General features: G+C 35.1%; 42 protein-coding genes and 2 pseudogenes. 24 read left to right on the forward strand and 20 right to left on the reverse strand.

Features of this window, described 5'->3' with window-relative positions; translation table 11 throughout:
* Window positions 1-315 precede the first annotated feature (315 nt).
* On the forward strand, window positions 316-1,968 hold the full coding sequence (locus B0A64_RS18160; RefSeq protein ID WP_089480918.1) for a mechanosensitive ion channel domain-containing protein: 1,653 nt from the start codon (window positions 316-318) through the stop codon (window positions 1,966-1,968).
* 241 nt (window positions 1,969-2,209) lie between these two features.
* A complete protein-coding gene (locus B0A64_RS18165) occupies window positions 2,210-2,509 on the forward strand; it encodes a hypothetical protein (RefSeq protein ID WP_089480919.1) in 300 nt (99 codons plus the stop codon).
* Window positions 2,510-2,652: 143 nt separating this feature from the next.
* On the opposite strand, the gene uvrA is transcribed toward B0A64_RS18165, so the two are convergent.
* Window positions 2,653-5,448 (reverse strand): excinuclease ABC subunit UvrA, encoded by a 2,796-nt coding sequence (uvrA, locus tag B0A64_RS18170; RefSeq protein WP_089480920.1) that lies wholly within the window; start codon window positions 5,446-5,448, stop codon window positions 2,653-2,655.
* Between the two features lie 496 nt (window positions 5,449-5,944).
* Here uvrA and B0A64_RS18180 point away from each other — a divergent pair, with 496 nt between their 5' ends.
* From B0A64_RS18180 to B0A64_RS18215, 9 genes are all read left to right on the forward strand, one after another.
* A complete protein-coding gene (locus B0A64_RS18180; protein ID WP_317045011.1) occupies window positions 5,945-8,746 on the forward strand; it encodes a triple tyrosine motif-containing protein in 2,802 nt (933 codons plus the stop codon).
* Between the two features lie 241 nt (window positions 8,747-8,987).
* Entirely contained in the window at window positions 8,988-12,029 is a 3,042-nt protein-coding gene (locus B0A64_RS18185; protein ID WP_089480923.1) for a SusC/RagA family TonB-linked outer membrane protein, read from the forward strand.
* An 11-nt stretch (window positions 12,030-12,040) separates the two neighbouring features.
* Complete coding sequence (locus B0A64_RS18190) at window positions 12,041-13,540, forward strand: RagB/SusD family nutrient uptake outer membrane protein (RefSeq protein ID WP_089480924.1); 1,500 nt, start codon at window positions 12,041-12,043, stop codon at window positions 13,538-13,540.
* 12 nt (window positions 13,541-13,552) lie between these two features.
* A complete protein-coding gene (locus tag B0A64_RS18195) occupies window positions 13,553-15,151 on the forward strand; it encodes a hypothetical protein (protein WP_089480925.1) in 1,599 nt (532 codons plus the stop codon).
* Between the two features lie 11 nt (window positions 15,152-15,162).
* Entirely contained in the window at window positions 15,163-16,830 is a 1,668-nt protein-coding gene (locus B0A64_RS18200; RefSeq protein WP_089480926.1) for a family 16 glycosylhydrolase, read from the forward strand.
* 79 nt (window positions 16,831-16,909) lie between these two features.
* On the forward strand, window positions 16,910-17,668 hold the full coding sequence (locus B0A64_RS18205) for a glycoside hydrolase family 16 protein (RefSeq protein ID WP_089480927.1): 759 nt from the start codon (window positions 16,910-16,912) through the stop codon (window positions 17,666-17,668).
* A gap of 330 nt (window positions 17,669-17,998) precedes the next feature.
* Complete coding sequence (locus tag B0A64_RS18210) at window positions 17,999-18,583, forward strand: RNA polymerase sigma factor (protein WP_089480928.1); 585 nt, start codon at window positions 17,999-18,001, stop codon at window positions 18,581-18,583.
* A 50-nt stretch (window positions 18,584-18,633) separates the two neighbouring features.
* Window positions 18,634-18,777 carry a hypothetical protein gene (locus B0A64_RS25255; RefSeq protein ID WP_165689754.1) on the forward strand — a complete coding sequence of 48 codons (144 nt, stop codon included), beginning with the start codon at window positions 18,634-18,636 and terminating at the stop codon, window positions 18,775-18,777.
* A 589-nt stretch (window positions 18,778-19,366) separates the two neighbouring features.
* Window positions 19,367-20,431 carry a tetratricopeptide repeat protein gene (locus tag B0A64_RS18215; protein ID WP_089480929.1) on the forward strand — a complete coding sequence of 355 codons (1,065 nt, stop codon included), beginning with the start codon at window positions 19,367-19,369 and terminating at the stop codon, window positions 20,429-20,431.
* 253 nt (window positions 20,432-20,684) lie between these two features.
* Here B0A64_RS18215 and B0A64_RS18220 read toward each other — a convergent pair whose 3' ends face one another.
* Window positions 20,685-21,356, reverse strand: coding sequence for an endonuclease III domain-containing protein (locus B0A64_RS18220; protein WP_089480930.1), 672 nt, complete (start codon window positions 21,354-21,356; stop codon window positions 20,685-20,687).
* Between the two features lie 177 nt (window positions 21,357-21,533).
* Here B0A64_RS18220 and bcp point away from each other — a divergent pair, with 177 nt between their 5' ends.
* Window positions 21,534-21,986, forward strand: coding sequence for a thioredoxin-dependent thiol peroxidase (gene bcp / locus B0A64_RS18225; protein WP_089480931.1), 453 nt, complete (start codon window positions 21,534-21,536; stop codon window positions 21,984-21,986).
* Between the two features lie 549 nt (window positions 21,987-22,535).
* Here the strand turns inward: bcp and B0A64_RS18230 are convergent.
* Window positions 22,536-23,126 carry a S24 family peptidase gene (locus B0A64_RS18230; protein WP_244285447.1) on the reverse strand — a complete coding sequence of 197 codons (591 nt, stop codon included), beginning with the start codon at window positions 23,124-23,126 and terminating at the stop codon, window positions 22,536-22,538.
* A 129-nt stretch (window positions 23,127-23,255) separates the two neighbouring features.
* On the opposite strand from B0A64_RS18230, the gene B0A64_RS18235 reads away from it, so the two are divergent.
* From B0A64_RS18235 to B0A64_RS18245, 3 genes are all read left to right on the forward strand, one after another.
* Window positions 23,256-23,519, forward strand: coding sequence for a hypothetical protein (locus tag B0A64_RS18235; RefSeq protein ID WP_123875934.1), 264 nt, complete (start codon window positions 23,256-23,258; stop codon window positions 23,517-23,519).
* A gap of 101 nt (window positions 23,520-23,620) precedes the next feature.
* Window positions 23,621-23,836 (forward strand): hypothetical protein, encoded by a 216-nt coding sequence (locus tag B0A64_RS18240; RefSeq protein ID WP_089480934.1) that lies wholly within the window; start codon window positions 23,621-23,623, stop codon window positions 23,834-23,836.
* Between the two features lie 330 nt (window positions 23,837-24,166).
* Entirely contained in the window at window positions 24,167-27,379 is a 3,213-nt protein-coding gene (locus B0A64_RS18245) for a hypothetical protein (RefSeq protein WP_089480935.1), read from the forward strand.
* A 256-nt stretch (window positions 27,380-27,635) separates the two neighbouring features.
* Here the strand turns inward: B0A64_RS18245 and B0A64_RS18250 are convergent, their stop codons facing one another.
* Complete coding sequence (locus B0A64_RS18250; RefSeq protein WP_089480936.1) at window positions 27,636-29,096, reverse strand: TonB-dependent receptor; 1,461 nt, start codon at window positions 29,094-29,096, stop codon at window positions 27,636-27,638.
* 90 nt (window positions 29,097-29,186) lie between these two features.
* Here B0A64_RS18250 and B0A64_RS18255 point away from each other — a divergent pair, with 90 nt between their 5' ends.
* The 3 genes from B0A64_RS18255 (at window position 29,187) to B0A64_RS18265 (ending at window position 31,108) form a co-directional block, all read left to right on the forward strand.
* Entirely contained in the window at window positions 29,187-29,951 is a 765-nt protein-coding gene (locus B0A64_RS18255; RefSeq protein ID WP_089480937.1) for an MBL fold metallo-hydrolase, read from the forward strand.
* Window positions 29,952-29,964: 13 nt separating this feature from the next.
* A complete protein-coding gene (locus B0A64_RS18260) occupies window positions 29,965-30,468 on the forward strand; it encodes a hypothetical protein (RefSeq protein ID WP_089480938.1) in 504 nt (167 codons plus the stop codon).
* Window positions 30,469-30,676: 208 nt separating this feature from the next.
* Window positions 30,677-31,108: a hypothetical protein gene (locus B0A64_RS18265; RefSeq protein WP_089480939.1), complete on the forward strand. Its 432-nt coding sequence runs from the start codon at window positions 30,677-30,679 to the stop codon at window positions 31,106-31,108.
* Between the two features lie 69 nt (window positions 31,109-31,177).
* Here B0A64_RS18265 and B0A64_RS18270 read toward each other — a convergent pair whose 3' ends face one another.
* From B0A64_RS18270 to B0A64_RS18285, 4 genes are all read right to left on the reverse strand, one after another.
* Entirely contained in the window at window positions 31,178-31,822 is a 645-nt protein-coding gene (locus B0A64_RS18270; RefSeq protein ID WP_089480940.1) for an alpha/beta hydrolase, read from the reverse strand.
* A gap of 228 nt (window positions 31,823-32,050) precedes the next feature.
* The gene (locus tag B0A64_RS18275; RefSeq protein ID WP_089480941.1) at window positions 32,051-32,377 is read right to left on the reverse strand and encodes a hypothetical protein; all 327 of its coding nucleotides are present in this window, start codon (window positions 32,375-32,377) and stop codon (window positions 32,051-32,053) included.
* Window positions 32,378-32,382: 5 nt separating this feature from the next.
* The gene (locus B0A64_RS18280) at window positions 32,383-33,639 is read right to left on the reverse strand and encodes a dihydroorotase (protein WP_089480942.1); all 1,257 of its coding nucleotides are present in this window, start codon (window positions 33,637-33,639) and stop codon (window positions 32,383-32,385) included.
* A 226-nt stretch (window positions 33,640-33,865) separates the two neighbouring features.
* Window positions 33,866-35,794, reverse strand: a complete 1,929-nt coding sequence (locus B0A64_RS18285; RefSeq protein ID WP_089480943.1) for a vWA domain-containing protein — start codon at window positions 35,792-35,794, stop codon at window positions 33,866-33,868.
* A 621-nt stretch (window positions 35,795-36,415) separates the two neighbouring features.
* Here B0A64_RS18285 and B0A64_RS18290 point away from each other — a divergent pair.
* The gene (locus B0A64_RS18290) at window positions 36,416-37,528 is read left to right on the forward strand and encodes a lactonase family protein (protein ID WP_089480960.1); all 1,113 of its coding nucleotides are present in this window, start codon (window positions 36,416-36,418) and stop codon (window positions 37,526-37,528) included.
* 173 nt (window positions 37,529-37,701) lie between these two features.
* Here the strand turns inward: B0A64_RS18290 and B0A64_RS18295 are convergent, their stop codons facing one another.
* The 4 genes and pseudogenes from B0A64_RS18295 to B0A64_RS25785 all read right to left on the reverse strand — a co-directional run.
* Complete coding sequence (locus tag B0A64_RS18295; protein WP_089480944.1) at window positions 37,702-39,054, reverse strand: DEAD/DEAH box helicase; 1,353 nt, start codon at window positions 39,052-39,054, stop codon at window positions 37,702-37,704.
* Between the two features lie 189 nt (window positions 39,055-39,243).
* A complete protein-coding gene (locus tag B0A64_RS18300) occupies window positions 39,244-40,008 on the reverse strand; it encodes a TIGR02757 family protein (RefSeq protein ID WP_089480945.1) in 765 nt (254 codons plus the stop codon).
* 4 nt (window positions 40,009-40,012) lie between these two features.
* Window positions 40,013-40,459, reverse strand: a pseudogene (locus B0A64_RS25780) (ABC transporter ATP-binding protein); the annotation flags it as partial.
* Window positions 40,460-40,666: 207 nt separating this feature from the next.
* A pseudogene (locus B0A64_RS25785) lies at window positions 40,667-40,891 on the reverse strand (ATP-binding cassette domain-containing protein); the annotation flags it as partial.
* Between the two features lie 220 nt (window positions 40,892-41,111).
* Here B0A64_RS25785 and B0A64_RS18310 point away from each other — a divergent pair.
* Window positions 41,112-41,405, forward strand: coding sequence for a hypothetical protein (locus tag B0A64_RS18310; protein WP_089480947.1), 294 nt, complete (start codon window positions 41,112-41,114; stop codon window positions 41,403-41,405).
* Here B0A64_RS18310 and B0A64_RS18315 read toward each other — a convergent pair.
* From B0A64_RS18315 to B0A64_RS18340, 6 genes are all read right to left on the reverse strand, one after another.
* The gene (locus B0A64_RS18315; RefSeq protein WP_089480948.1) at window positions 41,402-41,707 is read right to left on the reverse strand and encodes a DUF6787 family protein; all 306 of its coding nucleotides are present in this window, start codon (window positions 41,705-41,707) and stop codon (window positions 41,402-41,404) included. The two genes, B0A64_RS18310 and B0A64_RS18315, sit on opposite strands and share 4 nt — an antisense overlap.
* Window positions 41,708-41,739: 32 nt before the next feature.
* Window positions 41,740-42,183: a DUF6146 family protein gene (locus tag B0A64_RS18320; RefSeq protein ID WP_089480949.1), complete on the reverse strand. Its 444-nt coding sequence runs from the start codon at window positions 42,181-42,183 to the stop codon at window positions 41,740-41,742.
* Between the two features lie 390 nt (window positions 42,184-42,573).
* Entirely contained in the window at window positions 42,574-43,131 is a 558-nt protein-coding gene (locus B0A64_RS18325; protein ID WP_089480950.1) for a hypothetical protein, read from the reverse strand.
* Between the two features lie 99 nt (window positions 43,132-43,230).
* Window positions 43,231-44,181, reverse strand: a complete 951-nt coding sequence (locus tag B0A64_RS18330; RefSeq protein ID WP_089480951.1) for a D-2-hydroxyacid dehydrogenase — start codon at window positions 44,179-44,181, stop codon at window positions 43,231-43,233.
* A 269-nt stretch (window positions 44,182-44,450) separates the two neighbouring features.
* Window positions 44,451-45,521: a 3-phosphoserine/phosphohydroxythreonine transaminase gene (serC, locus tag B0A64_RS18335; RefSeq protein ID WP_089480952.1), complete on the reverse strand. Its 1,071-nt coding sequence runs from the start codon at window positions 45,519-45,521 to the stop codon at window positions 44,451-44,453.
* Window positions 45,522-45,614: 93 nt separating this feature from the next.
* A complete protein-coding gene (locus B0A64_RS18340) occupies window positions 45,615-46,688 on the reverse strand; it encodes an acyl-CoA reductase (protein ID WP_089480953.1) in 1,074 nt (357 codons plus the stop codon).
* A 159-nt stretch (window positions 46,689-46,847) separates the two neighbouring features.
* Between B0A64_RS18340 and B0A64_RS18345 the strand changes: the two genes are divergently transcribed.
* Window positions 46,848-47,201, forward strand: a complete 354-nt coding sequence (locus tag B0A64_RS18345) for a 4Fe-4S dicluster domain-containing protein (RefSeq protein WP_089480954.1) — start codon at window positions 46,848-46,850, stop codon at window positions 47,199-47,201.
* Window positions 47,202-47,366: 165 nt separating this feature from the next.
* Window positions 47,367-48,533, forward strand: coding sequence for a hypothetical protein (locus tag B0A64_RS18350; protein WP_089480955.1), 1,167 nt, complete (start codon window positions 47,367-47,369; stop codon window positions 48,531-48,533).
* Here the strand turns inward: B0A64_RS18350 and B0A64_RS18355 are convergent.
* Entirely contained in the window at window positions 48,523-49,275 is a 753-nt protein-coding gene (locus tag B0A64_RS18355; protein WP_089480956.1) for a class I SAM-dependent DNA methyltransferase, read from the reverse strand. The two genes, B0A64_RS18350 and B0A64_RS18355, sit on opposite strands and share 11 nt — an antisense overlap.
* An 81-nt stretch (window positions 49,276-49,356) precedes the next feature.
* The gene (locus tag B0A64_RS18360) at window positions 49,357-52,098 is read right to left on the reverse strand and encodes a TonB-dependent receptor (RefSeq protein WP_089480957.1); all 2,742 of its coding nucleotides are present in this window, start codon (window positions 52,096-52,098) and stop codon (window positions 49,357-49,359) included.
* A 331-nt stretch (window positions 52,099-52,429) separates the two neighbouring features.
* On the opposite strand from B0A64_RS18360, the gene ychF reads away from it, so the two are divergent.
* Complete coding sequence (ychF, locus tag B0A64_RS18365) at window positions 52,430-53,524, forward strand: redox-regulated ATPase YchF (RefSeq protein ID WP_089480958.1); 1,095 nt, start codon at window positions 52,430-52,432, stop codon at window positions 53,522-53,524.
* A gap of 615 nt (window positions 53,525-54,139) precedes the next feature.
* Window positions 54,140-54,817, forward strand: coding sequence for a TIGR02117 family protein (locus B0A64_RS18370; protein WP_089480959.1), 678 nt, complete (start codon window positions 54,140-54,142; stop codon window positions 54,815-54,817).
* Window positions 54,818-55,754 lie beyond the last annotated feature (937 nt).

Raw genomic sequence — 55,754 nt, forward strand, 5'->3', positions numbered from 1 at the left:
TTTTAACTCATTGGGAGTACTTAATTTTAACACATAGAAACATAGACTCTAGCCTCTCAAAAAGGCGTTTCACTTAGCTAAAATGCACAGAGTTTGACTATGTCAAAGAAATGTGTTTCTTTTTGTATTCTTTATTAGGTATAAAATCTATGTTTCTATGTGTTAAATATATATTTTTTGCCCCAAGCGAAGCGAACAGACGAGTATTACACCCAACGGGTTATCTCTATTTATAAAAGAGAAAGTAATGTAAATTCTAATCTATTTTGTTTTTATATTTGTTAGTAAGGATAACTAACTTATCGCTAGCGAAATATGAGAAAGAAATTAATTTATTTTTTAGCGATTTTCATTGCTTTGTTTTCTTCATTTGCTTTTGCTCCAAAAGACAGTTTGCAAACCTCAAAAACAATTGTTTCGCAGCTAAAGCAAAAAGGATATCCTGTAAGCCCTTTTAAGGACACGCTTTTTTATGTGTACAATAAAGTAGGTTCTTTCTCTGCCGAAAATCGGGCAAATGCCATTACCGAAAAAATCAGAAAACTCTATGAAGATTCTTTTTTTCAGGAAGATTCTATTTCAGTAGTCCCTTCAGATATCTCTCAGGATATCCTGTACAAGAACGATTTTGTCATTATGTCGATTTTGGATGTTGATGCAAAAGCCGAAAATCAGACTGTAAGTTATATTGCCAAACGCAATTTAAATCTGATCAAAAAGGCAGTCGTTTATCAAAATGAAAATAATTCATTGCTTCCCAAACGATTAGGGTATACGGCATTGTTGATTTTAATTATTGGTATTATCTTATATTTTGCAGGCAAAGTTTTTAATCGGGTAAAATTGCACATTCTTAAAAATAGTGATCGCTATTTTAAAGGCTTTACCTATAACAATATAAAAATTCTTTCGCCCCAAAAGCAGCAATCCTTATTAATGCGATTGTACAGTTTTGTAAAAGGCATTACGCTGGTTTTAATCGTTTATCTTTCGTTGCCATTATTGTTTAGTATTTTTCCCGCTACAGAGGCTTATACGACCACTTTATTGCGTTGGATCCTTACTCCGGCAAAATTGGCAGTTATGGGCTTTGTTGATTTTTTGCCAAGCTTCGTTACCATTGTCGTTATCGTTTTTATCTTTAAGTATGGTATAAAAATAATCAGATTCTTTTTTGATGAGATTAAAAAGGAAAACATAAAAATTGATGGTTTTTACAGCGATTGGGCAATGCCTACCTTCAACATCATCCGATTTTTATTGTTGGCTTTTATGGTAGTTATTATTTTTCCGTACCTGCCCGGATCAGATTCTCCTATTTTCAAAGGTGTTTCAGTATTTGTAGGGATACTGTTTTCGTTGGGTTCCTCTAATGCTATTGCAAATATGGTTGCAGGATTGGTCATCACGTATATGCGCCCTTTTAAAATTGGAGATTTTATAAAAATAGGCGATGTTAGCGGAGAAGTGATCGAAAAAACGGCTTTGGTAACCAGAATCAGGACACCAAAATTTGAAGATATTACAATCCCAAATGCAACTGTTTTGTCAAGTACTTCTACCAATTATTCGTCGAATACAAAACACGTTAACAATGGTTTATTGATTCATACAACAGTTTCGATAGGGTATGATGTGCCTTGGGTAGCGATACATAAAGCTTTGATAGCTGCAGCGCTAAAAACCGAAATGACAGAGAAAACCCCTTCGCCGTTTGTTTTGCAAACCAGCTTGGATGATTTTTATGTTTCGTATCAAATCAATGTTTATACGAAAGAACCTACTAAGCAGCCTTTGATTTATTCCTCGCTGCATCAAAACATTCAGGACTCTTTTAATGAGGCCGGAATCGAAATCATGTCGCCGCATTATAGCGCACTAAGAGACGGAAACACTACAACAATTCCTGAAAGCTATCTTAATAAAGAGTACGAAACCCCTGCTTTTAATATTAAAAACAAAAAGTAAACTACTAATAATGTGTGAATAATCTTAAAACTTTAACAGCGATTTGTTTTGAAGTTAATATTATAAAAATTAACTTTAGCTAAGAATTTAGCAACACTTGGCGCCAAAGGATAAAAAAGATCTCATTTAATACAATAAAAGTATTTGATATTGTGTTTATTAGATTAAATTACTTTGCAAAGAGAAGTAAAAGTAGAAAGTAATTCTTGTCGTATTTGGATTAATTTTTAGAAGATGATTTATGAAAAAGAATGAATTGAGTCAGGAGCAAAGTTTACAAGTATTTTCCAGTATGATCTCAAACAAGGTTCATAATGGATTTGTACTGGAAGAGAGAAACGATGAATTTCTTTTTGCGGTTCTTTCAAAAGGCGGAAAAGTAGTCAATCATGGTTTAAATTTCATTATTTTTTGTCTAACCTTAGGTTTGTGGTCATTTGCATGGCTTTATCTCACAATCCAGGCTTCAAAGCCCAAAAAGGTATTAGTTGCCATTGATGAAGATGGTTTTCCTTTTGAAGAAAGATGTCTGGTCGCTTAAAAAATTAAATTTGAAAATAGAAAAGCCATAAATTAAATCAACATTAATTTATGGCTTTTTTAAATTATAAATCTAAAGAAATCAATGTACAAAGGATTAAAACCTTTGCACCTTTGCAACTCAGAACCTCAGTACCCTTTTTTCTAAATTTTATCCTTTAAATAAATTCCTGTAACGGATTCTTTTACTTTTACGATATCTTCAGGAGTTCCTGCTGCGAGTAAGTAACCTCCGTTTTCTCCTCCTTCAGGACCTAAATCAATAATCCAGTCAGCACATTTTATAAGATCAAGATTGTGCTCAATTACAATTATCGAATGCCCTTTGTCTATTAAAGCATCAAAGGAGGCTAATAATTTTTTGATATCGTGAAAGTGTAAACCCGTTGTAGGTTCATCAAATACAAACAAAGCCTTGTCTTTTGTCGCTCCTTTTACTAAAAACGAAGCTAGTTTAATACGTTGCGCTTCACCTCCGGAAAGAGTCGATGAAGATTGCCCTAATTGTACATATCCTAAACCAACATCCTGAAGCGGTTGTAGTTTTTGTGTAATTTTGCCTTGATTGTTTTTATCAAAAAAAGCAATCGCATCGTCGATCGTCATGGTAAGAATATCGTTGATGTTTTGATTGTCGAAAGTAATTTCCAAAACTTCTTTTTTGAAACGTTTCCCCCCGCAGGTTTCACAAGGTAAAGATACATCGGCCATAAAGACCATCTCGACGTTTATGGAGCCTTCCCCTTTGCAAGTTTCGCATCTGCCTCCATCAACGTTAAAAGAAAAATGTTTGGCCTGATAACCTCTTATTTTAGATAATTTCTCTTTGGCATACAATTCACGAATATCATCATAAGCCTTGATATAAGTTACCGGATTTGATCTCGAACTTCTTCCTATAGGGTTTTGATCGACATATTCAATATGTTTTATTTGCGAGAAAGAGCCTTTTATATCGCTAAACTGACCTGCTTTTTCGGCTGCATTTTCCAGCTTTTTCTGCATTGCCGGAAATAAAATCTTTTTAATCAAAGTACTTTTTCCACTTCCCGAAACCCCTGTAATTACAGTTAAAACATCCAGAGGAAAAGTAACATCTATATTTTTTAAGTTATTTTCTCTTGCGCCAATAATGTCAATATGATTCTTGAATTTTCGTCTCTTTTTAGGAACCGTAATTTCCAAATCGCCATTCAGGTATTTTGCCGTTAGCGAATCTGATTTCAGAATTTCGTCATACGTGCCTTGTGCTACTAAATTTCCTCCAAAAGTTCCTGCTTCAGGACCAATATCGATAATCATATCCGCAGCTTTCATAATATCCTCATCATGCTCCACCACAATAACCGTATTGCCCAGATCACGAAGCGAGAGCAAAACTTTTATCAGGCGTTCAGAATCTTTAGGATGCAAACCAATGCTGGGTTCGTCGAGAATGTACATAGAACCCACAAGACTGCTCCCTAAAGAAGTTGCCAGATTGATACGTTGTGATTCTCCTCCTGAAAGTGTTGCCGAATTTCTGTTTAATGTCAGATAATCCAAGCCAACCTCCGTCAAAAAGGATAAACGATTATTGATTTCAACCATCAAACGTTTTGCAATTTGCTTTTCGTAAACATCTAAGTCGATGTTTTTAAAAAAAGTGACCAAATGTTTAATCGGCAAATCGACCAGATCAGAGACTGTTTTACCATTTATTTTTACATAAGACGCCTCTTCGCGTAAACGCTTTCCGCGACAAGCGTGACATTTTGTTTTACCGCGATACCGCGATAACATGACACGATTTTGAATCTTATAATTTTTTTCTTCTAGTTCTTTAAAGAAACCATTTAAACCCTGAAAATACTGATTTCCTTTCCATACTAAATCTTTTTGATCCTCAGAGAGTTCGAAAAAAGGTTTATGAATCGGGAAATCAAATTTGTAAGCATGTTTAACCAGTTCGTCCTTGTACCAACTCATACTATCGCCCCTCCAGGGATAAATAGCGTTTTCAAAAACAGATAAGGAAGTATTAGGAACCACCAAATCTGCATCAATACCAATAATGTTTCCGTAACCTTCGCAAACCGGACAAGCTCCGTATGGATTATTGAAACTGAATAAATGAACATTGGGTTCCAGAAAAGTAATGCCATCTAACTCAAAATTATTCGAATACGTAAATTTTCTATCAGAGTTTAGTTCCTGTAGATAACAAATTCCCTTCCCTTCAAAAAAAGCAGTCTGAACCGCATCTGCAAGACGGTTGTAAAATTCTTCCTCGTCTTTGACAACAATTCTGTCAATAATCAATAAAATATCTTTATTGTCCAGTTTATGTACCTCGGCAGGATTAAAGTCATCCAGACGAACCATTTCGTTGTTGACCAAAATACGAGCAAAACCTTGCTGAAGAAGTACTTTTAGTTTATCTTCTAATGGTCTTCCTTCTTCAAGATGAATAGGGGCAAGAAGCAACCATTTACTGTCTAATTCCAGATTTTTTACATCAGCAACAACATCTGTAACCGTATTTTTTTTGACCTCAAGTCCTGAAATTGGCGAATAAGTACGCCCAATTCTGGCGAACAAAAGTTTTACGTAATCGTAGATTTCGGTCGAAGTTCCTACCGTCGAACGGGCATTGGTTGTATTTACTTTTTGCTCAATAGCAATTGCAGGCGCAATACCTTTTATATATTCTACTTTTGGTTTGTCTAAACGTCCTAAAAACTGACGCGCATACGAGGACAAACTCTCTACATAACGACGTTGTCCTTCTGCATACAAAGTGTCGAATGCCAAACTTGATTTGCCTGATCCTGAAAGACCTGTAATGACAACAAGTTTGTTTCTTGGAATTGCGACATCTACATTTTTTAAATTATGTACCTGCGCTCCTTTAATTATAATATTATGTTTTGGGTCTAGTGTAGAAAGATCAATTTGCATAAAAAAAGTCAATTTCTACAAAAGTAATCAATTTTGATTTGAGTTTTGTTAATGCCATTGTTCCAAATCTTAACAGAATTTTTTTTGGCCACGAATTGCACAAATTTTCGCTAATTCTTTTTTTGCCACGAATTACATGAATTATTACTTGTGAGAAAAAAGTTGCCACGAATTACACGAATTTTCGCTAATTTTTTTTTTGCCACAGATTAAAAGGATTTTATGAATTATTACTTGTGAGAAAAAAGTTGCCACGAATTACACGAATTTTCGCTAATTCTTTTTTTTGCCACAGATTAAAAAAGTTTTTTTTAGTCAACTTAATTAGTGAAAATTCGTGCAATTAGTGGCAAAAAACAATTACAATATTAATCCCTTTAATCTGTGGCATATTTTATTTTAGATGCTAAAAAATAATTATACCAAACGTGTCATTACACTATAAAATAAGCTATTTTAGAACAGTTTTTATAATAAATTAATACCACGGCTAAAATTGAAGACTACACTTTCTATTCTGTTTTTTTTGATGAGTTTTGTCCTGTTTTCACAGGAGTTTCCGCCTATTATCAAATATTCATCGGCTGTTTATGGCGCAGGAAATCAAAGTTGGATGATTTCTCAGGACGATCAAAACTATTTGTATTTTGCGAATAATGATGGACTTTTAGAATATAATGGTACAAACTGGCAATTATATCCCACACCAAACGAGACAATTGTGCGATCTGTAAAAGTTATTGCAAACAAAATTTATACAGGTTGTTATATGAATTTTGGGTATTGGACCAGACAAAGCAATGGCAAATTAAAATATACCTCGCTAAGCGATACCATAAAAAACAAAATTCTGGACGACGAGCAGTTCTGGAACATTCTAAAATACGATCAGTGGATCTTGTTTCAATCCCTGAGCCGAATTTATATTTATGATACTAAAACGGGAAAATTTAAAATCATCGCTCCTAAAAATGGAGTTATTAAATCGTTTGCAACAAAAAATGCAATTTATTTTCAAACCTCAAACGAAGGTCTTTTTGAGATTGAAAGCGGAAAAGCCAAATTAGTATCGGATCATCCTGTTCTTAAAAAATTTACAATCGTAAATATGTTTACTACAGATGATGGTTTATTGATTCAGACCCAATTAGACGGTATTTATAAATTGACGGGCAACAACCTGACACGCTTTGCAACAGCTGTCGATGCAGACCTAAAATCGAGTTTTGTTTACAGCAGTCAGTTGCTTCAGGACGGAAGTTTTGCTTTAGGAACAGTTTCGAACGGAATTTTTATTTTATCAGATACCGGGAAACTAAAATATCATATCTCGCAAAGCAAAGGGCTGAGCAATAATACAGCTTTGTCACTTTTTGAAGATAAGGACCAGAATTTATGGACAGGACTCGACAATGGTATCAATTGCATCAATTTACAGTCGCCCGTACATAGTTTTACAGATGATACAGGAGTTCTGGGAACCGTTTATGCCTCGGCTACTTTTAAGGGTTTGTTGTATGTAGGAACCAATCAGGGATTGTTTTGCAAGAACATTCAGAGCAATTCTGAGTTTAAATTTATAAACGGAACAAAAGGGCAGGTTTGGTCTCTTTTTGTATACGATAATACACTTTTTTGCGGCCATGATTCCGGTACTTTTATTATTGCAAATGATGTTGCAAAAAGTCTGTTTTCAGGTTCAGGAACCTGGAAATTTGAGCCTGTACCCAATACTAAAAACCAATTGCTCCAGGGAAATTATTACGGAATTTCGGTTCTGGAAAAAATAAACAACCAATGGACTTTTAAAAACAAAATTCAGGGTTTCGATTATTCGTCCCGTTATTTTGAAATCACGAATGATTTTGATCTTTATGTAAGTCATGAATACAAAGGTATTTTTAGATTAAAACTCGATAAAACGCTCTTAAAAGCACATGGGTTTTATGCCTATAAATCTCCACGAAAAGGCAAAAATGCAAGTTTAGTAACCTTCAATAATCAAATTTATTATGCTTACAAAGGCGGTATTTTTAAGTTGAATAAAAACACAAAACTCTTCGAAAAAGATAATTTGCTAAGTTCTATTTTCGAAAAAGATGAATATACTTCCGGGAAACTAATTGTAGACCATTCAAACAAAATATGGCTGTTTTCTAAAAACTACATTCATTATTTTTCTGCCAGCAAATTAAGCAATCAGTTAAAACAAAATGTAATCCCGATTCCGTCCTCCTTAACCAACTCGATGTTGGGATTCGAGAACATTACACAAATTTCTAAATCGACTTATTTAATAGGTACCACAGACGGATATTATACGTTGAATATCGATGATCTGAGTTTTAAAAATTACACTGTTTTTATAACAGATATAACCGTAAACAAACAAAACGAAACCTTAAAAAATGTTGCCGTACAAAGTGAAGGAAGCTTTCATTCGAACGAAAACAATATTACGTTTAATTATACCGTTCCGGAATACAACAAATACATCAACTCAGAGTATCAATACTCGCTGGAAGGTTTCCAGAATGACTGGAGCGAATGGAGCACCAAAGCAACAGTGAATTTTAAGAATCTTTTGCCGGGAAAATATACCTTTAAAATAAGGGCAAAATATGCCAATACCATTTTGCAAAATACGGCAACCTACACATTTGTTGTTTCAAAACCCTGGTATTTGACCAATCTGGCCTGGTTTATTTATTTGTTTCTGATTTTTGTAACCGCTTATTTTATCAATAAAGCCTATAGAAATTATTATCAAAAACAAGAAGAGAAATTAATCGAAGAGAATAATCTTTTGTTAGAGATCAAAGAATTAGAAAACGAGCAGCAATTAATGAAGCTTAGAAACGAGCAACTTTCGCAGGATGTAGACAATAAAAACAGAGAATTGGCTGTCTCGACCATGAGTTTAAACAGCAAAAATGAATTGCTGGCTTTTATAAAAGAAGATCTAAAAAAGACCTCTCAAAACGATAGCAATAATATTAAATCCGTAATAAGCACCATTAATAAAAATATCACCGAAGAAGACTCCTGGAACGTCTTTAAAGAAGCGTTTGACAATGCCGATAAGGATTTTCTAAAAAGAATAAAACAACTTCATCCTTTACTTACAGCAAACGATTTGCGTCTTTGTGCCTACTTGCGACTGAACCTCTCCTCGAAAGAAATTGCCCCGTTGTTTAATATCTCCGTTCGAAGTGTAGAGATAAAAAGATATCGTTTGCGTAAAAAAATGGATTTACAGCACGAAAACGGTTTAGTCGAATATATCCTGGCTGTATAGTAGGTAAGATAAGGGCATAAAAAAACTATACATTACCTCAACATTAACGGTTAATTGTGATTTTTACACATTTGTGTTAAAGAAATTAACATTCTTAATTTAAGACTAAACAGGGCTTCTTTTTAAGAAATAGTGAATTTAGATCCATTTTTTTTATGATGTATGTTTTTTGTTGTGGTTAAATTTATCGTTTTCCTAAGCGGATACGATAAATTTAGCTTTCAATAAAAACTAACTAATTATGAAATCCAAATTATTACTAACCGTACTAATGCTGTTTACATCCTATGCGTTTTCGCAGTCTTTTGACGTAAACGGGACAGTACTTGATGCCGCATCAGGAATCGCACTTCCTGGCGTTAATGTAAAAGTAAAAAATTCGTCGCAAGCCACCTCTACAGATTTCGACGGATCTTTTAAGCTATTAGCAATCCCAAAAGGAACGACACTTGTTTTTAGTTTTATTGGTTTAAAAACACAAGAAGTTGTTGTTTCAGGAACCAAGATCACCATTAAAATGAGCGATGATGCCAGATCGCTTGACGAAGTTGTAGTGATAGGTTATGGTAGCCAGAAAAAAAGAGAAGTAACAGGAGCCGTTTCTGTACTGGACAGTAAAACGCTTGATATCCTGAAACCAGCAAGAATCGAGCAAGCACTGCAAGGTACAATATCCGGTGTCAATGTTACGACACAATCCGGAGCACCGGGAGCACCGCTGGACATTCGTATTCGTGGTATTGCCACCAATGGCGAAAACAGACCTACTACAATTATTGATGGATATGTGGGAGATTTAAGTTTGCTTAACCCTAATGATATCGAAACAATTACCGTTCTAAAAGATGCTCAGGCAGCAATTTACGGTACGATTGGAGCAAACGGAATTATTTTAGTAACCACCAAAATGGGCAAAAAGAATTCTAAAACCAGAATATCTTTTAACAGTTATACAGGATTTCAGGAAACATCGCGAAAATTACCAACTCTTAATGCTACTGAATATGCCCTTTTATTAAACGAAAGTTACGCCAATGGCGGCAAAGCATTGCCTTACCCAAATGCAAGTGGTTTGGGCAGCGGCACAAACTGGCAGGATGAAGTGTTTAAAAAAGGAGTTCCTATTATCAGTAATGATTTAACAATCTCCGGAGGTTCAGACAAAATTACCTACTCGATAAGTGGTTCACACCTGGATCAGGAAGGAATTGTTGGCGGAGATAAATCAGGTTTTTTAAGAAACACGGCCAGAATAGGATTAGGGGCTGATTTGAGCGATAAGTTTAAATTAAAAACCAATGTAATCTATACTTATTTTACCAGAAACACATTGAACGAGAATGGCTTAGGTTCTGTTTTATTTAATGCCTTAAATGTTCCTGCAACCTTAAAACCTTATAATGCAAACGGTAATCCTACTTTGGTACCAAGTACAACAGGTTTAGGCACAGAAATTATTAACCCGCTGGCACAAATAGCAAATACCTATAACGATTATAATTATAAAAAACTGAATGGAAATTTTGGTCTTGACTATAAAATTTTCAAAGGTTTTGTTTTATCAAGTTCAATAGGTTTTAATACCTCAAATAGCGAATCAAAAACATTTGCCAAACAAATTAGTTATGGCGGCAAAGTGTTTGATGTACAAAGAAGTTCAGTAACACAAGGAGCTGTAAATGATAACAACTACTCCTTTGACCTTTTTGGAACTTATGCTGCAAAAATCGCAGAGAGTCATAATATTGTAGGGACTGTTGGTACTACTATTTTTAAAGAATGGGGCAACGGACTTTATGCAACCGGTTTTGATGTACCCAATAACTCCTGGGATTTTGCCGATATCTCGTTAACAAAAGGAATTTCAGAAACCTTGACAAACAGTTCATACGTTTACGATCAAAGAAGATTATCTTATTTTGGAAGAGTACAATACGATTATAAAGGAAAATATTTATTATCGGCAATGTTACGCCGTGATTCATCGACCAAATTTGGACCCGGAAATAAAGTTGGATATTTTCCGTCTTTTACCGGAGGTTGGGTCATATCTGACGAAGGTTTCTTTGGAAAACCAAAAGCCATTAATTTCTTAAAATTAAGAGCCAGTTACGGAACACTAGGAAACGATCAAATCCCTAATTATGGATATTTAGGACTTTTAACCGGCGAAGCGACGTATGTTTTTGATAAAACACTGGTCAACGGAACCGCTACAGGACAAGTGCCAAATCCGGACTTGAAATGGGAAGAAGCCAGAAAATTTGATGTTGGTTTAGACATGAAATTTTTAAACGATAAAATTTTTGTAGTAGCAGATTATTTTATTGATACCAGAAAAGATTTATTGATCCCTAACATCCCGGTTTCAGGAATTACAGGAACAGGAGCTCCGGGCGCAAGTGCACCAACATTAAACGCAGGAACAGTTAGAAACTCAGGATTAGAATTCTCTATTGATTATAAAGAAAAATTCTCAGATTCATTTTCATTGAGTTTAGGATATAATGTAACGTTCCTTAAAAACGAAGTTCTCGAAGTAAACAACGGAACCGGTTTTATCGAAGGAGGCGCATTTGGAGTAGGTCAGCCTGCACCATCACGTATGGAAATAGGAAAACCATTGGGTTATTTTTATGGATATAAAACCGATGGAATTTTTCAAAACCAGGCCGAAGTTGCCGCACATCCCTCACAAATTGCTTTAGGAGCAAATGCAGCTCCCGGAGATATTAGGTATGTAGATGTAAATGGCGATGGCGTAATCGATACAAAAGACAAAACAAATATTGGAGATCCAATCCCGCAAGCTACAATGGGATTCAATATGCAGTTAAACTACAAGAATCTTGATTTTGCAGTCTATACTTTTGCCTCAGTAGGCAACGATATGGTTCGCAATTACGAAAGAACATTATCTGATGCCAATCGTTTAAATTATGTTTTAGACAGATGGACAGGAGAAGGAACAAGCAATACCACACCAAGAGTTACAACAGGAGCAACGGCAAACAATGTTTTTTCGAACTATTATGTAGAAGATGCCTCTTATTTAAGAATTCAAAATGTGCAGTTGGGCTATACCCTTAATCCTTCGATATCTCAAAAAGCCGGAATCACAAAATTAAGACTTTATGCCGGAGTCAATAATTTATACACCTTTACCAAATACAAAGGCTTTGATCCCGGAGCTTCAAGCGGAGCTCCAATTGGAGGCGGAATCGATTACGGATTCTACCCTGTTCCAAGAACCTATTTATTGGGCTTAAACATTAATTTTTAATTTCAATTAAAATGAAAAAATATTTTTTTACAACCATTATAATGCTAACGCTATTCTCGACAATAAATACTTCTTGTTCAGATGAGTTTGTAGATCCAACACCAAAATATTCGATTGATTCTGAAAATTATTTCAATTCAAAAGCAGATTATGACAATGCATTAGTTGCCGCCTATGATTTGCTGCAATCTTCGTATGTCAATGTTTTATTAGGAGAAATTGCTTCAGATAATACCTTGGCAGGAGGAGAAAGTCCAACAGATGTGATAGGTTTTCAGCAAATAGACGATATGATTCATACACCCGTAAACAGCAATTTAAGAGATATCTGGAATTGGATGTTTGCAGGAGTACAAAGAGCCAATTATATTCTTGAATTTAAGGATAAAACAGATTTTGAGGGAAAAAGCCAACTACTTGCAGAAACACGTTTTCTTAGAGCATATTACCAGTTTGAGTTAGTGAAATGGTTTGGTGGAATCCCGATGAAAGGAGATGCCAGGTTCAAAATTGGAGACGAAAAGACAGTCCCGCGTTCATCAGTTGCAGAAGTGTATGCTTCAATCGAAGCTGATTTAATTTACGCGTCGGCTAATTTGTCTCCAACTGCATCTCAAAAAGGAAGAGTAACAAAAGGAGCAGCTCAGGCATTGTTAGGAAAAGCATACTTGTATCAAAATAAATTTGTACAAGCCGCAACTACTCTTGATGCTGTAATAACTTCCGGCAAATATACCTTACAGGCAGATTATGATGCAATGTTTGAACTCGCTGGCGAAAACGGTACCGAGTCTGTTTTTGAAGTACAATATACAGATGTCGAAGGAGCAGGTTTTACCTGTTTGCAATGTAGTGAAGGTAATGTTGCAGTAGGTTTTAGCGGAGTTCGTAATTATAGCGGACCGCTTTTTTCGTCAGGATTTAGTTTTAATCTTCCAACAAAAGAAAGTGCAGATGCCTTTGAAGTTGGTGATAAACGTAAAAATGTTGCCATACTTGATATTGCGGCATGGGCTGCGGCAAATGCATCTTTTGATAATGGTAAAGGGGTTACTTACGGCAAAGGAAACGAAGACACAGGGTATTTTAACAGAAAGTATTTGCCAAGAAAAAGGAGCGCAACGGCTCAGGGAGATTTAAACCTGACCAACCCAAATAATTACAGGGCCATACGTTATGCAGATGTTTTGTTGATGGCTGCCGAAGCAAACAGCCGCGGAGCAATCGACGATACCAAAGCTAGAAACTATCTAAATCAGGTAAGAAGACGTGCTTTTGGGGATACAAACCATGACATATCAGCTTCTGGAGCAGCATTGACTGATTTTATTTTAGCCGAAAGAAGAGTGGAGCTTTTTGGGGAAGGACATCGTTTCTTTGATTTGGTAAGAACCGGAAAAGCAGCTGAAAAAATTACAGGTTTTAAAGCAAACAAAAACGAATTATTTCCATTACCAATAGAAGAAATTCAATTTGCAAACGGAAACTGGAAACAAAACCCTGGATATTAAAAAAATACTATTATGAAAAAAATACATTTTATTATAAGTTTTTTCGTTTTAACAATACTTCTGGGTTGTTCTGGCGATGATAGCAGTACTATTGATCTGGATGGCATAAGTGCACCGGCAAATATTACGACTTTGACTACTGTAACGCAGGATAACTCAGGCAAAGTTACTTTTTTGCCTAAAGGAGAAGGTGTTACACAATACAAAATAAAGTATGGTGACGGATCTGAGTCTGATTATTTTTCGTCAGGAACCACTGCGACACATGCTTACAAAGAAGGCGTTTATCAGTCTAAGATTATTGCAATGGGAATAAACGGTAAGACAACCGAAATAACCCAGCAAGTTCTGGTTTCTTTTAAAGCACCCGAAAATTTAAAAGTGGTCATTGCAAGCGATCCCGCAATTGCTAAAAAAGTAACGGTTAAGGCAACGGCCGATTTTGCTTTGTTTTATGATGTTTATTTTGGAGAAGCCGGAAAACCGGATCCAGTTTCGGCAAACAATGGCGAATCGATTTCTTATGTCTATCAGCAACCGGGAGTTTACACCATTCGGGTAGTGTCTAAAAGTGCTGCAATAAAAACAACAGAGTACACAGAACAGTATACGGCAAAATTAATCCTTGAGCCAACAGCATCTGCTCCAACACCACCAACCAGACCAGCCGGAAATGTGATTTCGATCTTTAGTTCAAAATATACAGACCTTGCCGGAACAGATTTTTTCCCAAATTGGGGACAATCAGGAACCTATAAAGAATTTAATCTTAGTGGTGATAAAATACTAAACTATAGCAATTTGAATTATCAGGGAATCGCTTTGGCAGATAAAGTAACGATCGATGTTTCTGGTATGGAATATTTGCACATGGATGTCTGGACAGCAGATTTAGAAAAAATCAAGACTTTTTTAATCAGCAAAACAAACGGTGAGAAAGCCGTTACTACAGATCTTACAGCCAACCAATGGACGAGTATAGACATTCCAATTTCGGCATTTACAAGTCAGGGATTAACCGTAGCCGATATATTTCAGTTAAAATTAGAAGGAAATCCATCAGGAAAAAGCGTTTTTATAGACAATATTTATTTCTACAAACAAGCAGCAGAAGCAGTAGCATTGCCTCTTGATTTTGAGTCTCCTAATTTAACTTTTGCCTGGGGCGGCTTTGGTAATATAGACGCGTCTGTAGTAACAAATCCTTATAAAACCGGAGTAAATGTATCTGATAAAGTAGTTAAATTAGATAAAAAAGCAGGAGCAGAAACATGGGGAGGAGCAAGTTTAAATCTTGACAATACACCAGATTTTGCAAAAGGAACAAAAGTACAGGTAAATGTATGGGCTCCAAAAGCAGGAGTTGATATCTTATACAAAATGGAACTGTCGACGTCTCCAAAAGACGGAAACGGTAATCCAACTGTTTTCCTGGAAGTAAAAGTAAAAACAACGGTTGCCAATGCCTGGAATGTTTTGACATTTGATCTTACCACTGCGCCTGGTTTTAGTACCAGTATTAAATACGACAGAGTAATTTTATTTCCGGATTTTGGAACAGCAGGAGCAGGAGATATCTATTATTTTGATGACATAAAACAATCCAATTAAAACAAGAAATCATGAACAAAAAAACAATTATAAAGATAGTATCCTTATTTGCGATTCTCTTGATGGCGGGTTGTCAAAAAGACGATTATGCATTTGGAGCCATAAATACGCCGGCGAATCTAAAAGTTACAGCCGAAATTGTTGGAAAAACAACCGCTGCACCAAACGGAGACGGATCCGGAATGGTAAAACTTACGGCAACGGCAGATAATTCGATCTCGTACAAATATGTATTCAGCGATGGTACATCAGAAAATGCACCAGGCGGAATCTTTACCAAACGTTTTACCAAAACAGGACTTAACACCTATACCATTACCGTTATAGCAACAGGAAAAGGCGGTGTTGCCAGCAATACAACAATAGATGTTACTGTAATAAGTAACTTTAGCGATGCCGAAGCTGTTCAGTTTTTAACAGGCGGATCGTCTAAAAAATGGTATTGGTCAGCCTCTGAGCCAGGACATTTAGGAGTAGGGCAAAATGATGGTGACGCCACCAAAAACTATTTTGCCAACTATTATATGGCTGCGGCTTTTGAAAAAGCAGCATCGTCAAAAAGCAGTTGTTTGTACGACAATGTACTAACATTCTCCTTAGCGGGCGATCAGTTAAAATATGAATTAAACAACGGTGGAGCTACATTCTTTAATAAAGATTTTGGTAGTGTAGCCGGGACAACGCTGGGCGAAGACACCTGTCTTTCTTATGATGCAAGTGGTGTTAAAACAGTTTCATTGAGTCCGTCAGAGTCTGTTATAATGGCAAATCCTAATCATGCAACACAAACCAGAGGAACCACAATGAATTTCTCCAATGGTGGATTTATGGGGTATTATATTGGTCAGAGTTCGTATGAGATTTTGTCTATTACAGCCAATAGAATGGTCGTGAGAGCTGTCATGGGGGGAAATCCTGCACTGGCATGGTATCACATTTTTACAACGACACCACCAACTCAGGCACCCGTTGCAGATTATACAAAACTAGTTTGGTCTGATGAGTTTAATACAGATGGCGCTCCTGATGCTACAAAATGGAATTATGATCTGGGCAGAGGAAGCAATAATGATGGTTGGGGAAATAATGAAAAACAAAATTATACCAACTCAGCAACAAACGTAATTGTTCAGGGAGGAAGCCTGAAAATCACGGCTAAAAAAGAAGCCTCCGGCGGAGTTGATTATTCTTCGACACGATTAAAAACAGATGGCAAATTTAGTTTTACGTATGGTAAAGTCGAAATAAAAGCAAAACTGCCAATTGGTGCCGGAACATGGCCGGCAATCTGGATGCTGGGTTCCAGTTATGCGACAAAACCATGGCCGGCTTGTGGCGAAATAGATATTATGGAACATGTAGGAAACAATCAAAACGTGATTCTTAGTACACTTCATTATCCGGGACACTCCGGCGGTAACGGTAATTCAGGTTCTAAAACAATACCAAATGTGTCGACAGAATTTCATGTCTATAAAACCGTTTGGAGCCCTGCATCGGTAAAAACCTATGTAGATGACCAATTAATTCATTCCGTTGCAAACGACGGTTCTTTACCTTTTAACAGCGACTTTTTCTTAATACTAAATGTTGCAATGGGAGGTAATTTAGGCGGCACTATTGATCCTGCTTTTACACAATCTTCTATGGAGATTGATTATATAAGAGTATATCAATAGATTACAAATTAATTAGTAAGAATGAATGAGAAGGTCAGTTGAGGCTGATCTTCTTGTTTTTTAATTTTAAAGAAAGACAATGAAAAAAATAATGCTGCTATTAATGGTGTCCGGTTTTTGCTTTGCACAAAACGTAAAACGAAAACTCGTCTGGGAAGAGGATTTTAATAAAAAAGACATCAATGAAACCGTTTGGAATTTTGAACTTGGCGATGGTTGCCCTGATTTATGTGGTTACGGAAATAACGAAAGACAAATTTATACCAAAACCAACCACGAAATCAAGGATGGAAACCTAATTATCGAAGCCAGAAAAGAAGGAAACAAATATACCTCGACAAAAATTACGACCAAAGGCAAAAAAGAGTTTAAATATGGCAGGATAGAAGCCCGGGCAAAACTACCTGTTGGTCATGGTTTGTGGCCCGCATTCTGGATGTTAGGCGCCAATATTGATGAAGTAAAATGGCCAAAAACAGGAGAAATTGATATTTTAGAATATATAGGCAGAGATCCGCACATGGTGTATACAACCCTGCATACCCAGGACAGTCATGGCAATACCATTAATACCAAAAGAACCGCTTTTCCTGATATTGAAGATGGATATCATGTTTATGCCATAGAATGGACCAAAGATAAAATAGAATTTTATGTCGATAAAACATTGGTTTATACTTTTAATCCAGCCATAAAAAACGAAGATACCTGGCCCTTTGATAAACCATTTTATATTATTGTTAATCTGGCAATAGGAGGAAATTTTGGAGGTCCCGAAGTAGACGATAAAGTATTTCCTCAAAAATATTATGTAGATTATGTGCGCGTTTATCAATAAAAAAGTATAAGCCTCAAAAAGAGCTGTTTAAGTCAGGTGTAAACAAGTTAATTATTTATTATTGAGTTGTTTATGTCTGATTTTTTGTATTAAAAAACGGTATTTTTTTACTGTTTTTTGATGATTTTAAAGCTCAAATTAACGGAGTGCTGCAATAATTAACGATTTATTGTTAATTATTCTTCATTTTGTTTGCTTTTTAAAATATTAATTTGTTAAATTTGGTCAGAATATTAACATAACGCTACAACCTAAAAAGACGCCTATAAAATAAAACTACTTTTAGAAAAATTACTCCAGATTTTAAAACAGAACTAAAAAAGTAGTATTATGGCTGATCTGCATATTCCAGACGCTCTATTAGTAAAAAATTATGTCGATGGCAACGAAATTGCCCTGGCGACATTAATAAAAAGACACGAGTCTAAGATATATGGATTTATATATTCAAAGATTGCTGATAGAGATATTTCAAACGATATTTTTCAAGATACTTTTATTAAGGTAATTAAAACCTTAAAAAGTAATTCCTATAATGAAGAAGGTAAATTTTTGCCTTGGGTAATGCGTATTTCCCACAATTTGATTGTAGATCATTTTCGAAAAACCAAAAAAATGCCAATGTACAGAGAAACCGAAGAATTTTCGATTTTTTCTGTCATGTCAGATGATTCTTTAACGATCGAAAATAAAATGATTTTTGATCAGGTTGAGGTCGACTTAAAAAAGATAATTGAAGAACTGCCATCAGATCAAAAAGAAGTGTTGGTAATGCGAATGTATCAGGATATGAGTTTTAAAGAAATATCTGAACTTACAGGGGTGAGTATCAATACAGCATTAGGCAGAATGCGATATGCGCTTATGAATTTAAGAAAAATAATTGACAAAAATCAAATTATTTTAACCAACTAATACTATTTTAGGTAATACCTCGTTATACTATAATAAAACATTTTGACAGTATGGCGAAAATTTACTCTAAAAAGGCACTAGCTTCTAAAGATTTAAAACCTAAAAAAGAAGTTGTTTCTTTTTTACTAAATTACTCACAAGCGTTAACCGTTGTGAAAATTGAGGATAAAAGTTTTGAAATTATAGCTAATTAAGCAGCCCACTACATTTGTCGGATGTTTATTTCGAAAGAAAAACCAAATGGTCGTTTTGGTTAAAAGCTCACTATTTGTATGAAAATACAGGTAGTGAGTTTTTTTTTTGGTGTAATCTGAAATGTTTTTTTTACTATTGTAAATTATTAAGACTATTCAATTATTTTATCCCCTAACTATCTCTATTTTAGTAGTAGTTCTAATATTGATCTGTTAAAATTTCATATTTTAATCGATTTTTGTTTATTTATTCAATAATTAGTTTTATTTTGGTTAAAAAGTAAATTTTTATTCAACAGAATCTCCAAATAAGAGAGATTTGTGTATTAAAAATCTTTCAATATTGATAAAAACCAAAAATAGATAAAGTTAAAATAAGCGTTTAACCCCATAACCAGAAAATGTATGAAGAAAAATTACCCGCTGTGTTTTGTTTGTTGTAGATCTTAAAATTCAGAAAGAATAATAAGATTTGTGAGCGATTTTACGAAATATAATTGTGCTGTTTTTTTTAGCATTCCTATTGATTTCGTAACCTCTTCTGGCAAATAACTTTAAAATTTTATTTAACAACCAAACTCAACCAAAAATGAAAAATAACCTTAAAATTTTATCCTTCCTATTATTGATTAACAGTAGTATGTTTGCTCAAAAAGAGGAATTAAAAGAAGCGCAATCCTATTTTGCAAAAGGAAAAGTGCAGGAATCATTGGCAATTTTAAAAAAAATAGAATACCTCGTCATCAATGCGCCTGATGACGTAAAAACCGATTATTTTTTTACAAAAGGAAATGTATACAAAGATCTTGCAACAAAAAATATAGATGCCGCAGCCAATTTTACCCTGGCATCAGGCGCCTATCAGGATGTTCTTTTGTACGAAAATGAATCCCGAAACTATAGATATGCCTTCAAGGCAAGTTCGGCCCTAAAAGAGATGAAATCAAAACTTGTCGACGGAGCTTATAAAGACTACAAAGAAGGAAAATTTAAAGAGAGCTCAGATAAAAGTTACGAAGTGTACCTCTTTGATAAAAAAGACACCTTAAACTTATACAACGCCGCCTCTTCGTCCTTGACCGCCAAAGATTATGTGTCTTCTATTAAATACTTTGAAGAGCTTAAAAAAATACAATATTCCGGAAAAGGAATGCTTTGGTACGCTACAAACAAAAAGACAAAAGAAGAAGAATCTTTTATTTCCAGAAGCGCCAGGGAATCCAGTGTAAATGAAGGACTTTACGAAAAACCAAGAAATGTATTCCCGCCTTCAAAGAAAGAAGAAATATTAACTTCTTTAGGATTTGCTTACTTAGAAAGAAACGATTATTGCAATGCCGAGAAATATTATCAGGAAGGATTGCAAGTCAATGAAAATTGTGTAGACTGCTGTATAAATCTTGTATACGTTAAAATAGAACAAAAAAAGGAAATTGTAGATAAAATGGCAGCGCTGGGCAATAGCACAAAAGAAATGCAGCAATATGATAAGCTTGATGCTCAAAAAGACGAAATTGTACGAAGTGCGATTCCGTATCTTAAAAAAGCATTAACAATCGAGCCTAAAAACGAAAGTGCCATGAAGTCGCTTTTAGGGATCTACAGATCGCTAAACATGACAAGCGAATATAATGCCCTAAAAAGCAGCATGTAAAATAAGGATATAAAATTAGTATATAAAATAAGACAGAAGCTGCTAAACTGACCCATTGGATGTACTTGTTTTAACACATAGAAACATAGTTTTTTTTAGATAAAGAATGCAAAAAAGAAATACATTTCTTTTATATAGTTATAACTATATGCATTTTAAATAAGTGAAACGCCTTTTTTAAAGATCCAAAATCTATGTTTCTATGTGTTAAATATATTTTTTTAGCCCCAGGCGAAGGAAACAGACGAAGTTATTATGTCGAACGGGTTAAAACTTTCTTTTTAGTAACTTCTTCAATTAATGATTTTTTTCCAATCGTTCTGGTGATAATATCTTTATCCAGATCCCAGCCTCTTGCCGGCGAATATTCACGTCCGTACCAAATAATCTGAAGGTGCAAATCGTTCCATAAATCTCTTGGAAATAATCTTTTGGCGTCTTTTTCAGTCTGTGTTACATTTTTTCCGCTCGAGAGATTCCATCGGTACATGAGCCTGTGTATATGAGTATCTACCGGAAAAGCAGGAACCCCAAAAGCTTGCGACATTACAACACTAGCTGTTTTATGTCCAACAGCAGGCAACTCTTCGAGTGCCTCAAAACTCTGTGGCACCTTGCCATCGTGTTTGTCAATCAAAATGTGCGATAAACCGTGAATTCCTTTCGATTTCATTGGCGATAAACCACACGGACGAATAATTTCTTTAATCTCCTCGACCGACATTTTTATCATATCATACGGATTATCAGCTTTTGCAAAAAGTAAAGGTGTAATCTGATTCACACGGACATCGGTGCATTGCGCCGAAAGTAAAACGGCAATCAGCAAGGTATACGGATCTTTATGGTCTAGCGGGATGGGTATAGTAGGGTAGAGTTCTTTTAACGTATTTATAACAAATGTTACGCGAGCTTCTTTATTCATTTCCGTATTTTTAATCTCGTAAAAATAGTATATTTTTTTGGAGTTGTGAATTGTGAGTTATAAATGATGAGTTAGGAGTTAGGAACATGATCTTTATGCGCAATCCAACAATCTAATAATCCAACAATCTAATAATCCAACAATCTAAGAAGTCTAAAAATCTAAAAATCTAAATAAATGATAACATTAAAAGCCGGTGATAAAGCACCAAATTTTTCAGGAACAGATCAGGACGGAAAATCACATACACTGGCAGATTACGCCGGAAAAAAATTAGTAGTCTTTTTTTATCCTAAAGCAAGTACGCCGGGTTGCACCGCCGAAGCCTGCGATTTAAGAGATAACTTCGAGCGTTTTAAAGCCAATAATTACGAGCTTTTGGGAGTAAGTGCCGATAGCCAGAAAGCACAAGCGAAGTTTAAAGACAAATACGAATTTCCTTTTCCGCTATTGGCAGACGAAGACAAATCTGTAATCAATGCATTTGGCGTTTGGGGACCAAAAAAATTTATGGGGAAAGAATATGACGGAATCCACAGAACCACTTTTGTAATCGACGAAAACGGAATTATTGAAGAGGTTATTGAAAAAGTAAAAACAAAAGAACACGCAGCACAGATTTTGAAATAGGTTTTTTTGAGCTTCATAGGTTCAAAGGTTCAGAGTTGCAAAGGTTCAGAGGTTTAGAATTGAAAGAAAATTTACCTCATGGTTCGCAAAGCTTTTTCAATAATTGGCTTTGCGAACTTTGTCTTTATCAAAAATAAATTAACCCGTTGCGTGTAATTAATTTTAACACATAGAAACATAGCTTTTTGATCTTTAAAAAAGGCGTTTCACTTATTTAAAATGCACATAGATAGCTATGCGAAAGAAAGCAGAATAAAATCCGCGACAATCCGCATTTTTGCATAGCAAATCCGCGTCATCCGCGTACCATTTCATCTCAAAGCTTTGCGAACTTTATCTTTATCAAACATAAATTAACCCGTTGCGTGTAATTAATTTTAACACATAGAAACATAGCTTTTTGACCTTTAAAAAAGGCATTTCACTTATTTAAAATGCACATAGTTAGCTATGCGAAAGAAAGGAGAATAAAATCCGCGACAATCCGCGTTTTTGCTTTAGCAAATCTGCGTCATCCGCGTACCATTTCACCTCAAAGCTTTGCGAATTTTAGGATAAAAAATTAATCCGGATCGAAGCGGTAACCAGTGCAAGCGCTTTGATGCTGCTTACAGGGAATTCGATAGTATCGTGTTGCGGGTTTTGTGCTACCAGTTGCACATACTCTTTGCGTTGGGATGGTTTTATATATCTCGTAAAAAAAGTTTCATTGCTGTCATTGTTTATATATATAAGGTACAGCTCTCCCCATAAAATATTGTGTTCATGATTAGCTACTTTTTTGTAGATCACAATATCGCCACTTTTAAGCATAGGATACATACTATCGCCAATAACATACAAAGCGCCATCGCATTTTGAAAGCTTAGGGGTTTTGATATAATCTATAGGAGTTTTATTTTGGCTCCCACTAAATAAATCGATAATTTCAGAAGTATTTTGAAGGTCGTAGAGCGGAATATCCTGATTAATTGCTGTTTTGTCTGTTTTTAAGGTCTCCAGAATCAGATTTTCTTTGTTAAAAACTGTAGGTCTTATCATGTTTCCTATTCCTGTCAAGAGCCATTCAGGATTAATATCCGGATAGTAGTGTAAAATTTTACATGCCTTATCCGTTCCCATATTATCGCTATTATCCAAAAATTTATTTGAAAACCCCAATAATTGGCAAAATTTATACTTGCTTATTCCTTTAAATTCAAGGAATATTTTGACTCTCTCAGTCGCCCCCATCTATACGGTGTAATTTTTTACGTTAAAAATTTGCATTTGTGTAAGATATTACGCTATATTTGTCCCGCCATTAATACAAACATAACAATGGGTAAAAATATAAAAACAAAACCAAGTTATAATCATGATGTGCTAAAGATTATAAAAAGAAGGTACGGGTATTCGTTCGATTACCTGCGCAAGCTTATTCGCGGTGATCGTAATAATATTATGGCCGATGTGATTAAGGCCGAGTATAACAAGCTCAATAATGAGTCACTCAAAGCACTGGAGGATCAGGTCAGACGGTTTGATAATTAAGTTGTTATGATTTTTTAGCATAAGCAAAGACTGTAGCAATACATTTAAAAAAAACAATAGTAGTCAATAGGTTTGCCCTATTATACAATTAGCGTAACATAATGGAGAAGAGTAAGACAAAAAGCTACAATTCGTATGATCCTAAAATTTTGGAGGCATTGTTTTTAAAATATGGTCTTTCAAAATATTACATACGTCAGAGTGTCAACGGATCTGTACACGGAGTTATACCGGACAGTATCAAAAAAGATTATGCTGCGATGGAAAAAGTAAGCAGGGAATTTGTTACGATCCTGATTCAAAAAACCATGAGTTAGATAGTATCAATACCAGACAATAAATAATACCAGAATTATTTCTACTCCTATATCAGCCTGAAAACCCCAAGTTTTATAAGCCGGTTGTATCAAGAATACCTGTTAAGTTATCAAACAGGTAAAAATATTTTCTCTCTATAAGCCACATTGACAAAGATTCAATAGCGCCTATTTTTTTACACAACAATACCACACACATAAACGAATATCCCTAACCGGTATTTATATCGCCATACCTTTTAATCAACTGTTTTTTTTATGATGCAGGGTGAAAAGGATATGGTTTAAAACAATTTGAACAATTTTAAACAATTTTTAAAAAATTAGACAATGAAGAAAAATCTATTTTTTATATGGCTTATGTTATTAGGCCTATTATTCTCGACCAACATCGAGGCACAAATGACCATAGGGGGCAAGAAAGCCCCGGAACCCTACTCGGTTTTAGAGTTAGCCAACAAAGGCGGGCTGCGACTGCCGCAATTGACCACGACACAGCGTAACGCACTGGGCGCTACGGCCCTTGATGCCAAAAGTCATGGTCTGTTTATTTATAATACGACCACGACCTGTATCGAATACTGGGACAGCGTGCGTTGGGTAAGTTTGTGCGACGGTACCTCGCAAACGGTATTAACCCCGGCACCCTGTACAACAGTCAATGCAGATGGTAGCGGGTGTACCTCGAACTTTATTGCTACAGATGTCGATTGCCCAAATGGTCCTTATACTATTGTTATAGTATCTGGTGCAGATTATGCTTCGCTAGCCGATGTAGATACTAGTAATGGTTCTTTTTCGATTGCTTTTAACGAAAATGTTACTGTAAACGATCATACCGTACTGGTACGTGTTACTACGGCATGCGCGGGTATGTACAAAGAGTTTTTGTTCAACCAGAAAGGAGTCGATTGTAGTTCTATGACTTATACACCACCGGTTATTAGCCAGTCGCCGGCACAGTTAGGGTTGTGCCAGAGCGGCGCAGTATATTTATCTGTACCTTCAAACACGCCTAATCTGGATAAATTAATCTGGACCCGCAGTGGTGTCGAGGTAGCCCGTGGAGTATCGTACATTACCGCTACAATGAGAGGAAAATACAATGTTTCTATGGGGGCAACAGGTTGTAATGTAGATGCTTCAAACGAACGTATTGTAGCAGATATTCCTACGCCAATCGCGAGTAATATGACTGTTTTTGCGTCTAATAATGGAGTGCTTTGTGGTACAAACTCTGTTACACTTTCTACATCTGGAACAACTAGTGGTACTATTACCTGGTTTCATGACGGTAAAGAAGACGGCAGAACGGGTACCAGTATTGTCCTGACAGGCGATAGTAGTGCAGGTGAGTGGTTTGCAGTAGCAAAAGATGCAAACTGTTATTCTCTGCCTACCAATTCTATTACAGTAACCAAAAGTGCTGCTACGGGACAAGTGACTATTAACCCAGCTGATGTATTGGTAAACGGTTTGCCTTTAAGCTCTTTTAATACCTTTTGTTTGGGGGGTTCACTGGATTTAAGCGTGGCCAACAAACAACCGGGCATTAGCTATAAGTGGTACAATGGCAATGATGTTATCGTTGGTAACCCTTTTATAATACCGGGTTCTCAAACGACGATTTCGCTGCGTATGATCGCAACAGACGATAGCGGGGTCAATTGCCCTGCCGAAGCGAATATCTTAAACAAAACCATCACGGCAGACACTGCTCCGGCGCAGCCTAATATTACGGGTAATAACACCCTGTGCGACGGTACTACAGATCTTACTATTGTGCCGGCAGTAGCGGGTACCTATACTTATACCTGGTACAAGGACAATATAAAAATGCCGGACACTACGCCAACTATCACAGTAAATAGCCCGGGTGTGGTCTATAATGGTACGGTTACCAATACTACAGGATGTGTAAGTAGTATGGCGGTAAAAGTAATTGCAGCAAATGTATCGAGTTTGCCTAAGCTTACCTGGATCACGCAAGTGGCAACAGCTACTTATGGGGCAAAGGTTTCATTACAGACTGCTATCGAGTTTGGTCCTGCAATTGCCTATACCTGGACCGCAGATAATGGTGCGACTATTATTGGTACAGGATCTAGTGTTACCATACAGCTTCCGGCTACGGGTACTACAGGTACTATATTGAATGTTACCGTTATTGCAGAAAATAATTGTGGTAAGTCAGAAATGTTATCCTTGCCTATTACCATGAACAATGCGTGTCCTACACCGGTAGTGTCGGCACAATCTGCTCTTTCGCAAAGTGTAAGTGCAGGATCAGCGGTTACCTACAAGGTAGGGGCGACCAGTGCAGTAAACCCGTTGTACCAGTGGTACAGCAATACAAACGCCAGTACAATAGGTGGTGGCCTTATTGCGGGAGCAACATCAGCAACCTACACTCCAACTCCTACGGTTATAGGTACTTCTTATTTATATTGTAATGTAACCAATGGTTGTGGTGGTGCAGCTGTTGCTTCGCCCTTGTTTACTTTGACAGTGAATCAAAATCCTGTTATTTTACCGGTAGGTACAGGAACTTTTGGGGGTAATTCTTGTTTTGATGTTGCGGAGTCTAATGACAATGATTCCTGTGGATCATTGGCATCTCGTTTGCCGAGTCAGGCAAATTTTAATTTGACCATTACAAACACACAAACCTATACTTTTACTCCTGTAGGAACGGTAAGTAAAGTGCGTTTTAGTTATATAGAATCACTAGGTGGGGTAGTAATTAAATCCATCACGAGTAGTACGACCGAAAGTGCCATTAATATTAGTACACCTGTTACGGCAACTGTCGTATACAACAGTACCTTAAGCAGTGGTGTTGGTGGGCAGGGTAGTGCTTATGGCAAAACAAACGGAAATGCCCTGACGGTAGATTTGTATGTAATATACAATAATAAAGCCGATGGTAGCGGTATAGATGTACAGTCTAAAGTAAGTGTTTCTATAAAAGACTGTAGTTGTTGTGGTGCTATGATTAGTCCTACCGTTTTTAAATCGTTTATGTGTTATAACCTGGGTGCAGATCAAAGTGTAAGTGCTTTTATACCCTCAGTAAAATTAATAGGAGATTATTATCAATGGGGTAAAAAAGATCCTTATCCTGTGGCAGCCTGGACTGCTCCAGCTACACAGACTTCTAGTTTCTGGGGTGATCAGACTACTCCTCATGTCAAAGGTCCTCAGGATCCTTGTCCTGCTGGTTATCGCGTACCTACAAAGGGTGAATGGGATGGAGTTCAGAATAATAATATAATTACTCAAAAAGGCTCGACTACAGACGTTGGTGGTGGTGTGGCTGTAGGAGGATTACTTGTAGGGAGTTCGTTATTTTTTCCATATGCAGGAATGGCTGATTCTCCAACTGGTAGAAGCTTGTATTATACTGTAAATTTTTTGAGTAGTTCTCTTACAAAGGAGGATGGACAACTTTATATTTATCAAACAAGAGGTAGTGCTTATAGAGTAATGAATTTCAGTGCAACATATTTTGCGACTCCAATTCGTTGTATTTCAGAGAATTAGTATTTTTTGAATTATTGCTTTATTAAGGATGGTGTATTAAGGTTAGCACAATTGTCCTGATCAAATAAAAGACACTGCTTTAATAAGCAATATAAGTATCTAAGAAAAAACACTATAAACAACAAGGCAATGCGTCTTTCGTTTCCTGCTCCGGCAGGAACGAAAGGCGCATCCTTATTATAAACAAGAGGTAATACTATTTCTTTAACAAAAAAAAGTCCCAAAAAGAAATTTTCTTTTTGGGACTTTTTTGCTTTTATGTATTTTGTTCCAGCTCTTTTTGCGGGTGATACCCAAAAAGATGGTGTTCTTTGATAATTTCGGCAATACCGGACGGCAGCATAGGTTCCCAGCCTGGTGTTCCCTGATTGATCATTTTAAGGACCTCGCGGGAGAAAACTTCCAGATTATGCGGGTCATAATCGGCAATATCAACTACTTTGCCATTAAATTTAAAGAATTTGTACAATTCTTTCATTCTTGGGTGTACCTTCAGGTTGTTCGAATTCATCAAAACACCATTGTCGTCTAACATGGGGTATAAGAAAACTTTCATGTCTCTGTAGAATAGTTTTCCAAAAGCTTCGAGAATTCCACCGCTTAAGTGGCGATAGTATTTTTCGTCAAAAATATCTACTAAATTGTTTACCCCCATTGCCAATCCCATTCGGGCTTTGGTGTAATTAGCAAAATATTCGACCACCTTATAATATTCCTGAAAATTCGAAATCATTACCGTTTGACCTAATGAGCAAAGCAACTCAGCCCTGTCCATAAAATCGCGTTCATCGATTTCGCCATCAGAACGTAAATTCGAAAGTGTAATCTCAAAAACAACCAACGTATTGTCTTTCTCGACCTTATTTTCTTCCAGAAACATTTTAAGAGATTTCTCGTACATGTCCATATTTACTTTGGTAACCGGACGAAAACTTCCTCTTAAAGCAAGTAGGTTTTTTTTGTATAAAATAGCAGCAGGCAAAATGTTTTTTCCTTCGGGATTAAACATTACAGCATCTGTCATTCCGTTTTTGACCAGTTGCAAACTCATCAAGCGATTATCAACATCGGCAAAACGAGGTCCTGAGAAGTTAATCGTGTCAATTTCGAGTTGGTCTTTGTCTAAGTGATCGTATAAATAACGAAGTAATCGTTTGGGATCATTGTATTTGTAAAAAGCACCGTAAATTAAGTTTACACCTAAAATTCCCAGTGTTTCCTGTTGTAGTCTGGCATCCGTTTCTTTAAAACGAATGTGCAGAATAATTTCGTTATAAGCTTCGTCAGGTTCAATCTGGTATCGTATTCCAACCCAACCGTGCCCTTTAAACTGTTTGGCAAAATCTATAGTAGCAACAGTATTGGCATAACTAAAGAAAAGTTTGGTAGGATGTTTCTCTCTGCTTAATCGCTCCTCGATAATTTGCCCTTCGAGGGTCAGCATTTTTTTTAAACGCTCTTCGGTTACATAGCGACCATCGCTTTCGATTCCGTAAACAGCATCACTAAAATCTTTGTCATAGGCAGACATTGCTTTTGCAATTGTTCCTGAGGACCCTCCGGATCTGAAAAAATGCCTGACAGTCTCTTGTCCAGCCCCAATTTCAGCAAAAGTTCCGTAAATGTTCTCGTTTAAATTTATGCGTAACGCTTTGTCTTTTATAGAAGGAATCTGTTCGATGACCTTGTCACCCTTGAGTTTTATTTCTGTACCCATTTTATTTTAAATAGATTTGTTACAAAGTTAGCAAATTAGGTTTCTAATGAAAGAGAAATAATCCTATTTTTGTAAAAAAAATAAGTTCAATTGAAGGTATATTTTTTAGGTACTGGTACATCTCAAGGCATTCCGATAATCGGAGTGGATCATCCTGTTTGTAAAAGCACTGATCTCAAGGACAAAAGGCTTCGCGTATCCATCTGGATTACGTGGGACGAGTATTCTTATGTGATCGATTGTGGCCCTGATTTCAGGCAGCAAATGCTTTCTTGTGGTTGCAGGCATCTTGATGCTATATTGTTTACGCACGAACATGCAGATCATACCGCCGGTCTGGATGATATACGCCCGTTTAATTTCAGACAAGGCGAAATTCCTGTGTATGCACATCAGCGGGTAATCGATAATCTAAAACGTCGTTTTGATTATGTTTTCGAAACCGTAAACAAATATCCCGGTGCCCCAAGCGTTAAAACCATCGAGGTGGTCAATGACCAGCCTTTTGCGGTTGGCGATAAAACGGCAATTCCGGTAAATGTGATGCATGGCGATTTGCAGGTTTTTGGGTATCGCATTGATGATTTTGCCTATTTGACCGATGTTAAAACCATTGATGAAGCCGAAATCGAAAAACTAAAAAACCTTAAGGTTTTAGTGGTCAATGCGTTGCGCGTAGAACCGCACGATACACATTTTAATTTGCAGGAAGCACTGGATTTTATAGATTTGGTAAAACCCGAAGTCGCTTATTTAACACACATAAGCCACGTTCTGGGCTTTCATGAAGAAGTACAAAAACAACTGCCGGAGAATGTTTTCCTGGCTTATGACAACTTAGAAATTACAATTTAATTATACCACAAAAATGAAAAAATCCTTAATGCTTTATCTTTTTATCCTTGCGATCCTTATGAATGTTTTTACTTATATGTTTTACAGCAGAGAAGTAAAATTTGGAGAAGACAGGTATGATAAAACAACTAAGAAACTAAGAGACAGTATCAATCTGGTAACAACAAAATTAGCCAATGCTGATTATTTTTCTTTAGAACATAACGAAAATGCGCAAAACTATTTTGATAACAGCGCCAGCGGAGGAAAAGTAATCCTGTACGAAAAATTGATTCCTGTTGTAACAGAGAAGTTATTAGATTTAAATGCCAATCCTGATGGTAATCCTTACACAGGACAAGATAAAATTGGTCCCAATAAATTTATCATCAATAAAGTTAAGATTTTAAACCACAGATGGATTATTGCAGATTACAGTAATGGTGAAATATGGGGAGAAGTCTTGTTAAAATATTTTGTAGATCAGGACGAAAAGATTACTTTTGAAGTAATTCAGACTTGGTTATATCAAAAATAGGCTTAAATAGTCTACCGTATATAAATATTATAAATCAATTTGAACACGAATTTGTACAAATTTTAATAGGTTAACCTTGTTTGTGAAATTAATTTCACAAACAAATTAGTGACAATTAGTGCAATCCGTGTTATTTTTTATAGTGGTGTCCATAGGTTAGCTTAAATAGTTCTGTTTTTTACGATAATCAGGCATAAAAATAGGATTTATGAAAAAGATATTTTTGTTTTCGGTTATTATGGGACTCTCGTTTTCATGTGCTAAAAAAGTATCACAGGAAACTAAAACTCCGGAAAAACAAGAAGCTAAACCTGCTGTAGTGGTAGGTGGAGATTCTGATGCACACGGTTGCAAAGGTTCGGCAGGGTATACCTGGTCCAGCCTTAAAAAAGAATGTGTGCGTATTTTTGAAGCTGGTACAAAATTGGAGCATGCACAGGACGGAAAAACGTATTCGACAGTTGCTTATGTTATTTTTGACGGAAATAAGGCAGAACTTTTTCTGGATACCCAAAAAGAAACCATCCTTCTAGAAAGAAAATCTGAAGGAGATTCCTGGACAAAGGACGACTATCAATTGATTCCCTGGAAAGGTTATGTCCTTAAAAAAGCAGGAAAAATTATTTATACAGGGGAGTAAAGTTTACAGTTTGCAGTCGCAGTTTTCAGTCTAGGAACTGAAAACTGCGACTGAATACTGACTGAAACTCTACAAAGCCAGCCAATTCTTAAAATCAAAGAAATTTTGCGGAGCCACTCCGTGTCCTACAGGATATTCTTTGTACGTAACAGGGATGTTTAGTTTTTCGAGAATTGCAGGAGTTTTTCTGGCCCAATCAACAGGGATAACCTGATCTACAGTTCCGTGAGAAGCAAATATTTTTAAGTTTTTAAAATCATTTTTCTCGTAACCTTCCTTGATGATTTCCTCGTTAAAATATCCGCTCATTGCTATCACTTTCTGAATTTTTTCAGGGTAAGAAAGTGCCACGGCATAACTCAGGATAGAACCCTGGCTAAAGCCAACTAAAGTCACATTATTGGCATCGATTGGATAATTAGCCACCAATTCATCGACAAAAACAGCAATTAGATCACGGGAAGTTTTTGCCTGTTCATTGTCTGAAAATTTATTTTGATCCGCATCAAAATTTATCGCATACCAGGCATAAGCACCGTATTGCAAATCATAAGGCGCTTTGGCCGAAATGATATAATAATGATCCGGAAGTTCCGTCGCAAACGAAAATAAATCGGCTTCGTTGCTGCCATATCCATGTAATAAAAGTAAAACAGGATTTTTATCTAAGATAACTTTTGGCTCTTGTATTTTATATTCTAAAGATAGATTCATTTTTTTAAGTTTTCAGTCTCAGTTCCAGTTTTCAGTTGATCTGGAGAATGTTTGTTTGATTTTGTTATAGTTGAGTTATGTTAAGATAAAATCTGTTTTTATCCTCGTTTTTGCTTGCAAATCCGCGTGATCCGCGTTCAAAATTTATACGCCAATAAAACAGATTCGCTAAAGCAAAAACGCAGATTTCAACGGATTTATTTTTTTAAAATTTAAAAAGTTGAAATGTTATCCAATCGATTTAAACCATTTTTGAAAAAGCCCTCCTATTAACGGAATTGGTCTTGTTTGCCCCTGAATGGCACTAAAAATGCCATAAGTCCATAATATCGAAATACAAATCCACATGGGAAAAGTAATCATGAAGCTATCAAAATTGCTGATAATGGCTCCAAAAGAAATAAAAGCAAGCGATAATCCCAAAGCCTGACGGATATGAAAAGAAGCAAAACTATTTTTATTTTCAGAGTTCATCGACATCGCAATCAAAACACCAATAATTAGAATATAACTGGTAATTGCGATTGATTTTCCCTCTTCGACTGAATTGTTCATTGTAATTATTTAGATGTAATAAGTTGATTTTGATTTAAGATCCCGTACACAGAACCTTTAATTTCGGTTCCTAAAAAGGCAGAATTTTTAGATTTAGAAAGAATGTTCTCTTTGGTAAAAGTTGATTTTCCTTCCGGTGTAAACAAAGTAAAGTTAGCTTTAGAACCTTCTGTAATTGTACTGTTTTCAATTCCAAAAACGGTTTTCCCTAAAGTCAGTTTTTCGATTACAGTTTCAAGAGGTAAAACCGTTAGTAAAGCTCCAAAAGCGCTTTCAAGACCAACAGTTCCGTTTTTAGCCGTATCAAATTCCATTTTCTTAAATTCAATATCAATAGGGTTATGATCTGAAGTAATCATGTCTATTGTTCCGTCTAAAACGGCATTTACAAGAGCAACTCTGTCTGTTTCATTTCTTAAAGGAGGTGTTACTTTATAGCGCGTATCAAAACCTTCCAGTTTTTCGTCTGTCAAGACCAAATGATGTACCGCAACACTACAGGTTACTTGCAAACCTTTTGCCTTTGCTTCTTTGATTAATGCAATTGATTTTGCTGTTGAGATGGTCGGAATATGCAATTTTCCTCCGGTATATTCCAGTAGAAATAAGTTTCTGGCAACTTGCAATTCTTCGGCTAAAGTTGGTATACCTTTTAGACCTAATCTTGTCGAAACGATGCCTTCATTGGCAACACCGTTTCCTTTTATATTTGCATCCTGGGCATAAGTAATCACTAAACCATCAAAATCCTGCACGTATTGTAAAGCGATTTTTAAGAGATTGGCATTGTCGATACTTCTGTTATAATCTCCAAAAGCCACGGCTCCTGCTTTCTTCATATCAAACAATTCTGCCATATCTTTTCCTTCGCTGCCTTTGGTTAAAGCACCAATCGGGAAAAGTTCTGTGGCAAAACCATTGGCTTTGTTCTTAACAAAATTTACCTGCGATTGATTGTCAATAACAGGGTAGGAGTTGGGCTGTAAGGCAATGGCAGTAAATCCGCTTTTTGCAGCAACCTTCAATCCGTTTGCGATGGTTTCTCTGTCTTCATAACCTGGTTCGCCCAGCGAGACACTGCTATCAAACCAACCTTGAGAGAGATGTAAATTATCCAATTTAACTTCGGTTGTATCATCGATATCAAGAATCGAAGTCCCTATTTTTTCGATTAAACCATCTGCAACTAAAAGATCAACGGTCTGGTTGTGAAACGGACTTTTTGAATCAATAATTTTGGCGCTTCTGATGATTATTTTCATATGTTGAGAATTTATTTTAAATTGTAATCGTAATTTTTAAACACATAGAAACATAGATTTTTCTCGTTATTATAGTGATAAATAAATGACACATCATTTTTACATAGCTATGTAAATTTCAATAAGTGAAACGCCTTTTAAAATTTTAAAATCTATGTTTCTATGTGTTTATTTTTATTATAAACTTTAAAATCTCTTAATGGTTCAGAAAAAATAAACTTTAAGTTTATTTCACGAATTTTATAATTGCCATTTCCAGTGCTAAAAATAGCAGTGCAAAGATAATAAACCATTTCCAAATTTGACTGTCCGTTCGCTCCGTTTGTAACGTGTTAAAAATGGTCGAAATCGTGTCGGCAGTTTTAAAATCCGAAATCACATTTGTATTTACCTGACTTAAATCGCTTTCGCTTCGTTTGTAATTGAAACTCAGGTTTTCTACCCATTCTTTTTTATCAAAAACCCCATAATTTCCAGCTGTTTCAGGGAAATCATTAAAGGTTAATTTTACTTTATTATTCAGTATTTGCTGTATAGGAATAAAAGAATCTTCATTTCCCCGAACTTCCAGAATAGCATCCTTGGTCAATAATACATCCACAAAATAGGGCTGATTGTTGCCAATGGTTATTGCATTGACACCGGTTTTTTGATTGTTTTGCCCCATTTTATAAAACAACGGAACAATTAGTGGAGATTGCTGAAAGTTTGAATTCGTTGTATTTATAGGTGCTGCAAAAATGGTAATTCCCGAAACCGGATTTTGAATGGCAGTTACAAATACACTTTGATCTTCATACGATAAAACGGCAGGATATGGACTCGAAATGTCAAATGAATTAGCCGTTTTTGGATACTGAAAATTAGTGATTTTATTCTCGAAAACTCCCGAAAACAAAGGATGATCAAAATTGATTTTGGTAATCAGCTTACTTTTATTTTCAAGGTTCTTAAACTGAATTTTTCCAAAATTACCCAGAAAGGAATTTAGATTAGAAATTGAACTCTTTTCAGAAGGAATCACAACCAGATTACCCCCTTTAGACACAAAAGCTTTTAGAGTGGTTTGTAATGCTTGCGGGACTTCGACTAACTCGTTTAGGATAATAGTATTTTGTTTGTCCAGACTATTATAATCCAGATTGGTAATCGAATAATTGTTATAGTTGAACTCTGCCGGGGTATAAATTCTGGATAAAAAATTACTCTTTTCAGGTTCTCCAATACTAATAACATTTGTTTTTTTGGTTTTCGAAATGCTAAAATAAAGTTTGTTATCATAGGCAAGACCATTGTCTTCGATCGCTACATAACCGTGAAAAGCTGCTTTTGGAATTGTAAAATTGATTTTCTTTTTCTTTGTATCAAAATTGATAATCGTTTTGGCAATTAATTTATTTTGATTGTACAATGCCATAGAAACCGGTTTAAAATCTTCTCCATAAGCAGATAGTTTTACACTTATTTCGTAAAAATTTTCTAAAGTCTGATTGATATAAACGCTGTCAATGGCAATATTATTTTTTTGTTCCGCTTCCGGAATTATAAAATATGGTTTTTCATCGGTATCGATGTTTTTGATATCCTTTTCGGTTAAACCTACTGCATCGGTAATAATTACAATATCTTTTTTATAGGCTGATTTATGTGCTTTTATTTTTGCCATAATCGACGGAAGCTCAAAAGGAGTTGCGCTGTATTTTAGGTTTTGCAGAGCACTTTTGGATGATTTTATATCCGTATTCCAATAATTTTCGGTGTTCGTAAGCAACGAAAACTGGCTGGTTTCAGGAGTATTTTCCAGTAATTCCTGAACAGCACGTTTTAGTAATTCACCTTTTTTTCCTTTGGCCTGCATACTAAACGAATTATCCAGGATAATATACATTTCGTTAGTCGCATTTTTACTGTCTTTGGCTTCAAAAAAAGGTTGGGCAAAAGCCAGAATTATACCTGTTAACAGCAGTAAACGTGTGGCTAATAAAAGTCTTTTTTTGATTTTTGAACTTTTTCGGGTTTGAATCGAAAGTTCTTTTAAGAAACGAACATTTGTAAAATAAGAGATTTTAAAACGTCGTAATTGAAATAAATGAACCAAAATTGGAACAATCAATAAAAACAGAAAGTATAGAATTTCGGGATGTTTAAAATGCATTCTGGCTTAGATTTACTTCGCTACGTTTTGTTTTTCGCGAAGATGCTGGTCAAAAATACAAATTTTTAGCCAAACCTTACACGTATATTAGTTAAACCATATAAGTGATATAAGTTCAAATCACTGAGTACATTTATTTTTAACACATAGAAACATAGATTTTGTTCATTAAAAAAAGGCGTTTCACTTTTTTAAAATTTACATAGTTGCTTATGTCAAAGAGATGTATTTCTTTTTGTTTTCTTTAGTTAACTCCATACACCTGTGTTTCTATGCGTTAATAATTTTTTTTTCAAATAACAGATATTTTTAACACATAGAAACATAGATTTTGTTTACTAAAAAAGGCGTTTCACTTTTTTAAAATTTACATAGTTGCTTATGTGAAAGAAATGTATTTCTTTTTGTTTTCTTTAGTTAAATCCATATACCTATGTTTCTATGTGTTAATAATTTTTCCTCAATTAGGTTTTGCTTATAATTTCTTATATCACTTATAGGGTTTAAAATATCAAATTTAGGGTTTGAAAAATGTAACTTCTGAGTATTCTTTTGTAACAAATAATGAGTTTCCGAAAGATATTATTGAGTATTTTAGCGTATTCAAAAAATAAAAAAAATATGAAGAGATTATATATGCTGCTTTTTGCAGCTGTAGCTTTTGTAAATGTGCAGGCACAAAATAAATTTAATTTATTGATAGGGACTTATACAAATACGTGTGAAAGCAAAGGAATTTACGTTTATGAATTTGATGCGACTACAGGTGATTTTAAACTAAAAAATACATCCGAAAATGTAGTAAGTCCAAGTTATTTATCCGTATCGGCAAATAATAAATTTGTTTATGCGGTAAACGAGAACGGAACTCAAAGTACAGCAAGTGCGTTTGGTTACGATTCGAAATCCGGAAAACTTACTTTTTTAGATAAAAATGATGCTTTAGGAGCAGATCCCTGTCATTTGATTAATGATGACAAAAATGTAATTATAGCCAACTATTCAGGTGGAAGTATTGCTGTTTTTAAGAAAAAACCAGATGGTGGTATTACAACCGTACAGCAATTAGTGCAGCATGAAGGAAAAGGAGTAAATGTAGCACGTCAGGAAAAAGCACACGTACACATGGTTGTTTTTTCGCCGGATAACAAGTTTGTTTTATCGAATGACTTAGGTCTGGATAAAGTTTTTATCTATAAGTACAATCCAGGTTCTACAAACGAAATATTGACACTCAAAGGAAGTGTTGACGTAAAAAAAGGAAGTGGACCAAGACATTTAACGTTTAGTAAAGATGGAAAATTTGTGTATTTGATCCAGGAATTAGATGCTACACTAACTACTTTTAGTTATGATAAATCGGGAAGTTTAAAATTAATTGCTGAAACCAGTATTTTGCCAAAAGGTTTTACCGGAGGAACAGGAGCTGCAGCAATTAAAATTTCGCCCGACGGAAACTTTTTGTATGTTACAGATCGTGTAGATGCAAACTCAATCGCAGTATATAAAATCCTTAAGGATGGCAAAATCGAGCAGGTAGAACAAGTAAGTACTTTAGGAAAAGGGCCCAGAGATTTCGCAATTGACCCAACCGGAAATTACCTTTTGGTAGGGCATCAATATACCAATAATATTGTTGTTTTTAAAAGAGATAAAAGCACAGGAAAACTTACAGATACCGGAAAAAGAATCGATTTGTGTTCTCCGGTTGGATTGGTTTTTACGAAAATATAAGAGGAAGGTTCAGAGGAACAGAGGTGCCAAGGTTTCTTATTGTACGTAAAAATAAAAAAGACTCAAAGNNCTTTGAGTCTTTTTTATTTTAAACTTAGAGCCTCAGTGTCTTAGCAACTTAGAACCTAACCTTTGAACCTTTGTCCCTCTGAACCTTTGTTACTTAAAAGAACCTATTTATTCTTATCTTTTCTCTTTTTGTCTCTCGTTTTCAACATATTTCGATTGACAGATCCGTGGGTTTTCTTTTTGGTTTTTGAAGGTCCTCCAAGATTGACTTTTTTGTTCTTTTTATCTTTTTCATGAAAAGCACCATCACCACTAAGTTTTTGTTTTTTCATCAAAAACTTAATAGGTTGTTTGTCTTTTTCAGGTTCGATCAATTTTAATGAAATCTCAACTTCTTCAGGAAATTCAGCAATTGCAAGTTCCTGGTTCATTAAAACTTCTACCTCAACCTTAAACTCTTCTTCACGAGGCGTGATAAAGCTTATAGCAGTTCCTGTAGCATCTGCACGTCCTGTACGACCAATTCTGTGCATATATAGCTCAGGAAATTCGGGAAGTTCGAAGTTAATAACGTGAGAGATATTCGAAATATCCAGACCTCTCGCCATAATATCAGTAGTGATTAATCCGCGTAGATTTCCTTCCTGAAATTCGGCCATCGTACTCAAACGATAATTCTGAGATTTGTTCGAGTGAATTACACCAAACTGACCTTCAAAATCTTCTTCGATTCGGGTATGAAGCATATCCGAAATCTTTTTATTATTCACAAAAACCAAAACACGTTCCATGCTTTCGTTTGTTGCCAGTAAATGTTTCAACAAATTTACTTTGGTATTAAAATTTGGAACATTATAAGTAATCTGAGTAATATTTTCTAGCGGAGTTCCTGAAGCGGCAAGTGTAACTTCTTCCGGAAAATCAAAAAAGTCATTCAAAACAGCATCTACCTCATCGGTCATTGTTGCTGAGAATAAAATGTTTTGACGTTTGGTTTTCATCATCGCCAAAAGGGCTGTCAATTGTGTACGGAAACCAAGGTTTAACATTTCGTCAAACTCATCGATTACTAATTTTTGTGTTTCATCGAAACGAATTACAGCATCCAGTGCTAAATCCATTGTACGACCCGGAGTTCCAACTAAAATATCGACACCTTCGTAAACAGCTTTTTTTTGTGTATTGATATTTACACCTCCAAAGATACCTAATGTGCTAACCGACATGTATTTGGTTAGTTTTTCGATTTCCTCAACAACCTGAACTACCAGTTCGCGGGTTGGAACCAAAATTACAATTTTGGGCGTATTGGTTGGTGTAAATTTGTATAATTTTAAAAGAGGTAATAAGTAAGCAAAAGTTTTACCGGTACCGGTTTGTGCAATTCCCATCATATCTCGGCCAGACATAATCACAGCAAAGGATTTTTCCTGAATAGGTGTAGGCGTAACAAAGCCTAACTCGTCGATTGCTTTTTGTACTGATTTTGGAAGATTGAATTTTTCGAAAGTGCTCATTTACATTAAATTTTGTGCAAATGTACGTTAAATTCATGGTTTTTTTGTCGATTTTGTGTTTATATCCCATTTTGTCTCTTATAGCGAAGTAGAAGAGTGTACCAATAGTAACGAGGCTTCTCCTGAATTCCAGGTGTGCTCAGCCTGACATTCATTGCGATAATTCTGGAATATGACAGGTTTAAAAACTTAAAACCTTTCGAAAACACCTAATCCAAAAAGGGCGAAATCATATTTTACAGGATCCTGAGCGTCCATTTTTCTCAGTTTAAGATCCAGCTCAGCGAGTGCTTTACCGTCATTTTGTTTTCGGGTCAGGATTCCTAATTTACGGGCTACATTGCCGGAATGCACATCAAGCGGGCAAGACAATGAAGCTGGAGATATGGTTTTCCAAATGCCTAAATCGACCCCTTTTGTGTCCTGACGAACCATCCAGCGCAAGTACATATTGATTCTTTTTGCTGCCGAATTATTCAAAGGATCTGAAATGTGCTTTTGAGTTCGGGGCAAATGATCAATTTCGAAGAATATTTTTTTAAACTCATGAATGCTTTTTTGCAAGCTATCTTTTTCCTGATGTTTTGCAAAAACAGTTTCTAAGCCACCATGATTTTTATAAACGTGTTGTAATCCTTTTATAAATCCGGAGAAATCTTTACCGTTAAAAGTACGATGAACAAAATTTTCCAGTCGGATTAAATCATCATCAGTATGCGACATGACAAAATCATAAGGTGTATTGCCCATTAATTCCATCATTTGATGGGAGTTTTTGATAATCATTTTGCGATTTCCCCAAGCAATTGTTGCGCTTAGAAAACCGGCAATTTCAACATCTTCTTTTTGCGAAAATAAATGCGGAATTTGTACGGGATCACTATCGATAAAATCCTGATTGTTGTATTGAATGACTTTTTCGTCCAGAAATTCTTTGAGTTCTTTTTGGGTCATGATTTTAATTACTAATTAAGCCATCAACCATTACTAATTTTCTGTCGGCCATATTAGCCAGTTCCTCGTTGTGGGTTACGATGACAAAAGTCTGACCAAATTCATCCCTAAGTTTAAAGAATAACTGATGCAGATTTTCGGCAGAGTGGGTGTCTAAATTCCCTGAAGGTTCATCGGCAAAAATTACGTCAGGTTTATTAATCAAAGCTCTGGCAACCGCCACTCTTTGTTGTTCTCCTCCTGAAAGTTCGTTTGGTTTGTGGTTTATTCTGTGTGACAAACCTAAATAGTCCAGAATTCTTTTAGCTTCTTTTTCTGTTTCTGCTTTTGGTTTATTAGCCATAAAAGCAGGGATACATACATTCTCTAAAGCAGTAAATTCTGGTAACAATTGATGAAATTGAAATATAAAACCAAGGTTTAAATTTCTAAAATTAGATAATATTTTGTCTTGTTTGCTTTTCTTTTTAAAATAACGATTCAAATATATTAATACAAATAAAACGGGCAGGAACAGCACTGCAATAATAATATTTCCTGTCAGGCCACTTTCGATTTTATTTTTAAAAAACAATAAAAACAGCAGTAAACAAAGCGTATAAATAGCACCAATCCAGGATATAATTTTAAATGTTTTTTCTTGTTTTGAATTGTCAGTTTCGTTGTCTTGCAATTTTAGAACATTTTCGCCATTGATAGTCAAAGATGATTCGGCATTTCTTTCCGGATTATCCAGGGTTCCTAAAATTTGTAGAAGTGTTGTTTTTCCGGCACCCGAAGCTCCAACAATAGAAACGATTTCTCCTTTTTTAATGTGCAAATCAACTCCTTTTAGAACCTCTAATTTATCGTAGAACTTATGTATATTTTTTGCGTGGATCATTTTGAAACTATTTCTACAAAGAAACAAAGATTCTCCCGATATAAAAATGGGTTAACAAAAAATTAAATTCCAAGTTCAATATCAAAAATGAAATTCAATTAGATTGAGAAAGTGAAATATAAATAGTATGGTATGGAAATTGAGAAACAATTTTATGAAAAGAAATAAACTACTTTAATGATTTCTTTTTAAATTCGGATAATATCTAAATCATAGAAAAATGCAGGAAGTAAATGTAGTAAACGATGACAGGGTTAGAAAGCTTTTAGTGGGAGTTTTGTTGGATGGGATTGGTATGATATCCTTTACGATTCCGCTTTTGGGAGAATTCTCAGATGTAATTTGGGCTCCAATTGCAGCTTTTATTATGACCAGAATGTACAAAGGCAGAGTAGGAAGGGTGGCAAGTGTTTTGACTTTTGTAGAAGAGATATTGCCTTTTACAGATGTAATTCCGTCATTTACGCTTACATGGTTTTATACCTATTATTTTCAAAAAAACGGTGACGCTTAATTTTTGAATAAAAATCCAAGTCCCATATTTTTAAGCATTTTCTTTTCAAAATTCCAAAAGAAGCGAAATTGCCCAAAAACAGTTCCAATTGCAACGAGTAAAACTTGATAAATAGGGAAAATAATCAGCAAACGAATTAAGGTAAACCACAAACCGCCAAAATCTTCTTTGGTAATTCCCAACCACACACAAAAAGGTTTAGACAACCATGCAGATGCCGATCCTGTGATGGCAAAAACAATAAATATAAGTATGGCTTGTAGATTTGAGGTGATTCCCCAACGTTTTTTTAATCTATTCATTTTTACTTGCAATGATTACAAATATAAGAACATTATCTTATAGGAACATACCCTCCGAGCTTTTGTTTGTATGTATTTTGAAAATAAATCATATAATTGTAAATCAAATAATTTACTTCGTATCCGTAATGAATATTTGGTCTGTAATCGATCGTCATTTCGTATAAATTCGGGCTATAACGCTGTGGTTGCAAAACCCGATTATTCCATTCTGTTACATAGAGATAATTCTTGTTTTCGAGGTAAGTCAACGAATAATAATTTCTTGGTAACGCCGTAGATGCCAGCCAGGTGTTAAAACCATTGTCAATAATAATCACTTCGTATTCCAGCGAATCATTTGCAATTCGTACCGTATCATTTACGGCAACTTTTGGTGTATGAACGGGGGTATTTGCTGTAACAGTATTTTTTGAAACGGTAGAGCATGCTACTATCACCAATAAAAGAATCAATATGTAAAGGTATTTTTTCATGATTTTTTATTTCAAGCTTAAATTTACAAATAAATTTTGAGAAAAAGGTTTTTTTAAGAAGGTTCAAAGGTTTTGAGGTTCAAAGGTTCTGAGGTTCAAAGGTTCAAAGGTTCAAAGGTACAGAGGTACAGAGGTACAGAGGTACAGAGGTACAGAGGTTCAAAGGTACAGAGGTTCAAAGTTTTTTAGTTTATCCAATTAAAAAAGCTGTTTACAATTATGTAAACAGCTTTAAAATTATACTTTCCCAGCAGAAACTTTTGTCCCTTTCTAAAATTATGCTTTCCTAAAAGAAACCTTAGCTCCTTTGTATCTTTGTACCTCAAAACCTTAAAAAAGAAACCTTTGTTCCTTTGCACCTCAGTACCTTTGCACCTTCAAAAAGAAAACCTATTTCCCAAACAACTTTCCTAGTAAACCGCTTAATCCGCCGCTTTTTGTTAAAGCTACTGTATCAGCGGCATCTACTTTTCCGTCATTATTTTGGTCCAGACCAAATTGCATTCCGTATTTATTAATCGTTTCCATAATCCCGGATGCTTGTCCGCTGTTTCCGGAAATAGAAGAAATTATATCTGTAATTTGAAAACTACTGTCATTAGGATCTTTTGCTTTGTTTACCAGTGAGCTCAAAATTTGCGGAATCATGCTTGCTGCGACACCAGAAGAAGTTTCGCTGCTTAATCCAAATTTCTGGCCAAGACTTCCTGATAACTGTTGTGTTATTTGCTGCACAACAGGATTCGAACTGTCTATGGGCGATTTTCCGTTAAATAAACTGGCTAGTTGCTCTCCGCCACCTTCTGAAGCAATTTTTTGCAATCCTGCAAATATTGAAGTGCTGGTTTCGTTTATTACAGCTTCATTGTGTTCGTTAGGAACTGCAGTGTTGTTGGTAACAGCGCTGCCTCCGTATTGTTGCACTAATTGGGTTAATTGTTCAAACATGATGTTTACATTTAGATTAGACGACAAATTTAATAAAAAGAAAGGGATTTACTACAAAATTGTAATAAATCCCTTTAAAGTTACTCTATTTTTTAATACCTAGCTTAACAAAGTAATAATTTGTGAAGCCAATTCTGTTCCAATTCTGTCTTGTGCTTCTCCTGTTGCAGCTCCAATGTGCGGAGTCAACGAGATTTTAGTGTGCATTAAAATTGCCATTTCTGGTTTTGGTTCGCTTTCAAAAACATCCAAACCGGCAAAAGCAACTTTTCCGGAATCCAATGCTTTTACTAATGCTACTTCATCAATAACACCACCACGAGCACAGTTTACAATTCCAACGCTATCTTTCATGATCGCCAGTTCTTTCTCGCCAATGATATAACCATCTTGTGCAGGAACGTGAAGGGTAATAAAATCAGCTTCTTTAAATAAGGATTCTAAGGATTGAGAAACGATTGTTGTCGTGATGGACTGACCATCAAAAAACTCAACTTTAATGTCTACAGACGGGATAAAACTATCTGCTGCAATTACTTTCATTCCTAAACCAAGAGCCATTTTTGCAGTAGCTTGCCCAATACGGCCAATACCAACAATTCCAAGAGTTTTACCTCTTAATTCAACTCCGTTTGCATACGCTTTTTTCAAACCATCAAAGTTTGAATCTCCTTCAAGAGGCATATTTCTATTGGAATCATGCAAGAAACGAACACCGGAAAACAAGTGTCCAAATACCAACTCAGCAACAGATTCTGATGATGATGCAGGTGTGTTAATTACGTGAATTCCTTTGCTTTTTGCATAGTCAACATCAATATTATCCATACCAACACCACCACGGCCAATAATTTTAAGTCCCGGGCAGGCATCGATAATATCTTTACGAACTTTAGTTGCACTACGCACTAAAACTACGGCTACATTGTTTTCATTTACAAAATTAGCTACTTGTTCCTGAGCTACTTTTGTTGTTATAACTTCAAATCCACCTTTTTCTAAGGCAAGAATTCCACTTTTAGAAATTCCGTCATTGGCTAATACCTTCATTTTTTTGTGATATTTTGTTTATTTGGTTAATCGTGTAACTGTTTATACGTTTAATAGATGAACCAAGTATTATGTTTTTTCTTTTTTTGGAGCTAATCCCGCTATTCGCTTCAAACGAAGTTCACTGAACTCCGATTAAAATAAATGTTTTAGTGAAGTAATCTTTTATTTTTTTAAAGAAAAAAAATAAAAGGATTTCCACTTCTATCGGGGCTAGGAATTTAGTTTACAGTCTCAGTTTGCTGAAAACGGAGACTGTAAACTGTAAACTAAACTTTAGACTCCAATGCTTTCATTACATCTACTAAAACCTGTACACTTTCGATAGGCATAGCATTGTAAATAGAAGCTCTGTAACCACCCACAGAACGGTGTCCCGGTAATCCTGAAATTCCTGCTTCTTTCCATAAAGCATCAAACGTAGCGGTATGATCAGCATTGTTTAATAAGAAAGTAACATTCATTTTAGAACGATCTTCTACTGCTGCAGCACCTTTAAATAATGGATTTCTGTCGATTTCAGCATAAAGTAAATCTGCTTTTGCGTCGTTTAATTTTTCAACAGCAGCAACTCCGCCTTTTTCTTTAATCCATTGTAATGTCAATAACGAAACATAAACTGCAAAAACAGGTGGGGTATTGTACATACTTTCTGCTTTGATATGTTTTGCATAATCTAACATACTTGGAATTGTTCTTCCTGTTTTTTCGAGGATTTCTTCTTTTACAACTACCAAAGTAGCTCCTGCAGGGCCCATATTTTTTTGAGCTCCGGCATAGATTAAATCAAATTTAGTAAAATCTAAATTGCGGGAAAAAATATCAGAACTCATATCGCAAACAACCGGTACATTGGTTGTTGGGAAGTCTTTTATCTGAGTTCCAAAAATGGTATTGTTACTGGTGCAGTGAAAATAATCTGCATCACTTGGTATTTCGTATCCTTTTGGGATATGGTTGTAATTTTCTTCTTTTGAAGAAGCTACAACAACAGTTTCTCCAAAATATTTTGCTTCTTTTATTGCGGCAGTTGCCCAGGTTCCGGAATCTAAATAAGCAGCTTTACCGTTTTCTTTCATTAAGTTGTACGGAGCCATTAAGAAAGCGGTACTTGCACCACCTTGCAAAAATAGAGCTTGATATCCTTTTCCCTGAAGTCCCAATAACTCTAAGGCAAGGGAACGAGCTTCATCCATAACGGCAACGAAATCTTTGCTTCGGTGCGAAATTTCAAGAATAGAAAGTCCTGAATCATTAAAATTTAATATAGCTTTTGATGCTTTTTCAAAAACTTCTTGAGGTAAGATACTTGGTCCTGCGCTGTAGTTGTGTTTTTTCATGGTTGTTGTTAATAGACGAAAATTTTAAAGAGGCAAATTTCGGCAATAGGAGCTGAAAAAGCGATAAATTATTCGAAATAATTAAACATATTTTTACTTTGTTGTTAACAAAAACGTTATAGTATCTACGTTATCTGCATAATCCCACAATTGAGGATTTTGCGTCTGACCAAATGCAATACTATTTTTAATAAGATCATTGCTTGCGATGCACTGAATTTGTTCAGCATCAGCATTAAGACGACTTTGCAAATCTTCGAGAGAATCGTAAAATTCATAAAAAACGCTCGAAATTGGCGAGGCATAACTCGGATCTTCTTTTAGGGTCAGGAAGCCATTATCAAGCAATTTAAAGTTGCTCATTAAAAATACGGCTTTGTTGTAGTCGTAATTATTAGCATATTTCTCGTAATGAATTACGTCCTGATATTTGAAAATTGCCTGAAAAAAGGCATCAAATGAATAACCTTTTGGCACAAAAAGTTTCGAAACATTACGGCATCCTAAACCAAAATATCTAAAAATATCTTCGCCTAAAGCTTCCAGTTCTTCGTGCGTTTCTTTTCCGTTTAAAACAGCAACAGAATTTCTGTTTTTTCGAATGATCGAAGGTTTATCTTTAAAATAATATTCAAAATAACGTGCAGTATTGTTGCTTCCTGTAGCAATTACAGTGTCAAAATTTTCTAGTTTACCTGTCACAAAAGAGATCTTGCTTTGCAAACTTTCATCAGCAAAAATTAAGTATTTTGCCAAAAAAGGAAGTAAATGCTGATCGTTTGAGGATGTTTTTATCAACGCTTTGTTTCCTGTAATCAATACCGATAAAAAATCGTGAAATCCTACCAGCGGAATATTTCCGGCTAAAATTAAAGCTACGTTTTTTTCTGTTTTATCAGGCTGGGCAAAGTCCTGAGCATACTGAGAAAGCCATTTGTCAATGTTTTCTTCGGTTAGGGCGTCTGCCCATGATTTTATTGCAAAATATACTTGTTCAGGTGTATACCATCCGTTATGGGATTGTGATAAATGAATTAGCTTTTCAAAATCATCAAAAAAGGCTTCATTGTGCAAAACGCCCGCTTTTTTTACGGATTTGTCTTCGGAAAACTGACTTAAAAATTTTCCTAATTCAACAAAAACACTTTTTTTTGTTTCTAATGTCATAATGTTTGTTTATGAATTGTTTTGATTGTAATTTTGCACAAAAATAAGGATAAATAAGTCGAAAGTCAAAAGTCATTATGTCACAATGATAAAAATGCCTTTTTTGTGTTTTTTTTGACTTTATAACTTTAAGACTTTTAATTTTAAGACGATAAAACGATGGCAATAATTATAACTGACGAATGCATAAACTGTGGGGCTTGTGAACCGGAATGCCCAAATACAGCAATTTATGAAGGAGCTGATGATTGGAGATATAAAGATGGAACCAAACTTTCAGGAAAAATAATTTTACCAGACGGAACTGAGGTTGATGCTGAAGATGCTCAAACACCAATTTCTGACGAAGTATATTATATTGTTCCGGGAAAATGTACGGAGTGCAAAGGTTTTCATGACGAGCCGCAATGTGCTGCTGTATGTCCTGTCGATTGTTGCGTACCAGACGATAATCACGTAGAGGATGAGGAAACCTTGTTAAACAGACAAGCGTTTTTGCATGGTGATGAATAATACTTTGTAATTCTAAATATATAAATCCTGAGTTTGCGCTCAGGATTTTTTTTGCTTAAATGTTTTTTTGTAAAATCTTAGATTATTGATTTTTAATGTTTTAGTTTGTGAGTATTTATTTATTCATAAAAAATTAATACTTTAGTTGAAAATTTAATAACGCCTATGAAGAAATACATACTTTTATTTGTGGTATTATTTAGTATGAACGTTTTTTCGCAAAACGAAGAATACTCTATTGTTGTTAAAGACATAGAAACACAATTGCCTATAGAAAATGCAATGGTGGTTATCATGAAAACAAAACAAACATTAATAACGAATGAGGACGGGAAAGTAACTTTTGCATTAAACGGTGCCTCTAGTGTTCAGATTTGCGAAACTAATTATGAAAAAGTGACAATTCGTTGGGATGCTTTAAAACCGGATTTATTTGTAGTTTATCTTAAAAATAACAATAATAAATTAGATGAAATTGTAGTCTCAAAAGAAAAACCAGAAAAAAACCTTCAACGTATTGTTTCTAATTCAAGGGAAAAACTTGCCAATTCATACCGTTTAAAAGTCTATGTGAGAGAGTTTTTTATGCTTGATAATAAATATTCTTACTATAATGACGGATTGGTAAATTTTCAATTTGAAGGAAATCAAAAGAAATCAACTACAACATTATTAGTAGAGCAAAATAGATCTTATGGATTGCTTGAAGCTGATGTTAGTACGGATTTAATGGGGTATAATTTGAATAATATTATGGAGAATTATTCAAATTTAAAATATTTTGATCCTCTTTTAGATTCAAAAACAAAAAAAGAATATGAGTTTACAACAACAGGACATCCTAATAATAAGGATTATTATATAATGTCTGTAACGCCATTGGATAAATCTAAAAAAGCACTTGATACTTTTGAAATTATTTACGATCCGGTAAAAAAGTTAATTGTAGAATTTAGTATTATTATAAAACCCAAAAATCTCGATCAAATTGAAGAAGAAACAAAAGTAGGTTCTAAAAATATTACCAGATCTGAAATTAAGGTAATTTACAGAATTGATGGCGAGGATTATTATTTACTGAGTTCAAATGAAGAAATTGCTTATGATTTAGTTTTAAAAGATAATAAAGTCAAGAATATTCAGGTGCGAAATCATTTTATTACAACCAATTTTAACAAACAAAATTTCACGTACAGCGAAAGTGATGTTTTTAAGGAGAAAACACTTTTTAATAAAAAGAATAAAGTGATGACAAAATATTGGGATATTTCCGGATTTACTGCTACTGACGAAGAAAAAGGACTTATAAACGCTTTAGAATTTAAGCTGTAGTTTTTTTTATGGCTACAATAACATACGTATCATAAGCATAGGTTTTGCGGTCGATGGTTTTAATAATTTCAAAATTATTAAGATATAAAAAAAGCTGAATTTCGTTGAGCGTAAAAACACGAACTGTCGAAAAATCATTTTCGATAACTTCTTTTTCACCATCAAAAAAAGTATAATATTGAGCAGTCCACTCGAGCATAAAATTTTCCAGCGAATTGTTGGTGTCCCAATGACTTTCTCTTATGTATTTGATGTTTTGAAATTCGGCTTCATGAAGTATTACAGGATTTTCTTTTGTAAAAGGAATGAATCGGTTGGCATCAATAAAATCGAAAATCAGAAGACCATTTTCATTTAAGTTTTTATGGACAGCCTCAAAAGTTCTGTTAATATCATCATTCGTAATAAGGTAACTGGTAGATCTTCCGGTTATTAAGATAGAATCTACAATTTTTTCCAGTTTAAAATCCCGCATATCTCCTTGCGTAAAAGTGCCCTTTTTGTTGCGCGTTCTGGCAATAGAGATCATATCGCCGCTGTAATCAAGACCTTGATACTTTTGATTATTTTCAAGAAATCTTTTTGCAAGATTTCCTGTTCCGCTGCCTATTTCGAGAATATGGGCGCTATTGTTATCCGGAATCAGATGGTTGTAAAAAGCATATTCTTCGTCATAATTAACAAAAGTCTGATACATTGCATCATAAATCGCTGCCATTTTTCCATCATATAAATTTGCCATAACTACTAGTTTTTAATTATAAAAGTATAAAAAAGGGCTGTCATTTAAGACAGCCCTTTTAAGTATTTAACAAAGCCGAATTTAGAATTTATAGTTTACAGATAAATTAAACATAGTTCCTAGTTGACTAAAATGGAATCCATCATAAGTCATTCTGGAGTAACGCTGGTTAAATGTAAGCAAGTTAGATTGTTGTTTTGTTTGTGCAGGATCTGCAAGTAATGCGGCTCCGGCAGCGTTTTCTGCTTTAAATTCCCACTCTGGCAAAACATTAAATAAGTTATTTACGTTTAGTGCGATAGTTAATTTTTCGGTAGCGCTAAAGTTAACACCTAAATCAGTAACAATTTTAGGAATGAATTGCGTTTTAAGATTTGGTTTAGAATCATCTCTTACTGAATTTCCATCGGCATCTCTTACCAGATTTCCATTGGCATCTCTAACTTCATTAGAAATTAAACCATCTTGGTTAAAAGTAGTTTTTCCAAAATAAGTGTTATTTAAAGAAAATCCGAATTTACCAATTTCGTAGTTTATTCCAAAAATCCATTTTGTATCAGGTCTTGATGTAAAAGTTAAGGAATTCAGGATATCTCCAAATGAATTGTTGTTTATTGGAGAAATTCTTTCGTTTTGTAATGTAATATTTCCTGATAAGTTAAATCCTAATTTACCTTCACCAATTCCAATATTATTATAATTCGCTACTACATCTAAACCAGAAGTTCTGGAATCGAATGAGTTAGAAAACCAGGCTACATTTCCAAATTTAGTATTTTGTCTGTCCCCTAAAACAATTCTGTCTTCGACTTTGATATTGTAATAATCGATCGTGAAATTGAAGTTTCTAAAAGGTTTTGCACCAATTCCAACCGTAATGTTTGTTGATTTTTCAGGATCCAAAGAAGGAATTCCTAACTGGCGTGCCTGAGGAGAAACGTTATTAATGATTCCGCTAATCTGAATTCCCTGACCGGCTACAAAAGAATATTGTGATTTTTGAGTATAAATCTGGTGCAAAGTAGGCGCTCTGAAACCTGTAGATACAGATCCTCTTAACGTAATTTTGTCATCAAGGAATTTATATCTTGTGCTTGCTTTCCAAACGGTTGCACCTCCAAAATCGCTGTATTCTTCGTGACGAACAGTACCGTTTACTAAGAAGTCTTTTGTAATATCAAATGCAACATCCAGGTAAACACCCACATTATATCTGTTCCATTTTCCTGAATTTTCAGGTCTGTTTCCAGCAAACGAGTCAGCACCAGTACCGTCCCAGGAAGCTTTATCACCTTCGATAACTGTAAAATATTCCGATCTGAATTCTGTACCAAAACCTATACTGATCTGGTCTGAAACGATTTTCGAAACATCAATGTTTCCAACAACGTGATTAAAAGAAGTTCCACCCGGTTTAAACGAAATTGGGCTGTTTTCTCTGTAAACATTGTTTCCATCTGCATCTACAGTGTTTGATCTGTTTACAGAGTTGTTTACTGTATAAACTTGTTTGTTACCACCAACTGTTAAACTTGCGTCAGTATTCCAGCCATTTTTTGTGTTTTTAAACCCTAAAGTTCCATTATAATCTGTCAGATCACCTTCAAAAGTAGGACCATAACCATCATAAGAAGGATTTACAGGATCACCATTTCCAAAGAAATCATTCAGATAAGGATCACCTGACAAAGGTCTCCAATAAGGTGTTCTGAAATTGGCAAATGATTTTACTTTTTTGTAAACATAAGCAGCATTATAATATAGGTTGGTATTATCGCTGATAGCATTTCCACCATTAATTAAGAATTTTGCCGCAGCAGTTTCAGGAGAGCCATTTACGTTTCTGGCATCCGGATGTCTCGATAGAAACTGATTTACCTGAGCGACATCTGCAGCAGATCCGCTTAAAAAATCATTTGCTTCACCTTGAGCATCAACAGTTCCGGGTCTGTTTGCTAAATTTACTTTAGAGAAATCTATCGTATAATTTAAAAAACCTTTTTCTCCAACTGTAGTACCGTTATTTAAGCTTACTCCCAGCATTTCGCCATCGCCCTCAGACGTAATTCCGCTTCTTACTGTTAGGGATCCATCAGTGCTGTTTTTCTTTAAAATGATGTTCATAACCCCGGCAATAGCATCAGATCCGTATTGGGCAGAAGCACCATCACGAAGAATCTCAACTCTTTCGATTGCGTCTGTTGGAATTGCAGAGATATCTGCACCTGTTTCTCCACGTCCCGGAGAAGTTTGTACATAAAGCAATGAGCTTAAGTTTTTACGTTTACCATTGATAAGGATCAAAGTTCGGCTTGGTCCCATATTTCTAATTTCGTATGGATCCAGTAACGAAGTAGCATCATTTACAGGAGTTTGCACCGTATTAAACGATGGGATCTTGTATTGCAGTGCCTTATCAAATGTGGCTTGCCCGGTCGAAGTTAAATCCTTGGACGAAAGTACATCTATAGGTAGTGCACTTGTGGTATTACTTCTGGCAGCTGTTCTTGATCCTGTTACGACAACTTCGTCAAGATTTTGCCCGCTTTCCTCGGCCAGCGTAATATCAATTTTTGCTGCATTTGCCAGCTTGGTTGTGCTGGTGAAGCCCATGTAAGAGAAGATCAGGGACGCGCCTTCTTTTACGGTTATTTTGTAAGAACCATCGATATCCGTAGATACGCCATTGTTTGTACCTTTTTCAATAATGTTGACACCAGGCAGGGGATTTCCTGTATTGTCCTTTACGACACCCGTAATTTGCTTTTGTGCAAAAATAAATACGGTGTTAAATAGAAAAAATAAAATTGCAATTTTTCTCATGTTAAAACTTGTTTTGGTTAAAAATTTGTATGTGGTTTGTTAAATATTGTGATAAAAATAGGTTTATTTAACAAAATATTAATAAAAAGTTTGAATTTTTTTAAGAAAAGTACTAAAAATACATTAATCATCATTTTTTGTTTAGTTGAGAGCTATTAAATCTTATATTTGCAAAATTTTAAGGGCAAAAACTAACATTTTAGCAATAAATTAAAAATAGGAAAAAACAGCTAAAAAACGATTGAGTCAGTTGGTATGTATTTGATATATAATCAGTAACAGTAACGCCTGACGAGATAAAAATCAATAAAAAAACAAATATTATCTAAATATGAAAGCAGGAATTGTAGGATTACCAAATGTTGGAAAATCGACTCTATTTAATTGTTTGTCTAATGCAAAAGCGCAAAGTGCGAATTTTCCGTTTTGTACAATCGAACCTAATATTGGTGTTGTAAATGTTCCGGATCCAAGAATCAACAAGTTAGAAGAGTTGGTAAAACCAGAGCGTGTACAAATGGCAACTGTAGATATTGTTGATATTGCAGGGTTGGTAAAAGGAGCAAGTAAAGGTGAAGGTCTTGGAAATCAGTTTTTAGGAAATATTAGAGAGTGTAATGCTATTATTCACGTTGTACGTTGTTTTGATAATGATAATATTGTTCACGTAGACGGAAATGTAAACCCAATTCGTGACAAAGAAACTATTGATATCGAACTACAGCTAAAAGACTTAGAAACGATCGATAAACGTTTAGAAAAAGTAAAACGTGCTGCAAAAACCGGAAATAAAGAAGCTCAGACAGAAGAGGCTTTATTAAACCGTATTAGAGAAGCCTTATTACAGGCAAAATCTGCAAGAACAATCGTTCCTCAAAATAATGATGAAGAAATTTTGATGGAAGCCTTCCAGTTAATTACTTCAAAACCGGTTTTATATGTTTGTAATGTTGATGAAAGTTCAGCAGTAAGCGGTAACAAATATGTAGATCAGATTCGTGAATTAGTAAAAGATGAAGGTGCCGAAGTAATCATACTTTCAGTAGGAGCAGAGGCTGATATTACCGAATTAGAAAGCTACGAAGAGCGTCAGGTTTTTCTTGAAGATATGGGATTAACAGAGCCGGGAGCATCAGTTTTAATTCGTGCAGCTTACAAGCTATTAAAACAACAAACGTATTTTACCGCTGGTGTAAAAGAGGTTCGTGCCTGGACCATCAACATTGGTTCTACAGCGCCTCAGGCAGCTGGAGTTATCCATACCGATTTTGAAAAAGGATTTATTCGTGCAGAGGTAATTTCATACGAAGATTACGTTCAGTACGGATCTGAAGCAAAAGCAAAAGAAGCAGGAAAATTTAAAGTTGAAGGAAAAGAATATATCGTAAAAGATGGTGATGTAATGCACTTTCGTTTCAATGTATAGTTTTCTGAGAGAGTAAAGAGAATAGAGTAAAGAGAATAAAGAATAAAGAATAAAGAGAATAGACTAAACTGCTGGAGAAATTTAGCAGTTTTTTTATGCTCGGAAATCATTAAGATTACTATTGTCAGGCTGAGCGGAGTCGAAGCCTGCCAAAGTGTAGCAAGCCTTCGACTCCGCTCAGGATGACAGTCTTTTCCAAAAGAAAAATCTGCAAAATCTGCAAAATCTGCAAAATCTGCAAAATCTGCGAGAAAAAAAATAGGCACAAAGCATAAAAAAAAATCCGTTTAAATCCGCGCTTTCGCGTTAGCGAATCCGTATAATCCGCGTGCTATTTTTTAGGACCAGTTTCCAGCTTTACACTTCAAGATTTTTCCTGAATTTATTTTTTGTCCGGCATAAAAAGAGCTTCTTCCAGTCGCTTTTTCATCGCCACAAAAAATATAAATTAAAAAAAAATGCTTTCCATTTCAATCTGGGGTAGTTTTAAAATCAAGATATTAAGAGTTTTGAAGAAAAAAGGAAGATAGAAAAAAGAAGTGTTAAGAATTTTTTGGCTCAAAAATTGGTTACAACAAAAAAGCACTATTTCACCAACCAAAAACAAACCATCAAATGCTAATAAAGATCTTCAAATTTCTAGGCTGGACAATCCTCTCCATTATTTCTTTTCTTGTTTTATACCTTATTTCAGTATATATTATTTCTAAAATTACGGTTAATGCTGATATTGCCAAAGTAAACGAAAAAGACGCAATTCCTATTTACATCCTTTCCAACGGAGTTCATACTGATATTGTAGTTCCTGTTGTGAATGATAGTAAAGATTGGCGTAAAGAAATTAAGTTCAGTCAAACAAAGTCAAAAGACAGCTTGATGCAATATATTGCTTTTGGCTGGGGCGACAAAGGTTTTTATTTGCATACACCCGAATGGTCAGACCTGAAAGCAAGCACAGCACTAAAAGCGGCATTTGGAGTAAGTTCATCAGCGATGCATACTACATTTTTCAAGCAATTAAAAGAAGGAGAGGATTGTAAACGCATTCTGGTTTCAAAAGAAAATTACCAAAAGCTGGTAGCTTATATTTCAGAGAGTTTCCTTGATCCTAACCATCCGCAGTGGATTGAAGGTTATAGCTACGGAACGAAAGATGCTTTTTATGAAGCCAAAGGCAGTTATAGCTTGTTTTATACCTGTAATACCTGGGCAAATTGCGCCTTAAAAGCCGCCAATCAAAAAGCAAGTTTATGGACGGTTTATGATAAAGGGATTTTTTGTCATTATCAATAAAAGTTTTTCATTTTTTATCTTCTTAGGTATTTATGTAGTCCCTACGGGACAAAATTCACCGGTTGGGAATTATTTTTTACCAATATTTAATCTCTACGAGATATATTTCGAGAGATTAATATCTTTTGAATTCTAGAGGATCTTTTTTCGTTTCTTAAAACAGGACTAGATTGTGCGGTCATATCGCTATAGAAAGAAGCGAAAAGAAAAATTAAAAATGCTTTTGTGAAGTTTTCATTCATTTTGTAACGCTTAATATATGTCGTTCCTATGGAACTTTATGTTGATTTTATTTTCAATCAACGGATTAAAATCCGTTGCTGCAAGATAGTTCATTCCTACGGAATTTTTTGAGAGCCTTCGGCTCGCATTATTTTGTAGGGACGGATTTTAATCCATCCAAAATGATCCAAATATTCAAACTTTTGCTAAGTTTTCATTCATTTTGTAACGTTTAATACATGTCGTTCCTATGGAACTTTATGTTGATTTTATTTTCAATCAACGGATTAAAATCCGTTGCTACAAGATAGCCCATTCCTACGGAATTTTTTGAGAGCCGTCGGCTCGGATTATTTTGTAGGGACGGATTTTAATCCGTCCAAAATGATCCAAATATTCAAACTTTTGTGAAGTTTTCATTCATTTTGTAACGCTTAATATATGTCGTTCCTATGGAACTTTATGTTGATTTTATTTTCAATCAACGGATTAAAATCCGTTGCTACAAGATAGCCCATTCCTACTGAATTTTTTGAGAGCCGTCGGCTCGGATTATTTTGTAGGGACGGATTTTAATCTGTCCAAAATGATCCAAATATTCAAACTTTTGTTAAGTTTTCATTCATTTTGTAACGTTTAATATATATCGTTCCTATGGAACTTTATGTTGATTTTATTTTCAATCAACGGATTAAAATCCGTTGCTACAAGATAG

Source organism: Flavobacterium araucananum (genome assembly GCF_002222055.1).
Lineage (GTDB): Bacteria > Bacteroidota > Bacteroidia > Flavobacteriales > Flavobacteriaceae > Flavobacterium > Flavobacterium araucananum.

What these genes read in the sequence shown, in the direction of transcription:
- B0A64_RS18315 (WP_089480948.1), bottom strand. Translation starts at nt 41,707, where the DNA reads ATGAATAGATTAAAAAAACGTTGGGGAATCACCTCAAATCTACAAGCC.
- B0A64_RS18160 (WP_089480918.1), top strand. Translation starts at nt 316, where the DNA reads ATGAGAAAGAAATTAATTTATTTTTTAGCGATTTTCATTGCTTTGTTT.
- B0A64_RS18295 (WP_089480944.1), bottom strand. Translation starts at nt 39,054, where the DNA reads ATGAGCACTTTCGAAAAATTCAATCTTCCAAAATCAGTACAAAAAGCA.
- B0A64_RS18300 (WP_089480945.1), bottom strand. Translation starts at nt 40,008, where the DNA reads ATGACCCAAAAAGAACTCAAAGAATTTCTGGACGAAAAAGTCATTCAA.
- B0A64_RS18355 (WP_089480956.1), bottom strand. Translation starts at nt 49,275, where the DNA reads ATGGCAAATTTATATGATGGAAAAATGGCAGCGATTTATGATGCAATG.
- B0A64_RS18370 (WP_089480959.1), top strand. Translation starts at nt 54,140, where the DNA reads ATGCTAATAAAGATCTTCAAATTTCTAGGCTGGACAATCCTCTCCATT.
- B0A64_RS18330 (WP_089480951.1), bottom strand. Translation starts at nt 44,181, where the DNA reads ATGAAGGTATTAGCCAATGACGGAATTTCTAAAAGTGGAATTCTTGCC.
- bcp (WP_089480931.1), top strand. Translation starts at nt 21,534, where the DNA reads ATGATAACATTAAAAGCCGGTGATAAAGCACCAAATTTTTCAGGAACA.
- B0A64_RS18270 (WP_089480940.1), bottom strand. Translation starts at nt 31,822, where the DNA reads ATGAATCTATCTTTAGAATATAAAATACAAGAGCCAAAAGTTATCTTA.
- B0A64_RS18290 (WP_089480960.1), top strand. Translation starts at nt 36,416, where the DNA reads ATGAAGAGATTATATATGCTGCTTTTTGCAGCTGTAGCTTTTGTAAAT.
- serC (WP_089480952.1), bottom strand. Translation starts at nt 45,521, where the DNA reads ATGAAAAAACACAACTACAGCGCAGGACCAAGTATCTTACCTCAAGAA.
- ychF (WP_089480958.1), top strand. Translation starts at nt 52,430, where the DNA reads ATGAAAGCAGGAATTGTAGGATTACCAAATGTTGGAAAATCGACTCTA.
- B0A64_RS18340 (WP_089480953.1), bottom strand. Translation starts at nt 46,688, where the DNA reads ATGACATTAGAAACAAAAAAAAGTGTTTTTGTTGAATTAGGAAAATTT.
- B0A64_RS18250 (WP_089480936.1), bottom strand. Translation starts at nt 29,096, where the DNA reads ATGGGTACAGAAATAAAACTCAAGGGTGACAAGGTCATCGAACAGATT.
- B0A64_RS18285 (WP_089480943.1), bottom strand. Translation starts at nt 35,794, where the DNA reads ATGCATTTTAAACATCCCGAAATTCTATACTTTCTGTTTTTATTGATT.
- B0A64_RS18350 (WP_089480955.1), top strand. Translation starts at nt 47,367, where the DNA reads ATGAAGAAATACATACTTTTATTTGTGGTATTATTTAGTATGAACGTT.
- B0A64_RS18210 (WP_089480928.1), top strand. Translation starts at nt 17,999, where the DNA reads ATGGCTGATCTGCATATTCCAGACGCTCTATTAGTAAAAAATTATGTC.
- B0A64_RS18215 (WP_089480929.1), top strand. Translation starts at nt 19,367, where the DNA reads ATGAAAAATAACCTTAAAATTTTATCCTTCCTATTATTGATTAACAGT.
- B0A64_RS18190 (WP_089480924.1), top strand. Translation starts at nt 12,041, where the DNA reads ATGAAAAAATATTTTTTTACAACCATTATAATGCTAACGCTATTCTCG.
- B0A64_RS18220 (WP_089480930.1), bottom strand. Translation starts at nt 21,356, where the DNA reads ATGAATAAAGAAGCTCGCGTAACATTTGTTATAAATACGTTAAAAGAA.
- B0A64_RS18240 (WP_089480934.1), top strand. Translation starts at nt 23,621, where the DNA reads ATGGAGAAGAGTAAGACAAAAAGCTACAATTCGTATGATCCTAAAATT.
- B0A64_RS18275 (WP_089480941.1), bottom strand. Translation starts at nt 32,377, where the DNA reads ATGAACAATTCAGTCGAAGAGGGAAAATCAATCGCAATTACCAGTTAT.
- B0A64_RS18200 (WP_089480926.1), top strand. Translation starts at nt 15,163, where the DNA reads ATGAACAAAAAAACAATTATAAAGATAGTATCCTTATTTGCGATTCTC.
- B0A64_RS18280 (WP_089480942.1), bottom strand. Translation starts at nt 33,639, where the DNA reads ATGAAAATAATCATCAGAAGCGCCAAAATTATTGATTCAAAAAGTCCG.
- B0A64_RS18260 (WP_089480938.1), top strand. Translation starts at nt 29,965, where the DNA reads ATGAAAAAATCCTTAATGCTTTATCTTTTTATCCTTGCGATCCTTATG.
- B0A64_RS18310 (WP_089480947.1), top strand. Translation starts at nt 41,112, where the DNA reads ATGCAGGAAGTAAATGTAGTAAACGATGACAGGGTTAGAAAGCTTTTA.
- B0A64_RS25255 (WP_165689754.1), top strand. Translation starts at nt 18,634, where the DNA reads ATGGCGAAAATTTACTCTAAAAAGGCACTAGCTTCTAAAGATTTAAAA.
- B0A64_RS18195 (WP_089480925.1), top strand. Translation starts at nt 13,553, where the DNA reads ATGAAAAAAATACATTTTATTATAAGTTTTTTCGTTTTAACAATACTT.
- B0A64_RS18320 (WP_089480949.1), bottom strand. Translation starts at nt 42,183, where the DNA reads ATGAAAAAATACCTTTACATATTGATTCTTTTATTGGTGATAGTAGCA.
- B0A64_RS18165 (WP_089480919.1), top strand. Translation starts at nt 2,210, where the DNA reads ATGAAAAAGAATGAATTGAGTCAGGAGCAAAGTTTACAAGTATTTTCC.
- B0A64_RS18185 (WP_089480923.1), top strand. Translation starts at nt 8,988, where the DNA reads ATGAAATCCAAATTATTACTAACCGTACTAATGCTGTTTACATCCTAT.
- B0A64_RS18245 (WP_089480935.1), top strand. Translation starts at nt 24,167, where the DNA reads ATGAAGAAAAATCTATTTTTTATATGGCTTATGTTATTAGGCCTATTA.
- B0A64_RS18205 (WP_089480927.1), top strand. Translation starts at nt 16,910, where the DNA reads ATGAAAAAAATAATGCTGCTATTAATGGTGTCCGGTTTTTGCTTTGCA.
- uvrA (WP_089480920.1), bottom strand. Translation starts at nt 5,448, where the DNA reads ATGCAAATTGATCTTTCTACACTAGACCCAAAACATAATATTATAATT.
- B0A64_RS18265 (WP_089480939.1), top strand. Translation starts at nt 30,677, where the DNA reads ATGAAAAAGATATTTTTGTTTTCGGTTATTATGGGACTCTCGTTTTCA.
- B0A64_RS18360 (WP_089480957.1), bottom strand. Translation starts at nt 52,098, where the DNA reads ATGAGAAAAATTGCAATTTTATTTTTTCTATTTAACACCGTATTTATT.
- B0A64_RS18345 (WP_089480954.1), top strand. Translation starts at nt 46,848, where the DNA reads ATGGCAATAATTATAACTGACGAATGCATAAACTGTGGGGCTTGTGAA.
- B0A64_RS18325 (WP_089480950.1), bottom strand. Translation starts at nt 43,131, where the DNA reads ATGTTTGAACAATTAACCCAATTAGTGCAACAATACGGAGGCAGCGCT.